We start from the raw sequence: 56,060 nt of genomic DNA on the forward strand, positions 1-56,060 counted from the left end.
CTCAGCACCCCCGCAGAGCCCAGCACCCCCGCAGAGCCCAGCACCCCCGCAGAGCCCAGCACCCCCGCAGAGCCCAGCACCCCCGCAGAGCCCAGCACCCCCGCAGAGCCCAGCGAAAATGTCGAGACGGACGGGCCGCGCTCCGGCCTGGCTGTAACGGGCGTTAGTGGACCCACACTATGGATCCTCGGTTCTGCGGGCGCCCTCAGTATCCTCGCCGGCTCGATACTCGTCATTCGTGCGATTCGCCGTCGGGCTGAGTGACCGCACGACGGAGAGCAGCACGATTGACCGCGGACGGCCCCACGAACCGCCTTCGTTTGCTTACGTGGAGCTGCTCGAGCGTTGCACGCACGCCGAGCGCTAGACAGTAGGCGCATGGCGACGGAGCTCAAGCTACGAGGAGGCACTGTCTCCCTCGCAGCGGCCCGTAAGGAGGGCGGCGAGCATGCGGGGGCCTCGCCGCCCTCTGCCGTGCCCGGTAGCGCATGGTTCGGGGGACGATTCGCCGCAGCACGGTGAAAGCCGTGCGGCCCCGGATGGAGAGTTGGTTCCGATCCACCGCACCCAAGCAACACTCGAAGCCATCAGAGCGCCGGTGCGCATGGTCAATCCGCAACCTCCATGTCGCCGTCCTCGCACACCGAGACTCCCGGCATCCCGCTCGGACGGCAGAGTCTCATACTCCGCCCCTGCCTCATTGGAGTGGGGCGTGACCTCACTGGTTTCCGCACCGGCCCTACCGGAGATAGGCATACCGCTGTCCTCGCCCGAGGCGCATCACGACGTCCGGAGGGCGGGGCGGGTGCCTCTGTGCACGGCTGCAACTGTCACAGACCTGTGGAGGACAAGTGCGGAGGACTGGATCCACACCGCAGCGCTGGGCGGCTACCCGGGGGCGGTGAGCCAGCGGTGCAGCGCCGAGTAGCAGTCGCGGACGGCCTGCGCCGGGACGTGCTCGTCGTCGGTGTGCGCCAGCAGAGCGTCACCCGGTCCGAAGTTCACGGCCGGGACTCCCGCCTCGGAGAACCTCGAGACGTCCGTCCACCCGTACTTCGGCTTGGGCTCCTGCCCGACCGTCGCGACGAAGGCCGCCGCCGCCGGGTGGGTCAGGCCCGGCCGCGCCCCGGCGGCCGCGTCCGTGCGCTCGAGCTCGTAGCCGGGCAGGAGCGCGCGGACGTACGCTTCGGCGTCGTCCGGGCCCTTGTCCGGGGCGAAACGGTAGTTGATCTCCACCTCGCAGTGGTCCGGGATCACGTTGCCGGCGACACCGCCGGAGATGCGCACGGCGTTGAGCGACTCGCGGTAGGCCAGCCCGTCGACGTCGACCGTGACCGGTCGGTGCACGGCGAGGCGGGTCAGGACGTCCGCCATGCCGTGGACCGCGTTCTCCCCCATCCAGGCGCGCGCGGAGTGGGCCGCCTTGCCGTGCGTGGTCACGCGGAAGCGGATGGTGCCGTTGCAGCCGCCCTCCACCGTGCCGTTCGTCGGCTCGAGCAGGATGGCGAAGTCTCCGCCGAGCAGTTCCGGTGCTTTGCGGTAGAGGCGGCCGAGGCCTGACTTGTAGCCCTCGACCTCCTCGTGGTCGTAGAAGACATACGTGACGTCCCGGTTCGGGTCGACGAGGGCCGCCGCCAGCGCGAGCTGGACGGCGACGCCGCCCTTCATGTCCGTCGCGCCCCGACCGTAGAGGACCTCGCCGCGCTCATCGGAGTCCCAGGTCGCCGGGACGGTGCCCCGGGAGCCCGCGGTGGTGGGCAGGGGGACGGTGTCGAGGTGTCCGGCCAGGATGATCCGCTCGGGCCGGCCCAGCTCGGTCCGGGCGACCAAGGAGTCCCCGTCGCGGTGGACCCGGAGGTGCGGCAGCGCCGAGAGCGCGGCCTCGACCGCATCGGCCAGCGGCCGCTCGTCGTCGGAGACCGAGGCGATGTTGATCAGCTGCTCCGTGAGGTGCGCGACGTCGCCGGCCAGGTCGAGTTCTACGGGTGCCGATGCGGCGGATTCAGAGTGTGTCACGCATCCAGCCTATCGCTGGGCGCGCCCCTAGGATGGGTGCATGACTTCTGCAGCCACCCCCGCTTCCCCGCGCCACGCCGCCGGTCACGGCCTCGCGACGGTCGCCGCCGACGGCACCGTCCTCGACGTGTGGTTCCCCGCGCCGGCCCTCGGCGCCCTGGACCACGCCCAGGACCTGACCGCCGAGCTCTCGGCCGCCGTCGCCGACGACGCCGACCGCGGGACCACCCAGGAGGTCGTCTCGGTCGAGGTCGACCTGGACGCCGCCCCGACCAGCCCGGCCGATGTGTGGCTGCGCCTGCACCTCCTCTCGCATCGCCTCGCCGCGCCGAACACCATCAACCTCGACGGCATCTTCGCCCATCTGGCCAACGTGGTCTGGACGAACTTCGGCCCCTGCCACGTCCAGGGCTTCGAGACCACACGCCTGAAGCTGCGCCGCCGCGGCGCGGTCACCGTCTACGGGGTCGACAAGTTCCCGCGCATGGTCGACTACGTGGTCCCCACCGGTGTGCGCATCGCCGACGCCGACCGCGTCCGCCTGGGCGCCCACCTGGCCGAGGGCACCACGGTCATGCACGAGGGCTTCGTGAACTTCAACGCCGGCACCCTCGGCACGTCGATGGTCGAGGGACGGATCTCCGCGTCCGTCGTCGTGGGCGACGGGTCCGACGTCGGCGGCGGCGCCTCCATCATGGGCACCCTCTCCGGCGGCGGCAAGGAGAAGATCGTCATCGGTGAGCGCGTCCTGCTCGGCGCGAACGCCGGCGTGGGCATCTCGATCGGCGACGACTGCGTCGTCGAGGCGGGCCTCTATGTCACCGCCGGCACCCGCGTGGCCGTCGACGGCAAGGTGGTCAAGGCGCTGGAACTCTCCGGCGTCCCGAACCTGCTCTTCCGCCGCAACTCCACCACCGGAGCCGTCGAGGCCCTCGCCCGCGCCGGGCAGACCGTGGAGCTGAACTCTGCCCTCCACGCCAACTGACCGCACCCGCGGCCCGCGCAGCACCGTGACCCGACGACGGCGACGGCTGGGATCCTGCCTCACGGCGGTCCTGGGCGTCGCCGTCCTCGTTGCCGGTGCGGTGGCGGCCGTCAACTGGGCCACCGACTCCCGGCAGTTCGTCCGTGAGCGCTGCACCGCCGTCGTGCCGGATCCCGAGCGGCCCGGCGAGATCCTCAACCACTCCCTCGCCTCGGATCAGGCGGCCAACGCGGCCCTCATCGCGGGCACGTCCGTCCGGCGCGGCCTGCAGGCGCGTGCCGCCACGATCGGCCTGGCCACGGCCATGCAGGAGTCGAAGCTGCGCAACATCGACTACGGGGACGACGCCGGCCCGGACTCGCGGGGGCTCTTCCAGCAGCGGCCGTCGCAGGGGTGGGGCACGCAGGCCCAGGTCATGGATCCCGTCTACGCGGCGAACCGCTTCTACCAGGAGCTCGCGACATTCGACTACGCGTCGCTGCGCGTGACAGAGGCGGCGCAGAGGGTCCAGCGCAGCGCCTTCCCCGAGGCATACGCCCAGCACGAGCCCATGGCGCGCGCCTTCGCCTCTGCGCTCACCGGCCACTCCCCCGCCGCCCTGACGTGCGACCTGCGTCCCGCCGAGGGCGCGGGCGATCCGGGGCGCGTCGCGGCCGCCGTCGGCGCCCACCTGGGCCTGGACGCCCGGTCCGAGCCGGGTCGCGTGGCGGTCCCCGCAACCGGGCGCACCGTCTGGGTCGTGGCGCACTGGGCGGTCGCGCACGCCGGCGCGGAAAGCATCGTGGCGGTGCAGGCCGACGGCCGGGTCTGGGAGCGGGCGACCGGCGAGTGGGTGCCCGCGGCCGAGGCCAGCACGACGGCGGTGGCCGGACGGACGCCCGAGCCGCCGGCCGACGCCGTCGTCATCACGCTCGCCACCGGCGACTGACGCCCCCGCCCGCGGCCACGCACCCGGCCCAGGCAAGGCGCCCCGACGCAGAACGCCGCGGCCCCCGTGGGGTCGCGGCGTTCGTGCTGGGCGGTCGCGGTCAGCGGGACGGGAACTGGCGCTCCGGCTCGCCCGTGTAGATCTGGCGGGGACGGCCGATCTTCAGGGCCGGGTCCTTGATCATCTCGCGCCACTGGGCGACCCAGCCCGGCAGGCGGCCGATGGCGAAGAGGACCGTGAACATCTTCTCCGGGAAGCCCATCGCCTTGTAGATGAGGCCGGTGTAGAAATCGACGTTCGGGTAGAGCTTGCGCTCGATGAAGTAGTCGTCGGCGAGGGCCTTCTCCTCGAGCCGCATCGCGATGTCGAGCAGCTCGTCGTTGCCGCCGAGACGGCCGAGGATGTCGTGCGCGGTCTGCTTGATGATCTTCGCGCGCGGGTCGTAGTTCTTGTAGACCCGGTGGCCGAAGCCCATGAGGCGGACGCCGTCCTCCTTGTTCTTGACCTTCTCCATGTAGTCCTCGGGCGAGATGCCCTCGGCCTGGATGCGGCGCAGCATCTTCAGCACGGCCTCGTTGGCGCCGCCGTGGGCCGGACCGAAGAGGGCGTTGATGCCGGCGGAGACGGAGGCGAAGAGATTGGCGTTGGAGGAGCCGACCAGGCGGACCGTCGAGGTCGAGCAGTTCTGCTCGTGGTCCGCGTGCAGGATGAGCAGCAGGTCCAGGGCACGGACGAACTCGGGGTCCATCTCGTACGGCTCGGCGGCGATGCCGAAGGTGAGCCGCATGAAGTTCTCGACGAGACTGTGCGAATTGTCCGGGTACAGCAGCGCCTGGCCGACGGACTTCTTGTAGGCGTAGGCGGCGATGACCGGGACCTTCGCGAGCAGGCGGATCGTGGAGACCTCGACCTGCTCGTCGTCGAACGGGTCGAGCGCGTCCTGGTACCAGGTCGACAGGGCCGAGACGGCCGAGGAGAGCACCGGCATCGGATGCGCATCGCGCGGGAAGCTCCCGAAGAAGCCCTTGAGCTCCTCGTGCAGCAGCGTGTGGCGGCGGATCTTGTGGTCGAACTCCTCCAGCTCCGTCGGCGTCGGGAGCTCGCCGTAGATCAGGAGGTACGAGGTCTCGAGGAAGCTCGAGTTCTGGGCGATCTGGTCGATCGGGTATCCGCGGTAGCGGAGGATGCCGGCGTCGCCGTCGATGTAGGTGATGGCCGACTTCGTGGCGGCCGTGTTCATGAAGCCCGGATCGTAGGTGACGTTCCCGGTGGTCTTCAGCAGCGGAGCGATGTCGAAGCCGGCATTGCCCTCGACTGCCGGGACGACCGGCAGCTCGAGCTCTGCGCCATCGAACGCCAGGCGTGCGGAATTCTGTTCCGTCATGACCTCTCCTTGGTTCGGAGTGAAGGTGGTTCGGCGTGGGCATGGTGCCGCGCCGGCCGTAATCAGGCAACACCGTACCTGTCGGACTCACCACATTTCTAATCGGGTTATCTGTCGACCCGCCACAAATCGGTCAAGCGGTGGCGCTCAGTCGGCGGACGGCGGCGTCGATCCGCTCGTCCGGAGCGGTCAGCGCCAGCCGCACGTAGCCCTCCCCTGCGGCACCGTAGAAACTGCCCGGTCCGACGACGATTCCGAGGTCCGCGAGGCGTCCCACCGTGTCCCAGGTGTCCTCCCCCGCGGTCGCCCAGAGGTACAGCCCGGCCTCCGAGTGCTCGACGCGCAGGCCGAAGGCCGCCAGCGCCGGCTGGAGCCGCTCGCGGCGGCCCCGGTAGAGATCCTTCTGGGCGGCGACATGGGCGTCGTCCCCGACAGCCACGCGCATGGCCTCCTGCACGGGGAACGGGACGATCATGCCGGCGTGCTTGCGCGTGTTGACGAGCGTCGGCATCAGGTTCGGCGCGCCGGCGACGAACGAGGCGCGGTACCCCGCCAGGTTGGACTGCTTGGACAGCGAGTAGACGCTGATCAGATCGGTCAGGTCGCCGCCGCTGACGGCGTCCTCCAGGATCCCCGGGACCCCGTCCTCCCACTGGCCCCAGCCGAGCTCGGCGTAGCACTCGTCGGACGCGACGACGGCGCCGAGGCCCCGGGCGTCGTCAACGATCGCCTTGAGCTCGGCCGCGGTGCGGACGATGCCCGTGGGGTTCCCCGGCGAGTTGACCCACACCAGCCTCACCCGGCTCCGGGTGGTCTCGTCCAGGTCGGCGAGCGAGTCGGCCGCGACCGACTCGGCACCGGCCAGCCGGGCGCCGATGTCGTAGGTCGGGTACGCCACGACCGGGCGGACGACGACGTCGCCGGCGCCCAGTCCGAGCAGCAGCGGCAGCCACGCGACGAGCTCCTTCGAGCCCACCGTCGGCATGATGTGCTCCGGGTCCAGCGCGGGGACGCGCCGACGGCGCGCATACCAGCCCGCGATGGCCTCGCGCAGGGCGGCCGTCCCATGGGTCGTCGGGTAGCCCGGGGCGTCGGCGGCGGTGGCGAGGGCCTCCTGGATCAGGCGGGGCGTCGGGTCGACGGGCGTGCCGATGGACAGGTCGACCGTGCCGTCGGGATGCCGGGCCGCGCGCTCGCGGAAGGGCCGGAGCGATTCCCAGGGGTAGTCCGGCAGCGTCAGCACGCCGCGTCAGTCCTGGTTCTGCGGGGGCAGGGCCGCGATGAGCGTGTGGTCCTTGCCGGTGTTGCCGAGCTTCGCTGCTCCGCCGGGGGAACCGATCTCCTCGAAGAACTCGACGTTCGCCTTGTAGTAGTCGGCCCACTCGTCCGGGACGTCGTCCTCGTAGTAGATGGCCTCGACGGGGCACACCGGCTCGCAGGCCCCGCAGTCGACGCACTCGTCCGGGTGGATGTACAGGGAGCGCTCGCCCTCGTAGATGCAGTCGACGGGGCATTCGTCGATGCAGGCCTTGTCCTTAACGTCCACGCACGGCTGGGCGATGATGTAGGTCACGGAACCCGGTGCCTTCCTAACTGAGATCGAGAGCTTCTGGCCACGCCCGTCCGGCGCCCCCGCGTGGAGGCGCCGGACGGGCGCGATGACACTGCCTCCCAGCTTAGACCTTTTCCCCTCTCGCCGAGCAGTGGGCGTCCCGAGGCACACATGACGTTAAACTCGTGACATGCAGATCCGTTCATTACGCGACGTTGCCGTGGGTGAACGGCTCGTGGTGCGCTACCGGCTGGCGCAGCCGGGGCCCGGTGGCTCGACGCTCTCCGACGCGCTGGGCCTCTGCCGAGGCGTCGTCGAGGACGCCCCGGAGGGGGCCGTGATCAGGATCGAGACGCGCCATGGCGTCGTCGCCGTCCCGCTCGACGCCGTCACGCACGCCAAGCTGGTCCCGCCGCCTCCCCCGCGCCGGCGATGACCGCACGCCGGGCCCGGCCCGCCGTCCGGTTTGAGAAAACCAATCACTGACCGCTTCCTCCCGTATGCTTGACGGCATGTCTTCCGCCAAGGGAACCGATGAGGAGATGCAGGCCCGCGCCCGCGCCCTGAGCTCACCCCTGCGATTGCGCATCCTGCGGCTGTGCCTGCACAAGGCCCGCACCAACAAGGAGATCGCGGACCTCCTCGACATCAACCCGGCGACCTCCCTGCACCACGTGCGGACGCTGCTGGCCAACGGATTCCTCGAGGCCGAGGAGCCACGCCGCGGCAAGCGGGGCGCCAAGGAGGTCCCGTACCGGGCGACCCGGATGTCCTGGGGCACGAAGATCCCCGATGCGGCTCCGGTCCTGGTGGACACCTTCCTCCAGGAGATCGACGGCCTCACGCCGGACGAGATCCAGATCATGCGCATCGGGTTGAAGCTCAGCCCGGAGAACCAGCGCGAGCTCATCGAGAAGATCACCGCCCTCGTCGCCGACTACGCGATGCGACAGCCCGACGAGGACGGTGTGGCGACGTCGTTGTTCATCGCCCACCACCTGGACCAGACGGCGGGCTGACCGCCTCCTACGCGCGGTCCCCGCGCAGTGAGCGGGCCGCGATCAGGAGCGCCGCGACCGTGGAGGCCACCAGGCCGTAGACCCAGACGGCACCGGCCAGCGCCGGGCCGGGCATGACCTCGCGCTGCGCCCAGGCGACGATGAACCAGTTGCTGGTGTCGAGCGTGATGAGCGCGACCGCGCCGTAGGTCAGCGCCCCGGTGAGCGCGGCGGCCCACAGCCGGCCCGAGTAGGTCGCGGCCGCGACCGCGGCGGCGCCGGCGAGGACCAGCGCGGCCACGGCACCCCACGGGACGGGTGCGTCCTGGACGTAGAGGACCTGGGCGTGCAGGAGGGTGCCCAGGACCGCGGCGAGGGCGGCGGCCACCACCGAGCAGACGATCGCGGAGACGGTGCCGGTCAGGCGCCGCCCGGCGGACCGGGCAGACCTCGGATCCGATTCGTCGGCGTGCAGTGCGGACATGGGTTCCTTCTGTCGTAGAGGCTCGGCGCGATTCTACGCCGTCCCGCCCGCCGGCGCCCGCAGGCCTCCGCCGACGACCGACGCCCTGCCGCCGCGGGTGCGGCGACAGGGCGTCGGTGCGGTGCGTCCGTGCGGTGTGTCGGTGCGGTGCGTCGGTGAAGGGCCTCGGCACGGCACCGGCCGCCGTCGTACGACGGCGGCCGGTGCGGCGCTGGTGCTCCCGGCGGGGCCGGGCGCGGGGGTCAGACGCGGGCGCGGGAGCGAGCGGCCTTGGCGCGCTCGCTGGCGTTGAGGATGACCTTGCGGATGCGGATGGCCTCCGGGGTCACCTCGACGCACTCGTCCTCGCGGGCGAACTCGAGGGACTCCTCGAGGGTGAGGATGCGCGGCGGGGTCAGGTTCTCGAAGGTGTCAGCGGCCGCCGAACGCATGTTCGTCAGCTTCTTCTCCTTCGTGATGTTGACCTCCATGTCGTCGGCGCGCGAGTTCTCGCCGACGATCATGCCCTCGTAGACCTCGGAGGTCGGCTTCACGAAGAACTTGCCGCGCTCCTGCAGGTTGATCATCGCGAACGGCGTCACGACGCCCGCCCGGTCGGCCACCATCGAGCCGTTGGTGCGGTACTCGATCGGGCCGGCCCAGGGCTCGTAGCCCTCGGAGTAGGAGCTGGCGATGCCGGCGCCTCGGGTCTCCGTGAGGAACTTGGTGCGGAAGCCGATCAGGCCACGGGCCGGGACCACGAACTCCATCCGGACCCAGCCGGTGCCGTGGTTCGTCATGCCCTCCATGCGGCCCTTGCGGCCGGCCATGAGCTGGGTGACGGCGCCGAGGAACTCCTCGGGGACGTCGATGATCATGTGCTCCATCGGCTCGTGGATCTTGCCGTCGACCTCGCGGGTGACGACCTGCGGCTTGCCGACGGTCAGCTCGAAGCCCTCGCGGCGCATCTGCTCCACGAGGATGGCCAGGGCCAGCTCGCCGCGGCCCTGGACCTCCCAGGCATCGGGACGCTCGGTCGGGAGCACGCGCAGCGACACGTTGCCGACGAGCTCCTTGTCGAGGCGGTCCTTCACCTGGCGAGCGGTGACCTTGGCGCCCTTGACCTTGCCGGCCAGCGGCGAGGTGTTGATGCCGATGGTCATGGAGATCGCGGGCGGGTCCACGGTGATGCGCGGCAGCGGCTTCGGGTTGTCGTAGTCGGTGAGCGTCTCGCCGATCATGATGTCCTCGATGCCGGCCACGGCGACGATCTCGCCGGGCCCGGCCTCCTCGGCCGGAACGCGGGTCAGGCCCTTGGTGGCCAGGAGCTCGGTGATCTTCACGTGGGACATGGAGCCGTCCGACTTGGCCCAGGCGACCTGCTGGCCCTTGCGCAGCGTGCCGTTGAAGATGCGCAGCAGCGCCAGGCGGCCGAGGAACGGCGAGGCGTCGAGGTTGGTCACGTGCGCCTGCAGGACCTCGCCCGGCGTGTAGGTCGGAGCCGGGACATGCTTGAGGATCGTCTCGAAGAGCGGCTCGAGATCCTCGCTGTCCGGCAGGTCGCCGTCTCCCGGCTGGACGGTCGACGCGCGGCCGGCCTTGCCGGACGCGTAGACGACGGGCAGGTCGAGGACGGAGTCCAGATCGAGGTCGGGGACCTCGTCAGCCAGGTCCGAGGCGAGGCCGAGGAGCAGGTCCATGGTGTCGGAGACGACGCCGTCGATGCGGGCATCCGGGCGGTCGGTCTTGTTGACCACGAGGATCACGGGCAGCTTGGCGGCCAGGGCCTTGCCGAGGACGAAGCGCGTCTGCGGCAGCGGGCCCTCGGACGCGTCGACGAGCAGGACGACGCCGTCGACCATGGACAGGCCGCGCTCGACCTCTCCGCCGAAGTCGGCGTGGCCGGGCGTGTCGATGACGTTGATGAGGATCTCCTCGCCCTTGGCCGCGGGGCCGGAGTAGAACACCGTGGTGTTCTTGGCGAGGATCGTGATGCCCTTCTCGCGTTCGAGCTCGCCCGAATCCATCACGCGGTCCTCGGTCTCGCCATGGGACGAGAAGGCACCGGTCTGGCCGAGCATCGCGTCGACGAGCGTGGTCTTTCCGTGGTCGACGTGCGCCACGATGGCGACGTTGCGAAGATTATCGCGCCGGGTGATGGTTTCAGTCATGCGTAGAGGACTCGCTTAAAATAGAGGGAGCGGGCGCGCGGAGGGCCCAGACATCTCCATTCTAGTCGAAGATGCACGACGGCGGCGCGCCGGGTGCCGTTCGGCGTTCCCCGGCGCCCCGCCGTCGTGTCCTCCCCCGCTTCCCGACCCGCTCTCGCGGGACCGGTCAGGGCTGCCCCAGCAACTCCCGTCGGGCCTCGCGGCGCTCCCGCTGCTCGCCGGGCTCGGGCACCGGTGCCGCGGCGAGGAGGCGCCGGGTGTAGTCGTTCTGCGGGTGGTGCAGGACGTAGTTGGTGCTCCCCCGCTCCACCGCGTGGCCGTCCTTCATGACGACGACGTGGTCGGCGAGCATGTCCACCACGGCGAGGTCGTGGCTCACGAAGAGGCACGCGAACTCGTACTGGGCCTGGAGCTCCTTGATCATCTCCAGCACGGCGGCCTGCACCGAGACGTCGAGGGCCGACGTCGGCTCGTCGGCGATCAGCAGTTCGGGCTGCAGCGTCAGCGCGCGTGCGATGGAGACGCGCTGGCGCTGGCCGCCGGAGAGCTCGTGCGGGTACCGGTTGACGACGTCGCGTGGCAGGCGCACGGCGTCGAGGAGCTCCTGGGCGCGCTCCATCCGGCTCTTCCGGTCGCCCTCCTTGTGGATCACCATCGGCTCGATGATGCAGTCGCCGATCGGGAAGCGCGGGTTCAACGACGCCGCCGGGTCCTGGAAGACCACTCCGATCTTCCGCCGGACCTCCTTGGCCTCCCGCGGGCGCAGCTTGGCCAGGTCGCGACCGCGCACGGCCAGCGTGCCGCTGGCGATCGGCAGCAGGCCCAGGACGGCCTTGGCGATGGTGGACTTGCCGGAACCGGACTCGCCCACGACGCCGAGGATCTCCTGCCGGCCCACGGAGAAGGACACGTCCTCCACGGCGCGGAACCGCTTGCCCCGCATCTCGTACTCGAGGACCAGGTTGTTGGCCTCCAGCACGAGGTCCCGGAAGGGATCCTCGGGCGCATCCGAGTAGGCCTCGTGGAGATCCACGTGGCTCAGCTTCGGGACCGATTCGAGGAGCTTGCGCGTGTACGGGTGCTCCGGCCGGTTCAGGACGTCGTCCACGGTGCCGGTCTCGACCAATCGGCCGCGGAACATCACGGCCACGCGGTCGGCGAGGTCGGCGACCACGCCCATGTTGTGCGTGATGAGGAGGATGCCGACGTCGAGGTCGTCCTTGAGCCGGCGGAGCAGGTCCAGGATGTCGGCCTGGACCGTCACGTCGAGGGCCGTGGTCGGCTCGTCGGCGATGATCACCTCTGGCTCGCAGGAGATGGCCATCGCGATGACGATGCGCTGGCGCTGCCCACCGGAGAACTGGTGCGGGTACTGCTTGATCCGCCGCTCGGGGTCCGGGATGCCGACCAGGCGCAGGAGCTCGACCGCCCGGGCCGTGGCGTCCTGGCCGTAGGCGAGGTCGTGCAGCTCGAGCGCCTCGGTCATCTGGCGCTCGATGCTCAGCACCGGGTTCAGTGCGGTCATCGGCTCCTGGAAGATCATGGCGATCTTCGTGGCGCGCATCCTGCGCACCTTCTCCGGGTCCAGTCCGACGACGTCGATGCCGCCCACGCGCGCCTCGCCGGCGACCGTGGCGTTCTCCGGCAGCAGGCCCATGGCCGCCGTCGAGGTGACGGACTTGCCGGATCCGGACTCGCCGACGAGGGCGACGACCTCGCCGCGGGCTACCTCCAGCGAGAGCCCCTTGACGGCATGGACTCCGCCGAACTCGGTGGCGAAGCGGACGTCCAGGTCGGTGAAGCCGAGGGCGGGCTCGCCGCGCCGCTCGTGGCCCGTGTCGGGTGACGATTTGCTGTTCATGGTCAGCCCTTCGCTTTCGTGAGGCCGAAGAGGCCGCGCTTGTGCTTGCGGCTCTGGCGGGGGTCGAACGCGTCGCGGAGGCCGTCGCCGATGAAGTTCACGGAGAGGGCGATGGCCAGGATGATCATCCCCGGCCACCAGAAGAGCCACGGCCGGTTGGTGAACGCGTTCTGGTACTGGCTGATGAGCAAGCCCAACGACGACTCGGGGGGCTGGACGCCGAAACCGAGGAAGCTCAGCGAGCTCTCGAGCAGGATGGCGCTGGCGATCGCGAAGGTCGCGTTGACGACGATCACGCCGATCGTGTTGGGCAGCAGGTGCTTGAAGATGATGCGTCCGGAGCCGGCGCCCATCGCCTGGGCGGCGGAGACGAACTCGCGTTCGCGGAGCGAGAGGACCTCGCCCCGCACCAGGCGGGCCAGGCCCGTCCAGGTCACCAGGCCCAGGACCACGGCGAGCGTGATGATCGATCCGCCCAGGTTGCCGGCCATCTGGCCGAGGACAGCGGCCAGGACCAGGAGCGGGATGACGATGAAGAGGTCGGTGAGGCGCATCAGGATCGAGTCGACCCAGCCGCGGAAGTAGCCCGCGACAGCGCCGATGATCGCTCCGATGGCCGTGGCCACGATGCCCACGACGACGCCGATGATGATCGATTTCTGCGTTCCGCGCATCACGAGCGCGAAGTAGTCCTTGCCCGTGTTCTCCTGCCCGAACGGGTGATCGCCCCAGGCGATGCCCGAGCCGCCGAGCCACTGCGGGATCAGGCTCAGGGTGGGCCGGCCGCCGTCCACGGTGGTCGCCGCGTCGAGGTAGCTCTTGCCCCACCAGCCGGGGACCCCGGCAAATCCGACGGAGGTATAGGCGAAGAGGGTGATGAAGACGAGGACCCCGAGCGAGATCATCGCTCCCTTGTGGGCGACGAACCGCCGCCGGACGAGCTGGCCCTGCGAGAGGGACTGGGTGTCCTTCGCCAGGAGCGCGGCGTCCTCGGCCTCGGCCAGCGAGTAGACGTCCCCGCTCCCGGGCGTGTTCATGTTCTTGTCGATGCTCATACCCTGATCCTCGGGTCCAGAATTGCGTAGAAGATGTCGGCCAGCAGGTTGAAGAGGATGGCCGCGGTGCCGGTGACGAGGAAGAACGCCATCACGGGTGCCGGGTCCACCTGGTCGAGGCCGGTGATGAAGAGCTCACCCATTCCCTTCCAGCCGAACACGGTCTCCGTGATCACCGCGCCGCCGATGAGGGCCGCGAAATCGAAGGCCGCGATCGTGGCGATGGGGATCAGCGCGTTGCGGAAGGCGTGCCGGAAGATGACCGTGCGCTCGGGCAGCCCCTTGGAGCGGGCCGTGCGGATGTAGTCCTGACGGCTGACCTCGAGCATGGAGGCCCGGGTGTAGCGGCTGTAGCTCGCCAGCGAGATGACGGTCAGCAGGATCGTCGGCAGGATCAGCTGGGTGCCGTAGTCGAGCGCGGTCTCCCAGAATCCGCCGGCGAAGTTCGGCGTCTGCGAGCCGATGGTCGAGATCGGCCGCGGCTTCAGGTCCAGGAACCCGGGCCAGCTGCGGAAGAAGTGGTCCAGCACGGTCAGGCCGGCGCCCACGACGCCGGTGGTCATGCTGACCCCCGCAGCCGTGCCCTTGTAGCGACCGCCCATGGAATGGCCGATGAACCACGGGATCACGAAGGCCAGAGCCAGGCCGGCGGCCATGATCCACCAGTTCATGTAGTAGACGAACACGTTGACGAGCACGATCTGGAGGACGCTGACCAGCGCTGCCGTGATGAGCGCGGGGTAGAGCACCTTCCGGGTCTTGAGCCCGACGCTCATCGCCGTGGCGCTGAGCGCGACGGCGAAGGTCAGGAGGGCGACGCCGACGTAGCCGAGGCGGGGCTCGCGGAAGTAGCCGAGCGCCAGGAGCGTGGGCAGCGCGGCTCCGATGAAGACCGCGGTCACCGCGAACGTGAGGATGCGGCGCCGCAGGCTGCCGGCAAGGAAGACCTGCATGAGGAATCCGGCGATCGCCGCGATCACGAGGATCTGCCCGAGCGTGAAGTCGGGATCGCGCAGCCAGTCGTTGTAGCCGATGGCCATGTACTCCTTGAGGAGCACGGCAGCCCAGAAGACCGGCAGCGAGAAGAACAGGAAGGTGGCGAACGTGACGCCGTAATCGAGCCCGGAGTACTGCCGGATGGCGGTCAGGATGCCGATCGCGATGCCGATGATGAGCGCGAGGACCGTCGCCAGCAGGACCAGGCGCAGCGTGGAGCTGGCGGCCAGGGCCAGCAGGCTGTCCACCGAGACGCCGGAGCGGTTCGTTCCGAGGTCGCACTGGAGGGCGAAGCACTTGCCGACCCCGGCGAGCCAGTCCCAGTAGCGCTGATACCAGGGCACGTCGAGGTTCATGAACTCGATGCGCTGCTGGATCAGATACTCGCGGTTCTCGGCGTTGCTCTCCCGCAGGTCTTCCAGGGGATCGCCCGAGTTGATGACCAGTACGTAGAGCAGGAGGGAGGCGCCGAACAGGATGCCTATCGCGGCGCCGACCCTCCGGATGATGAATTTGAGCACTTGAAGTCGTCCCTTTCATACCCGCGGGGCCGTTCGTGAACGGCCCCGGACGGGCGTGTGGGGCCCGGCGCGCTGTGCGCCGCGCCCCACACGTCTATTTCGTGAGCACTAACCGCGGACTACTCGGCCCGGTGCCACTCGTGGGCGTTCCAGACGATCTGGTCCTGGGTCGCCGTGCCCTCGACGTTCTCGATGTCGGAGGCCGAGGCATCGAGGCCCGGGTGGGCGAACAGCGGGATGCCGAACAGGTCGTCCCACAGCAGCTTCTCGATGTTCTTCGTCTCCTCGAGGTGGACCGACTCGTCGAGCGACGTAGTCAGACGGCCCCAGGCCTCGTCGACCTCCGGGTTCGAGTACTCGCCGTAGTTCTGCGGCTTGCCCGTGGCGTAGATGTTCTCGCCGGAGGTGATCTGGCCGGAGCCGGCCCAGGCGAACAGGGCGACCTCGTAGTCGCCGCGCTCCTGCGTGCCGCCCGGCTGGAAGAAGTCGGCGTTGCCGGCGTCGACGATCTTGAATCCGGCCTGGTCACAGGACGACTTGATCATGGCGACCTGGTCGGTGCGGCGGGGGTTCGGTGCGGAGTAGCCGATCCGGACCTCGGTGCCCGCGGCGCCCTGCTCGTCGACGATCGCCTTGGCGCCCTCGATGTCGACCTCGTCGTACTGGCCCTCGTAGGAGGCGGAGACGACCTCCTCGTAGTTCTCCTGGAACGGGAACACCTCGCGTGCGTTGAGCACCTGAGCCTCGGGGTTGATCGGCTGGATCAGGTTCTCGACGATCTGCTGGCGCGGCACGCACATGGCGAAGGCCTTGCGCAGCTCCAGGTTGTCGGCGAAGAGCGCCCCGTCGACGAAGTTGAAGTCGAGGTGCTCCCAGGTCAGCGTGTCGCGCTGGTGGATGTTCACGGCATCGCCGAGGCCCTCGAGCTGGCTCAGCGTGTCAACGGTCGGCTGCGGCGCGATGACGTCGAGGTCGCCGTTGTCCAGGGCCTGGACCATAGCGCCCTGGTCGACGAAGCGGAAGACCAGCTCGTCGTTGGCCGCCTGCTCGCCGTAGTAGTTCTCGTTCGGCACGAGTGTCAGGGACTGGCCGGCCTCCCAGGATCCGAACTTGTACGGGCCGCTGACCGGCACCTGGGCCTCGTCCGGGAGCGTGCCCGGGTTGGTGTGCCACCCGGTGTTCCAGAACTCGGCCGCGGGAGCGAGCGCCTCGGCGTCGCCGTCGCGGGCGGCCTGGACGAACTCCTCGATGCTCATCCCGGCCTGCTCGGCCACGACGTGCGCCGGGTGGAGCATCCAGACCTGGATCTCCCAGTCCGGGTTCGGCTCGGCGAACTCGACGGTGAACTTCTTGCCGGCCGGGTCGCCCTGCGGGCCCTCGGGGACGTCGTCGCCCAGGTCCTGCGAGACCGAGTTGAAGAGCGGCGAGTCGCCGCTCGTGAGCTTCGCGTTCTGCACCGTCCACGCCAGGACGGCGTCGGCCACGGTGATCGGCGTCCCATCGGACCAGACGGCGTCGTCGGAGATGGTGTACTCGACGACCATCGGGTCCTCGCTCACCATCTCGTAGGAGCCGAGGTCCTCGTTCGGGATGATCTCGCCCTCGGTGCCGAAGTTGTAGAAGCCCGCCTGCATCCGGTCGACGATGCCCGAGTTGTAGGTGCTGTAGGACTCCGGCGTGAAGCCGTTGTAGCTGACGAAGTCGTTCGGCCCGATCGAGACCGCGATGGACTGGTCCGCGCTGCCGCCGTTGGCCTCGCCGTTCCCGCCGTCGCCGGCGTCGGTGGGTGCACAGGCGCTCAGCGCGAGACCCAGCGCGGCACCTGCTGCAACTGCCATGGAAATACGCTTCAGACGCATTCCGCCTCCTTGTGTTTCATGGTGGATGGCCCCGGCACGGGGCCGGACCCGGCAAACCACCCAACGTGGTCTACCTCACACGAGACACCTTAGCCCCTGAAGCGGTTCTTGAATATGGGATTCATCAGGACCCTTTGAAAGTTATCCAGTCGCAACAATCGCCCCCTCGGAGTCCCTCCGAAGATGCCGCGCGATCCGAGCCCCCGGGAGCCGCGGAAACTCAAGGGAGTCTTTCAGATTGGCTGTTTTCAATCACTCCCCCGCGGTCTGCCGCGGTTGGCGCGGGGTGTCACAAGAAATTCTCAATCGGTCGCTTCGTGACGCGGCGTGGCGCGCGGCCGGAGCCGCCACGCCTCATCCAGCCAGGTCGAGGCCGGCGCGCTCGGCGATCTCGCGGTAGTCCCGCGCGAGGGTGGCGGTGGTCGCGTGGGCGTTCAGCCCGCTGGGGTTCGGCGCCACCCAGAGCTCGACGCCGGGCCACCGCTCCTCCTGCTTCCCGGTCGTGGCCCGCGGAGTGCGGAAGGCGACCCGGTAGGCCGTCACGCCGAGCATCGCGACCACGGAGGGCCGGCGTTCGGCGACGAGCGCGTCGAGCCGGTCGGCGCCGTCGCGCAGTTCCTCCGGGCTGAGCTCGTCGGCGCGCGCCGTGGCCCGGCGGGAGAGATTGGTGATCCCGATGCCGCGGCCGAGGAGCTCCGTGACGTCGGCGGTCGAGTACCCCGCGGAAGCATCGATGCGGTAGGCGGTGATCCCGGCGGCGTGCAGGGCCGGATAGAAGCGGTTGCCCGGGTGGGCGAACGGCGCGCCGGTCGCTGCCGTCCAGAGGCTCGGGTTGATCCCGACCAGCAGCAGCCGCAGGTCCTCCGGGAGCAGGTCCGGCACCTCCGTGTCCCTCAGGGCCTCCAGTTCGCTCCGGCTGAATCCCATGCGCGCCTCCTCTGCTCGTGCTCCGTCCCCGCCTCGCCGTCGGACGTTCCCCTGCCCATCGTGGCAGAGCACGGCGCCCGAGCACGACGGCCGAGCACGATGGCCGAGCACGACGACGGCGGCGCGTGCCGCCCGGGTCTCCGGGTCGATGCGCGCCGCCGTCGCTGCGGTGGTTCGGTGCGGGTGACGGATCACCCGCACCGCGGGGTCGTGCGGTCGGTTCGACCGCTGTGGTCAGATCACCGGGCCGGCCTGGCCCGGGGTGGAGTCCGGCCCGCCGGGGCGGCGCGTCGGATTCGTGCCGGCACTCGGGCCGGCACTCGGGGCGGCCGGGGGCGTCGGCGGAGCCGTGGGCGAGCCATCGGCGTGCCGCGCGGTTGCCTCGGCCTTCTCACCGGCCTTCTGCGCGGACTCCTCCGCCTTGGTGCCGAGCTCCTCGACGTCGACCTTCTTCAGCACCCGGGCTGCGGCCTCGCGGCCGCCCAGGCCGAAGGCCAGCGCCGCGGCCAGCGCCGCGCCGACCACGATGGCGCCGAAGGCGAGGTTGATGATCGAGTCGGCGATGCCCATGTAGCGCAGGCCCATGGCGATGAACAGGGCGATCGTCGCGTAGCGGAGGATCCCGCTGGCGGCCTTGTTGGTGACGAACCGGCCGATGATGCTGGCGATGAGGAAACCGGCTGCGATGATGACGCCGCCGAAGAGGACCGCGCCGCCGAGCTCGAGGATCTCCTCGAGCATGCGGGTGACCTCGGGGAAGTTCAGCAGGCGGGCCGCCATGACCGCGAAGAACACCATGATGGCGAACTGCACGATGCGGGTGATGACGGTGGAGGCGCTGGTGCCCTCGGGGACGACCCCGAGCTCACGCAGCGAACGGTCGGTGCCGAGGCCGCGCAGCAGGTCCTCGAGCAGGTTGCCCAGGAACTTGGAGATCACGTAGCCGATCGCCAGCAGGATGGCCGCACCGATGATGGCCGGGATCGCGTTGAGGAACATGTTCAGCATGTCCTGCGCGGGGTTGGAGATGGCCTCGATCCCGAGCACCTGCAGGGCCGCGATGGAGACCACGATCATGATGATGCCGAAGACCAGGTTGCCCACGAGGGAGGCGACCTTGTTGTTCTGCTCGACGGACTCGACGGGGTCGACGGGCTCGTCGCGCTTCTTGAACTTGCTGGTTAGCTTGCTCAGGTCGACGGCGCCCAGCGCGGCCTCGATGAGCTGGCGGACGATCTTGGCCAGCACGTAGCCGATGATGAAGAGGACGGCCGCGCCGATGAGGTTCGGAAGGAAGCCCAGCACGCCGTTGAGCAGGCCCTGGATCGGTGCGAGCACCTGCTGGAGGGCGAACAGCTGGAGGATGGCCATCAGGCCGAACAGCCAGACCAGCAGCGACGCGATCTGACCGAGTGATTCACCGACCTGCCGGCCGTCGCCGCCCTGCTTCTGAAGCGCTGGGATCTTGGTTACGAGTTTGGCGACGGCCCATTTGACCGCCTTGGCGATGATCCAGGTGACCAACAAGATCACGATGGCCAAAGCCACCTTCATGGCCATACTGGGCCAATCGATGTTTCCCCACGTTCCTGTGTCCTGCATCGTCGGGCTCCTTCGTTGTGTCTTCGATTCCCGCCGACTGTGAGCCGGCTCATCCCCCATTCGTCACACTAGAACGCTTACATTCGTATGACTAGGGCTCTTGCGAACAAATACTGTCGATCTTGAGCCGTTCCGCGCGGGAGTTGAGGCGGGCTTGATGGCGGCGGGAGCCGGAGACGCACAGGAGCCCCGCCCGGTCGGGCGGGGCTCCTGTGCGTCTCCGGTCGGGCGGGGCTCCTGCGGTCCGGGTGCTCTCCCGGCTCAGCGCGTGGCGTCGATGATGATCTTCCCGGAGGAGCCGGACTGGTTCGCCTCCATCGCCGCGGCGGCCTCCTCGAGCGGGAACTCGCGGTCGACGACCACGCGCAGGGCGCCGGCCTCGACCTTCTGCAGCAGCGCCTGCAGGCGCGCCCCGTCGGGGCGGACCCACACCCAGTGCCCGCCGGACTCCTCCACCGTGGGATCGGCGATGGAGATGTGCCGCCCGCCCTCGGCGAGGACGGCGAGCGTGGTGTCGAGGACTCCGCCGACGAAGTCCGCGACGGCGTTCACGCCGCCGGGGGCGGCGTCGAGGACCCGCTCCGCCAGCCCGTCGCCGTAGGTCACGGGGATCACGCCGATCTCGCGGAGCCGCTCGTGGTTCCGCTCCGACGCCGTGCCGATCACGGTCGCACCGATCTCGACGGCGAGCTGCGCCGCGGCGAAGCCCACGCCGCCGGACGCCGCATGGATGAGGAGCGTGTCCTCCTCGGTCAGCTCGAGCGTCTCGAGGGACCGCAGCGCGGTGAGGCCGACGAGCGGCAGGCCGGCCGCGACGTCGTACCCGACGCCCTCGGGGATGCGGGCGATGCTCGTGGCCGGCACGGACACGTACTCGGCGTACGTGCCGCCGGAGACCACGTCCTTGCGGGCGTAGGACGCCACGCGGTCGCCCACCGAGAACTCCGGGGTGTCGGGTCCGACCGCCTCGACGACGCCGGAGACGTCCCAGCCGGGGACCACGGGGAAGGCCACGTCGAGCAGGCCGCCCAGACCGCGGGCCATGAGTTTCCAGTCGACGGGGTTGACGGAGGCGCGCTCGACCTTGATGAGCACGTTGCCGGGGCCCACCTTGGGGGCGGGCAGATCGGTCAGGGTCAGGGTGTGGGGCTCGCCGTATTCGGCGTACGTCATGGCTCGCATACCGGCGTCAACTCCCCCGGACCGGGACGCATTCCCCGGGTGGGGCGACCTCCGCCGAGTTCACCGACTGTTCAACTCGACCTGTTCAGCTCGACAGGGTCCGCTCGGCGCTGCCCAGCACCGCTCGGCCCGGCTACTCGCTCGACTCCCGCTCCAGGTCCTCGAGCGAGATGCGCCCGGTGCGCAGCGCCTTCAGGACGCGGCGGGTGCGGGCCACCCGCGGCAGGGCGATGATGACCAGGCCCCCGAGCATGTTGAACGGGATGACGACGGCGAACCAGGCGAGGAAGTCGGTGACGGAGATGTCCGCGCCCGCGAGCATCGCGGCGAAGATGACGATCGCGTTGAGCGCCCCGTGGAGCATCCCGAGCCCGATGACCAGCAGCCCCGAGATCATGCACGTCAGCGCCGCGACGACGTCGTCGGACGTGCCCTGCTGCATCCGGGTCGAGAGCGTGATGGTGGCGCCGGCCAGCAGCGAGAGCGCGATCATGACCGGCAGCGACGGCTGGTCGAGGTAGCCGACCGCGGAGTCGATGATCGTGCCGTGGTAGTCGGGCAGCCCGACGACGATCAGCCAGCCGAACCCCAGGCCGCCCAGGAGATTGGTCACGAGGCTCACGGACCACAGGCGCAGGACCTGCAGCCACGTGCCCTGGCCGGCGATGACCGCGTTGAGCGGGAGCAGGAACTCCTCGGTGAAGAGCTCGGAATGGGCGAGCTTGAGCGCGAGCAGGCCGACGCCGAAGGCCATGCCGGCCAGGATGTCCGATCCGGTCGCCTGCTTGACCAGGACCATGGCCAGGATGCCCAGTCCGACGTCGACGCCGCCGAAGAAGCCGGTCACGATGAGCTCGGGCCACCGGCGGTTCAGCCGCTCGGCGCCGGTGACGACGGTGTTCACGGCCTCGTCGAGCAGCGCATCCTCGATGTCCAGATCGCTGTGGCCGAGTCGTTCGCGCTGTGCTTCCTCGTTCATGCCGTCGTTCATGCGCACAGCATACGGCCGCCCGGTCGGCTCCGGCGGCGGATTCTGGGTCCACGCCGCGCGCCGCAGAGCGCTCGGGCCCCGGAGTCCGTATGGTTCCGGGGTGACCCGGATCATCCGGGTCACGTCCGCCGGGAGCCCGCGCGGCGCCGTGATCCGGAGTCAGCCCGCGGCCCGGCAGAGATCGAGAACTGCAAGGAGAACTCACACATGTCCCCTGCCCAGATCGGGTTCGCCATCCTGGTGCTCGGTGCCTTCCTCATCATCGGGAAGCTCGTCCGCGTCAAGGTCAGATGGGTGCAGCGGCTCTTCCTGCCCAGCTCGATCGTCGCCGGAGCGCTGCTCCTGGTGCTCGGGCCGCAGGTGCTGGGCAAGCTGGCGGGCGGTCCGCTGGCCGAGGCCGGGATCTTCACGCCGCAGATCCTCGAGGTCTGGGGTGCGCTGCCGGGGCTGCTGATCAGCGTCGTCTTCGCGACGATGTTCCTGGGGCAGGATCTGCCGAGGCTCTCCCGCGCGGTCACGCTGGTCGGCCCGCAGCTCAGCCTCGGAGTCGCTCTCGGGTCGGGGCAGTACGTCGTGGGCCTGCTGCTGGCGATCCTCGTCCTGGTCCCCTTCTTCTCGGCGACGCCCATGGTGGGAGCGCTCATCGAGGTGGGCTTCGAAGGAGGCCACGGCACCGCGGCGGGCATGCGCGAGACCTTCCAGTCGCTCGGCTTCGACTCCGGCGCGGACCTCGCCGTCGGCCTGGCGACGGTGGGCATCGTCGGCGGCATCGTCATCGGGATCGGTCTGATCAACTGGGGCGCCCGCACGGGCCGGACCGAGTTCCTCAGCGGGCAGGTCTCCGCGTCCGTCGAGGAGCAGCGCGGGCTCTTCCGCCGCGACGAGTACTACCCGGCCGCCACCATGACGTCCCGGCCCGCCTCCGTCGAGCCGCTCGCCCTGCACGTGGCCATCTGCGCCATCGCCATCCTGGTCGGCTGGGCGATCCTCGAGGCGCTGCGCTGGATCGAGTCGGCCACCTACGGCACCACGGAGATCCGGGACGGCGTCACGCTGGAGATCTTCGGCAGCGTGCCCCTCTTCCCCCTCGCGCTGCTCGGCGGCGTGATCGTCCAGGCCGCGGCCAAGGCGCTCAAGGTCGACCACCTGATCGACCACCAGATGATGCTGCGGATCCAGGGCCTGGCACTGGACTTCCTGATCGTCTCGGCGATCGCCACGCTGTCCATCACCGCGATCGGCGAGAACCTGGCGACCTTCCTGCTCCTGGCGGCCGCCGGCATCGCCTTCACGGTATCGGTCTTCTACTTCTTCGCCCCGAAGGTGATCGGCCGGTTCTGGTTCGAGCGCGCGATCGGCGACTTCGGCCAGTCCATGGGCGTCACGGCGACCGGCCTGATCCTCATGCGCATCGTCGACCCGGAGGCGAAGTCCCCGGCCTTCGAGGCGTTCGGGTACAAGCAGCTGGTCTTCGAGCCGTTCTTCGGCGGCGGGCTGGTGACGGCCATGGCCGTGCCGATCATCTTCTTCGTGGGTCCCTGGCCGCTGCTGATCGGCATGGGGATCCTGTTCCTGGTCTCCACCGTCGGCGGGATCCTGGCCTTCGGCCCGACGGCCAGGCGGGAGCACCGGGAGCGGGCGGCGGAGCTCCAGCGCACGCCGGCGTGATGCCGGCGGGGCCGCGGCGCTCCTAGCCGACCCGGCCGACGTCGTCCGTCAGGTGCGCGCGCAGGGTGCTGCCCGCGTATCCGTCGCGGAACCGGCCGCGCTCCCGCAGCACCGGGACCACGTGCTCGACGAAGTCGTCGATCCCCTCCGGAAGGGCCGGCGGCATCAGGTTGAACCCGTCGGCGGCGCCGGCGTCCACCCAGCGCTCGATCTCGTCGGCGATCGACTCCGGCGTGCCGACGAACGTGGCGTGCCCGCCCCCGGCGGCCAGGTAGCCGAGGAGCTCGCGGACCGTCGGCCGCTTGGACTCGATGATCCGCAGCACGGTGGCGTAGCGCCCCTGCGGCCCGGTGAACTCCTCGAGCGGCGGCAGCGGCGGCACCGGTCCGTCGAGGTCCCAGCTCGAGGTGTCGGCTCCGACGAAGAACGCGAGCTGGCGCAGCGAGTCCTCCACGGGCAGCAGCTCGTTGAGGGCGCGCTGGCGCTCGCGGGCCTCGCGCTCGGTGGAGCCGATGAAGGTGACGAGCCCGGGCATGACGACGACGGCGTCGGGGTCCCGTCCGCAGCGCGACGCGCGCGCCCGGATGTCCTCTCGGTAGGCGCGCGCCGACTCGAGGTCCCAGGCGACGGCGTAGATGCCCTCCGCGTACCGGGCGGCGAGGTCGCGGCCCGGCTCGGAGGCGCCCGCCTGGAACAGCACCGGACGGCCCTGCGGCGGCTGGGGCACGTTGAGCGGGCCGGCGACGTCGAACCACTCGCCGTGGTGGTCCACGGGCCGCAGCTGTGCCGTGTCGACGTAGGCGCCGTCCGCATCGGCGAGGATCGACTCGCGTGGCCACGAGTCCCAGAGTGCGGTCATCGCGGTGACGAATTCCTCGGCCCGGCCGTACCGCTCCGCGTGGCCGGGGAGGCCGGGCAGGGAGTGGTTGCGGGCCTCCTCGTCGGTCATCGAGGTCACCACGTTGACGCCGGCGCGGCCCCCGGAGATGTGGTCGAGGCCGGCCAGCTGCCGGGCGGCATGGAAGGGAGTCCAGAAGGTGCTGGAGACGGTGGTGACCAGGCCGATCCGCTCGGTCGCCCGGGCCAGCGCGGTGAGCGTGGTGATCGGCTCGAGGAACCAGCGCGGGCCGCGGTCGATGCCGTCGAGGCCCACGGACTGGCCGTCGGCCAGGAAGATCGCGTCGAGTCCGCCGCGCTCGGCCGTGCGGGCCAGCTCCTCCCAGTAGGCGATGTCGCCCAGCCGGTCGACGCTCGAGTCGGGGGCGCGCCAGGCGGCCGCGTGGTGCCCGCACCCGAACGCGAAGAGGTTCAGGTGCAGGGCCCGGCGTGCGACGGCGTCGTCCCCCATCAGTTCTTCACCAGCCCACCGTCGACCACCAGGTTCTGCCCGGTGGCCGCGCGGGACCACGGGGACGCGAAGAAGAGGACCGTGTCCGCGAACTCCTCGGGGGTCGTCACCGAGCCCAGCGGGGTGCCGGCCGCGATCGCATCGAACACGGCCTCGGGGGTGGCGGCGCTGGCGTCCGTGGTGCGCAGCAGCCCGCCGCTGACCATGTTGACCCGGACGCCGCGCGGGCCGAGATCCGCCGCGAACGTGCGCGTCAGCGAGAGCAGGGCGGCCTTGGCGGCCGTGTAGTCGTGGTACGGGACCACCGGGTTCTGGAAGAGGTTGGTGCCGATGTTGACCACCCGGCCGGAGCCGAGCGCGTCGAAGTCCGGCAGTGCGGCCTGGATGACGTTCACCGCCCCCTCGATGGCGCCGGAGAACTGTCCGGCGAAGGCGTCGTAGCCGATCTCGTGCGCCTGGGCCCGGGCGTCGCCGTTGAAGGAGAAGTCGACCAGGGCGTTGTTGACGACGGTGGCGACCGGGGACCCGAAGGCCGCGCCGCCGCGTGCGATGAGCGCGTCGACCTGCTCGCGGTCCCGCACGTCGGCCCGGACCGCCACCGCTTGCCCGGGGTGGGCGGCGACGATCTCCTCGGCCGCGTCGCGGCTGGAGCGGTAGCCGATGACGACGCGGGCGCCGTGGCGCAGGAAGGCCTCGGTGATGCTCCGGCCGAGTCCGCGCGCGCCGCCGGTGACGACGACGACCTGCTCGGCGATCGGCGGTGCGCTGGTGGGGGCGGCGGAGGCGTCCTCGTGGACTGCGGTACCGGCTTGGGTGGTCGTCATGTGCGGGCCCTTCTGCTGGCGGCGAGGGCGCATGCGGACGCTCGGCGGCGCCGCCCGTGGCGTCACGCGACGGGCGACCCGCGGAGGATCGCTGCAGACATCCCTACGCCAGTGCTAACTGGATCAGGTTCGACGGGTTCTCTCTCAGCCACCGCTGGTGGCGCCCCGAGTCATTGCCTGAGGACCGTACCACGAGCGCCCGGTCCACCGAGACGCGGCTCACGACGACGGCGCCCGCGTGACGGGCAGTCCACCGTGACGCTCAGCCGACGGTGCAGCTCGGGCCACCGTGACGCTCAGGCCTCGGTCACCGTGCCGGCGTCGACGCGCCAGTGCCGGTCCGTCCGGACGGTGGCGAGCATGCGCCGGTCGTGCGTGACCAGCAGCAGCGTGCCCTCGTAGCCCTCGAGCGCTTGCTCCAGCTGCTCGATCGCCGGCAGGTCCAGGTGGTTGGTCGGCTCGTCGAGAACCAGCAGGTTGACGCCCTGCGCCTGCAGCACGGCCAACCCGGCCCTGGTCCGCTCCCCCGGCGACAGCTCTCCGGCGGGACGGTTCACGTGCTCGGCCCTGAGGCCGAACTTCGCCAGCAGCGTGCGCACCTCGCCGGACGCCAGCTCCGGGACCACGCGCTCGAACGCGGCGGCCAGTGGCTCCGGGCCGGCCAGCAGCGAGCGCGCCTGGTCGATCTCCCCGATCTGCACGCTCGGGCCCAGGCTCGCGGTCCCCTCGTCCGGACGACGGCGGCCGAGCAGCGTGCGCAGCAGCGTGGACTTCCCGGCGCCGTTGGGGCCGGTGATCCCGATCCGCTCCCCGGCGTTGACCTGCAGCGACACCGGGCCGAGCGTGAACTCGCCCTGCCGGACCACGGCACCGCTGAGCGTGGAGACCACGGAGCTGGAGCGCGGCGCCGCACCGATGGTGAAGACCAGCTGCCACTCCTTGCGCGGCTCCTCGACCTCCTCCAGCCGCGCGATCCGGCTCTCCATCTGCCGGACCTTCTGCGCCTGCTTCTCGCTGGACTCGGTGGACGCCTTGCGCTTGATCTTGTCGTTGTCCGGCGACTTCTTCATCGCGTTGCGCACGCCCTGGCTGGACCACTCGCGCTGCGTCCGCGCCCGGGAGACCAGGTCGGCCTTCTTCTCGGCGAACTCGTCGTACTTCTCCCGCAGGTGACGCCGGACGGTCGCCCGCTCCTCCAGGTAGGCGTCGTACCCGCCGCCGTACACGCGGTTGGCGCCCTGCGCCAGGTCCAGCTCGAGCACCCGGGTGACGCTCCGGGCCAGGAACTCGCGGTCGTGGCTGACCAGCACCACTCCCCCGCGCAGTCCGCGCACGAACTCCTCCAGCCGCTCGAGCCCGTCGAGATCCAGATCGTTCGTCGGCTCGTCCAGCAGGACGACGTCGAACCGCGAGAGCAGGAGCGCGGCCAGCCCCACGCGCGCGGCCTGCCCGCCGGAGAGCGACGTCATGAGCGTCTGCTCGGCGCGGTCGGCGGTGAGCGGCCCGTCCAGGTCCAGGCCGAGCTCGGCGAGCACCACCGGGAGCCGCTCGTCGAGGTCGGCGGCGCCGCTGGCGAGCCACCGGTCGAGCGCCGTGGCGTACACGTCGCCGGGGTCCGCACCGCCGGCCGCCGCCTCAGGGTCGGCGAGTGCCAGCGCGGCGGCCTCCATCCTGCGCGTGGCCTCGGCGCAGCCGGTCCGCCGGCCGATGTACTCGGCGACAGTCTCGCCCGGGACGCGCTCGTGCTCCTGCGGCAGCCAGCCGACGAACGCGTCGGCCGGCGACAGGGTGACGTTCCCGGCCTGGGGCTCCTCGACGCCGGCGAGGAGCTTGAGCAGGGTGGACTTGCCGGCGCCGTTGGCGCCCACCACGCCGACGACGTCGCCGGGGCGACCGTGAGGTCCAGGGAGTCGAACAGCGTGCGGTGGCCGTAGCCGCCGGCGAGGCCGTGGGCGACGAGAGTTGCGGTCATCCGGCCATTCTCCCACCGGCGGGGCGCAGTTCGGCCGTCAGCCGGTGCCGGGCCGTTCCCTGTCGCCGTCGTGCGGGAGCTCGAGCCCCTGCAGCGCGGAGGCGTCGCCCCAGTCCTGCGCGCCGATCACGCTGAGCGTCCCGTTGGTCTCGAGGACGACGGCGGCGACGTCGCCGAGGGCGCCGCGGCCGGTTTGGCGGACCGCCTGGCGGACTTCGCTCTCGGTCATCCGGTGCCGGCGCAGCGCGGCCGGGTCCATCCGCCCGTGCAGGAGCAGGACCTCGGGCTCGGCCGTGACCGCCCTCCTGAAGCGTGGCCAGTGTGACGCGATGACGGCGACGAGGAGCTGCAGCGCGGCGAGCACCCCGAAGGCGACCGCTCCCTCGGCCCAGGAGACGTCGGCGCTGAGCAGGATCGTCGCCAGTGTGGAGCCGAACGCCACGGTGACCACGAAGTCGAAGGCGTTGAGCTGGGCGAGGGTCCGCTTCCCGGTGAGCCGCAGGACGAGGACGAGCGTGAAGTAGGCGGCGCCGCCGACCAGCACGGTACGCAAGAGGTCTGGCCAGGAATCGAACCACATGGGCACAGCGTGCCGCAGCCGGGCGCCTCCGTCCACCCGGCCCGCGTCGCCCGGGGCCGGCCGGTGTGCGGCACACTGGTGCTGTGGACGATGTACGCGTACCCCCGGGGCCCGGCGCGCCGCACGGGCTCAGGATCCCGGCGGCGGAGCTCGTCGAGCAGTTCTCGCGCTCCTCCGGGCCGGGCGGCCAGGGGGTGAACACCGCGGACTCCCGGGTCCAGCTGAGTCTGGACCTGGGCAGGACGACGGCGCTCGACGCCGTGCAGCGCCGGAGGGTGCTGGACCGGCTCGCCGAGCGGTGCACCGGGAGCGTCCTGACCATCGACGCCTCCGAGCACCGGTCCCAGTGGCGGAACCGGGCGGCCGCGCGGCAGCGGCTGGCCGAGCTCCTGCGCGACGCCGTCGTGCCCGTCCCACCGCGGCGGGCCACCCGCCCCACGCGCGGGTCGCAGCGGCGCCGGATCGAGGCCAAGCGCCAGCGGTCCGAGGTCAAGCGCTACCGCCGGAGCCCCGGGCCCGAATGACCCCGGAGAAGCCGGGGCCGATTCGCCCCTGCGCGTGCAACATCGCATGAAGGACGCCGGTCTTCAGCCCCGGTCTCGCTGAAGCTCGCGCCTCACCAGTTGGAAGAGCCTCGTAGGATCGCTCGTAGCACCTGCACATCCCCGGCTCAATGCTTCTTGCTCGTGCTCCGGCCGGTCCGACCCGGAGTACACGATGACCGGCGTTCGATGGCGTTGATCCTGCATCGCTTCGAGCAGCACGTACCCTTCGCGCGGCCCTTCCCTGCGACCCATGTCGGTGATCACGGCTCCGAACTCATTGCCGTCCAGGAGATCCAGCGCACGAGAAGTGCTGTCGACCCATACGGTGGCGATACCTGCCGCTCGCAATGCAGCCCGTTCCAGAACTATCGATGCAGGATCGTCGTCGACCCAGAGAACTGGAGCAACCTTGTCCGCCACCATTGACGACAGGCTCTCGGTGACTTCGGAGGCCCGCGAGGGGTTCATGTCATGCCCGGTGCGGTTCCGCTGCGCCTCGTTGAGGTACCTCAGGATTTCGTCGGTATTGGTATGGGCAGATCTCGCACTCTCGGCAGCGGCGGATGACGTCCCCTTGATCTCGACCAAGAGGGCGCTGTGACGCTCCCTGTCGGAAACGGCCTCTTCCGCTTGCCTGCGGTAGATCGCTGCCGCCAGCCCAATCGCGAAAGCGGTAGCCGCGAAGGAGATCAAGAACGTGGGATTCAGACCGACGCTTATCGTCCACGACTCTAAACCTGAGGCCAAAATGCCGGCTACCCACACAATTGCAAGGACGAACGCAATAACTGCGACGCCGTACGCACACCACTTAATGGCTCTCCAGGATGTCCCCTCGGGCCGGGCTGTCCCAGTAACGTCATCTCGAGCTTCACTGGATGTCATCTCAACTCACCCGATTCTCGGCACGGACACTGGAACCGAATTCAACCACCTCCGTCGTTCGAGAGGAATATCGGGCCGCACGAGCGCCCGCGTCAGCAGCTGGCCGGTGAAGGCCCAAAGTTGTTCGGGGTGAGTCCGCCGCGTTCGAAAACGCGCCATGATCTGGCCACCGGACACGGACCGGGATTCGCCAGCTGGCCAGCGTGGTAGGCGCATTCGGGCCGACGTGGCGACAGCCGTCCGACGAGGTTCATAGGGCGTTCGCCGCACCAGCACGAGTGCCGTCGGACGGGCCGCATCCTCACGGAGGGTGAGCCCTGAGCCGCTCAGCCTCGAACCTCCTGCGGGCGTGGACTCCTACACACCGCTTCCGACGCGCTTACGGGCATAGGCGCGTGCGGCGCGGACCCTGTCCCCGCAACGGTTCGAGCACCACTGCCGTCGGGCATGAGTGCGCAGGAAGAACCGTTGGCACGACCCCGCCTCGCACTCGGCGAGTTGCGGGGCCTCCGCCCCCGTGAGCAACGAAGCGGCGTCCTCGGCGATCGTGGCCATGGCGTGCTCCACGACCTGGGTCGCCGGGTGATCGGCCTCGCGCCTGAATCCCGCCACAGGATCGTGGCGGAGCAGGCGGGCGCCGGGAACGCTCGTCAGGGCGTCGTTGAGGGCCTGGATCGCTCCTGCCGGAGGAGCCTCGCAGGAGACGCGTGCCGCGAAGAGGGCCCGCAGGTCCGCGCGCAGCCCGACGAGCCTGCCGCGGCACAGTTCGTAGAGCACTGCGTCCGGAGAGATCAGCTCGCGGGCCGCCAACCAGGCCATGGCGGACTCCGCGTCTGCGAGCTCGTCGTAGCCCTTGGCGCCGGGCAGATCATTGACGCTCCCTGCCAACGCGAGGCTGGGGTGCTCGACGAAGCCCGGGGCGGGCGGCTGGTTGATCTCGGACATGAATCACATGGTATCAGTTGCATTTTGCCGTGAGAGTCCTGCTAGTCTCAATCACGCAAAAGACGATCTTTTCCCATGAGAATCGAGTTCCCGCATGCCTCCACTCCCCGCCTCGGGCTCCGCACCCTTCGCCCTGTCCGTACTGGCCGCCGGGGGAACCGGCGTGGGCGCCACGGCCAGCCAAGGCTTGACGAATACGATCTCGCTGGCCCGGGCGGCGGACGCGCGCGGCTACCACCGCTTCTGGATGTCCGAACATCACGCCATGGCGGCGACGTCGGTCTCCTCGCCGGCCCTGATGGTCGCCCGACTCATCCCCGAGACGGCGCGTATCCGCCTCGGCGCGGGCGGGGTGATGCTGCCGAACCATGCGCCACTGCTGGTCTCCGAGCAGTTCGGCATGCTGGAGGCGCTGGCCCCCGGCCGGATCGATCTGGGGCTGGGACGAGCCCCCGGCACCGACGGGGCGACGGCCGCCGCCCTCCGCCGCGGCGCGGATGCCAACGAGGGGTTCGCGCAGCAGGTCCTCGATCTGCTCGGCTTCCTGCGGGGCGAGTTTCCACCCGGTCACGCCTATCAGAACGTCCACGCCGTGCCCGGCCCGTGGCAGGCGGAACAGAACCGGGTCACGGACGCGGCGATGGGGCCCGAACCCTGGATCCTCGGCTCGTCGCTGTACTCGGCACGGCTGGCCGCGCAACTGGGTCGCCCCTACGCTTTCGCCCTGCAGTTCGGCGACGCTGACGTCGACACGGCGCTGCGTCTCTATCGGGAGGCGTTCCAGCCCTCCGAGGCCCTCGCCGAGCCGCGCACGCTGATCAGCGTGCCCGCCGCCATCAGCGACGACGCCGCCGCGGCCGGGCGCCAGGCGGCGACGTCCGCGATGGCAATGCTCCGCATGTTCAAGCGGGAGGGCTGCCTGCTCCTGCCGCCCGAGGAGGTGGAGGCATACAAGGCCACCGCGCAGGAGCGCCAGATCCTGGACGCCTACACCGCTCGTACCTTCCATGGCGCCCCCGCGACCGTCGCCGCCCGCCTCGAGGCGCTGCAGGCGCGGACCGGCGCGGACGAGCTCATGCTCGTCGTCGGCAGGCACTCGGCCGCCCTCGACGAGCGCGGCATCGGGCTCATCGCCGACCACTACGGCCTCCCCCGCAACTGCCCGACCAGACCAATCCCACCTCAACCCACCATCGAATGGAGCACCACATGTCCGCACCACGCCGCGCCCTCATCGTCATCGACGCCCAGCAGGAGTACTTCGAGGGCCTCCTCCCGATCCAGTACCCGGTCCGCGACGAATCGATCGCCCGCATTCGCGTAGCGATCGAGTCCGCCGAGCAGGCGGGCGCGCCGATCGTGCTCGTCCAGCACGAGCTCCCCGCGGAGGCCCCGGTCTTCGCCGCCGAGTCGGCGACCTGGCGGAACCACCCGAACGTCGCCGCCTACGAGGAGCAGGCGGCCAAGCGCATCCGCAAGGAGTTCTCGAGCATCTTCGCCGGCACTGGTCTCGAGGATTGGCTGCACGAGCAAGGCGTCGACACCATCACCCTCGTCGGCTACATGACTAACAACTGCGTTCTCGCATCCGCGGCCGCCGCCGAGCCGCTGGGCATCGCCGTCGAAGTCCTCTCCGACGCCACGGGCGCCATCGACCTCGCGAACGACGCCGGCAGGGTGCCCGCCCGCGAAGTCCACGAGACGCTCATGGCTCTGCTCCACTCGAACTGGGCGGCCGTAGCGGACACCCAGACCTGGTCCGGCGCACTGCGAGCAGGCGAGCCGCTGCCCAAGAGCGATCTCGTCAGTTCGGCCGCGCAGGGACGCGCCAACGACTGAACCCCTCGCCACCCTCGACCAACGTCGGGCCGGGCGCGGTGCCCGTGGCGGCCCGACGGACCTCGACTCGGGCACGTTCGACACCTATACCCCCTATGGGTATATTCTCCTCTCGGCGTGCCAGGACTGAACGGCACCCGCGAGCGCCGCATACGTCGTCGGACGGGCCCCGCATACGTCGTCGGACGGGCCCCGCCCGTGCGAAGAAGGAGAAGAGAATGACAGCACCGACAATGACCCGCCGAGGTCTCGTACCCCTGCTGGTGATTGCGACGGCCCAGCTGATGCTGGTGCTCGACGACTCGATCGTGAACATCGCCCTGCCCAGCATCCAGACCGAGCTCGAGGTCCAGCCCGTGCACCTGCCGTGGGTGGTCAACGCCTACATCCTCGCGTTCGGCTCACTGCTGCTGCTCGGCGGTCGCGTCGGCGACCTGTGGGGACGCAAGCGCATCCTGCAGATCGGTATCGCGGTCTTCGTCGTGGCCTCCCTGTTCGGAGGCCTCGGACAGAGCACTGCCATGCTGGTCGTCGCGCGCGCCCTTCAGGGCGTGGGTGCGGCGATGGCCGCCCCCAATGCCCTCGCGCTGATCACGACGACGTTCGAGAGCCGGAAGATGCGCGACGCCGCGCTGTCGCTCTACGGGGCGATGTCGGGGATCGGCATCGTCATCGGGCTCGTCCTCGGCGGAGTGCTCACCGACCTGCTCGATTGGCGCTGGGTGTTCTTCATCAACGTCCCGATCGGTCTGTTGGTGCTGGCCGGCAGCCGCACGCTGGTCGCGGCCGAACGCCACACTGGACGGCTGGGCGCTCTCGGCGCTGTCCTCGGCACCGCCGGAATGGTGTCCCTGGTGTACGCGGTCACGCGCTTCGGTGAGGGCGGCTTCACGGATCCCCTCGCTTACGCGCTGCTGGGCGCGGCGATGGTTCTCCTCGTCGGCTTCGTCGCCTCCCAGCGCTCGAGCCGCAGCCCGCTGGTACCGCTGAGCCTGTTCGCCGACCGGAACCGGGCCGGCGCCTACCTGGCCATGCTGGGCCTCGCGATCGGCCCGATGGGCACGTTCTACGTCATCACGCTCTACCTGCAGCAGGTCCGCGAGTACAGCCCGCTGCTGACCGGCCTCGCGTGGCTCCCCTTCGCGATCGGCATAGTCCTCGGCGCCGGTGTCGCGCCCAAGCTGCTGCTGAAGGTCGCCCCGCGCCGGGTGGCCGCCCTCGGCGCCCTGCTCGGCGCGGCCGGCGCCTTCTGGTTCTCCCGGATCACCGTCGACACGGCCTACTGGACGGGAATGGCGCCGGCGATGCTCGTCATCGCCTTCGGTTTCGGGCTCGGCGTCATCGCGCTCACGCAGGCTGCCGTGTACGACGTCGACGGAGACAAGGCCGGCATCGCCTCGGCCTTGCTCAACTCGGCACAGCAGCTCGGCGTCGCGCTCGGTCTGGCAGTTCTGGCCGGAGTCGCCGCAGGCGTCACGGCGAGGGCGGACAGCACGACGCCGCAGACCCTCGTGGAGGGATACGGCACGGCGCTGCTCGTCGGCGCCGGGATCCTGCTCGGGGCAGCCGTCCTGGCCACCCTCACTCTCAGCGATCGCGTGGAACCGGGAGAGCTCACGACCGAAATTCCCGGCCAGGCATCGTCCTGATACTCGGCCCAACAGCCTGACAGCGCACACTCGAAGAAAGGGAAGACAGACATGCACACTCACAACGACGAGGCCGCGTTCATGGCCGACATCAAGGACGCCGCCCCGGAGATGGTCGCGGCCATGTTCGAGTTCGACAAGGCGGTGTTCAGAAAGGACACCGGGAACCTCGATGTGGCCACACGGGAACTGATCGCGATCGGCGTCGCGGTGACAACGCAGTGCTCCTTCTGCATCGAGGACCACGCCAAGCGGGCCATCAAGGCCGGCGCGTCCAAGGCCGACGTCGCAGAAGCGGTCATGGTCGCCGCGGCGCTGCGGGCCGGCGGTGGCGTGACCCATGGCTGGAAGGCGATGAAGAGCATCTCCGAGATGGATTAGCCGACCGGTGGCTGCGCAAGAACGTTCGAGGGTCGGGCGCGAGCTCTTCCGCCGAGCGTTCGGGCCGTTCGACGACGTACGCCAGAAACTGCTCCTCACCGACGATGAGCCGCGCCAGAGGGCGTTCTACGAGGCGATGGGCTTCACCGAGATCCGCGACTTGAAGCACCCGACACGCGCGTTCGCCAAGTTCGGTTGAATCGTCGAACCAGGGAACGGAGGAGCGTGGATCCCGACCGCCTCTGCGCTAGCAATCCGTCACCTCGCCCGACTCAAGGGAGCTGCGTTCCCGGTCCCACCAGCCGAGCACGCGGAGCGCGTGGAACGTCACCCACTTCGAGGGCTCCCCGGCCGGCACGTCCACGTGCGCCCACACGGCGCCGGCCAGGCGATGTCCTTGCAGCCACGTGCCCTCCGGCTGGCGTTTGCCGCGGATGATCTCGATCGCCTCGGACATGCGCTCATCCGGGGCCGTTCCGTCGGCGATCCCGGCGGCCCGAAAGTAATCGGCGGCGGCGAGGATGTTGTAGTACGCGCGCCGGGGATGGGCCAGACTCAGCGCGTGCTCGGAGAACGGCTCGCCGGTCGAGAGGCGGCGGAAGAGCGAGCGCGCCAGCAGGTACTCCTCCCCGCGGCGTCGCGCATCCCGCACCCGATCCGCGTCGCCCGTGGCGAGCTGGTAGTCGAGCAACCCGATGAGCGCGTTGAGCGTGGAGTGGAACGACGACCGGTCCGAGCCGTCCGTCCACTCGCAGTTCCATCCGCCGTCGGGCAGCTGATGGCCCAGGAACCACGTCACGATCCCGTCGACGTCGGCTCCCAGCCACAGGCCGTTGGAGAGCGTCCACGAGTTGATGCAGCAATCCACTTCGCCCTGCCAGTAGGGCAGATCGTCGTACTCCCACACGACCTTGTCCAGCTTTTCTGCGGTGCCGTGCACGACGCGGGCGTCGAGGCCCCACTCACGCAGGTCCTTGAGCACCCAGGTGGTGGCGGTCCATGGCTGCGGCTCATCCTCGCGGAACTCCCAGCTCGACGGGAAGAAGGCCCCTCCGGCCCAGGTTCCCTCTGGGTCCTGGTGGGAGAGCAGCTCGGCGCCGATCCCCTCCGTCGCGACTCTGGCTCGGGTCGCCTCCCAGACAGCAGGCGGTGCGCCGAGCAGGTCCCGCTCGACCTGCCATCGCAGTGCGGGATCCGCGTCGACCAGCCATGCCTCGACCTTCCCGTCCACGGTGCTCCTCAAGTCTGGGTCGTGGAGGCGAGCCTAACTCGGGCAGCTCGGGTTCGACCAGATTGTCCACAGACCGCAGCCTCGTCGACTCCGTGATGGCTGACCGCTACACCCCTAGGTGCTGCCCTCCCGACTGCACGTGGCCGGCCAACGCCGGAACCACGGTCTCCCATAGCGAGGGCGGTGGGGCTTCGTGGCCCATGCCGTCGACGCGAAGCAGAACGGAGTCCGGAATCATGCGGGCAAGCGCCTCGCCGTGCGGCAGGGGGAACAACGGGTCCGTGTCACTGTGCAGGACGAGCGTGGGTGCCGAGATCGACGTCGGGTCGGGCTCGGTACCGGCGGCGACGAGGAAATGATTGGTCATCGACGCCTCCATGTCCTGACCCCGGCCGAATTCCACAGTCGCGATCGCCCGGCAACGCTCCTCGTCGAAACCGTGCGAACCGGCGTAGGGCCGCTCGGCCTCGACACGGTATTCGACGACGGCCGAGGCGTCGGTCCAGTCCTCCACGCCGGGGAGGCTGCCCTCCGCCAGTCCGAGCCTCGCGGCCGGCGGCGGCAGTTCCCCTGCATCTCCCCCGGCCGGCGACGATTCGATCAGCGTGAGCGTCCGTACACGCCCCGGCGCGTGGACCGCGAGGTACTGCGCGACCCCGCCGCCCATCGACAGTCCCACGAAGTGCGCCGAATCGACGCCGAGCCCGTCGAGGATCCGCAGCGGATCAGTCGCCAAGTCGACGCCGGTGTAGTCCGGTCGGCCAGCCGGGCCGGTCGTCGACTGCCCGGTGTCCCGTTGGTCGTATCTGAGGACGTGCAGTCCCTGCGCGGCGAGTGCCTGGCAGAAATCCGGGGTCCACCAGTCCATGGACTGAGTGGCCCCGGCGATGAGCACAACGAGAGGGGCGCTCGAATCGCCGAATTCGTCGACGGCCAGGGAGACGCCTTCGCACTGGATGGTCTTCACCTCCCGGATCCTCCTCCGCCGAGGGCGGTCCGTCAACGGCCGGGGCACGTTCGCAGGAGCCCGCCCTCCGATCCGAACGAGGCGGAGAAGATCCGCAACCGCGTGGAAGACGACGACGTCGTCATCGGCGTGCGGATGGGAACGCTGTTCGATGCCGCACGGTGGGCGGTCGACCTGCCGCAAAAGGAGCTCGAGACGCTGTTCGAGCATCCGGCCTACGAGGCGCGCCTGTCAGCATTCTGCGTCCTGGATTTTCGTGCCCGCCGAAAACTCGCGGACCGCGAGCGTGCCGCGCTGGCGACGATCTATTTGGAGCGGCACGACGCCATCACCTCTTGGGACATGGTGGACCGGGCGGCTCCACGAGTTCTCGGTTGGCCGATTCTCATCGGAGCCATCGACGGCGGCGTACTCGACGATCTCGCGGCCGCGGCCGATCCACTCCGACGCCGATCGGCCATCACTGCCCCGCTCTGGTTCATCAAGAAGGGCACCCCGGAGGACGTCGTCCGCGGACTCGCGATCGCAGACTCGCTCGCCGGCGACGAGCACCCGCGCGTCCGCTCCGCAGTACAGATCTTCCGGAAGCACGCCGACCAACGCCTGCGGAATGACGGGGAAGGCGGATGACCCATCCGAACACGTCGGCACGTCGGGTCCCCGCTCCTGGGCGGCGAGTGGACTCATGCTGGGCCTCGTCGTGACTGTGAACCCTCCAGGGTTCAGCTCCTGGGTTCAGCTCCGGGGCGGCTCCGGAAGACCGAGCTCGGCACCGAGTGCCACGAGTTCGGACGCAACCAGGCCGGGGTCGGTCAGAAACTCCAGATGCGCCCCGGGGACCTCTCGCACACGCCACCCTGAGTCGGTCGCCCAGGCGCGCTCCACCGCATACGTCTGGCCGAAGGCCAGATAGGCGCGCCGTCCCGTCGCCCACCCAACTGGTACCGGCAACCGGCTCGTGAAGTAGGACATCGAGAGACGTGGTGCCGCCGCCACGGATCGCTCGAATGAAGCGGCGTCGGGATAGAGCGGTTCGACGTCCTCCCGCGCCCACCACTCGGGCCATGGGGGAAGCCGGCCGGCGTCGTCCTTCGGGAGACCTGTCAGGAAATCCCTGAGCTCGACCGGAGCCAGCAGCGTGTCCGTGCCGTCCCCGGTCGGGAGCGCGGCGTCCATCGCGACGGCCGCGATATCCCGGACCTGCGCCAGCGCCGGCAGGTAGTACCCGGCGTTGCTGTGAGCGATGAGCAGGTCGGTGGAGTCGCAGACCGCATTCCCGAACGCCGTGAGCACTTCGTGCGGATCCGAGGGGTCGCGTGGAAGGTTTGCCACGGCGACGTGCCAACCGGCAGTAGCCGCAAGGACGGATACCAATGGCTCGTAAGGGGCCTGGCCCAGCATCGGGCTGGGAAGGAGCAGCGCGAGACCATGCGGTCCTACGCGTACCGCAGGATGGTGACGGCGAAGTCGGCGTCGTCGTGCCAGGCCTTGAGGTCCCAGGTCGAGAACCGATGCTCGACCCGCAATCCGGCCTCCGCCGCATAGCGGTCGAATTCGGCGAGCGCCAGGTGCCGGTTCACATGGAGGCCGACGGCGATGAACCCCTCCGGGCTGACGCAGGCCCGCACTCGGCGCAGGACCTCGGTCTCTGTGCCCGGCGCGACGAAGACGATCACGTTGCCGGCCATGAGCACGGCGTCGAAGGGGTCCGCCCGCTCGAGCGTCTCCAGATCCAGCTCGGTCAGGTCGACGACGGCGTAGGACGGGCCCGGGTGGTCCTGCCGTGCGGCGTCGATCAGCTCGGGGTCCGCGTCGACGCCGACGACGTCGTGGCCGCGGGTGTGAAGCTCGCCGGCATGCCGGCCCGGGCCGCATCCGGCGTCAAGGATCCGAGCCCGCCGCGGGACCATGGCGTCGATCAGCCGCGCCTCCCCCACGAGATCCTGGCCCTCGGCCGCCATTCCGCGGAAACGGTCGATGTACCACTGCGAGTGGCCGTCCTTGGTCTCGGTCGCCCAGCGCGTCGGTTCTGCCATGGCTCCATGCTAGAGCCCCAGGAGCGATGCGCCTCTCGCCGGTCCAGCCGTGGTGCCTAGGATCGGAGAGCTAGGTCGACTACCGATTGACTGATACCGGCTCGAGCCTGACCCACCTCGTCAAGGCGTTGGCCGATTGGTCGCTCGAGCACCCGGACACCATCGCCTGGGCTCGCCAGGAGTACGACGTGCAGCATCCCGACAACGAGATCCAAGGATTTCCGGCGACAACAACGGTTGAGGGGCGCGGCCTTCGACTCACCCGTTACACCGACATCATCGGTTCATCGGCGTAGGCCCCCTGCAGTTGGCGCACGAACTCGGGGTCCTGACCGAGCGGCGCGTCGCCGATCCGTGCGACCGGGATGCCAGGACTCCATGTGTTCATCACTACAGCGGAAAGACGCGCCCCGAGCTCCGAGGGGCTCACATCCCGACTCTGCTGCGGGATGCCGAGCGCGCGGAGGCGACGGACAAGGATCTGCATGGTGACGCCGGGGAGGACCTCGGCTCCCGGGCAGATCACGGACTCACCGCCCCAGAAGGCAAGGTTCCAAATCGTCGCCTCGCTGAGTCGACCCGAGCGATCCGTGAACGCGGCGTCGTCGAAGCCGCGTGCGTTCGCGCGCCGGAGCAGGAGCGTCTTGGAGACCTCGCGGACGTGCTTGACGAGGGGGAGATGCCTCTCGTGCTCGACTACGTCGAGGAAGAGAGGGCCGGTAGGCGGCTCGGCGGGGCCGGTGACCTTAACCAGCACGTCGAGGTCGAGGCTGTCGCCGGCAGGTGCGAACTCTCCAGGTCGCGAATTGATGAAGCAGGTCAGCGATACCTCGGGCGGAGCGACAGCCAGAGCGTTGCGCAGGTAGCCACGAATCACTCCTTCGGACAGGTGCTGGCCGAAGAGCGAGTCGCTGGCGGACCGGAGACGCTCCAGGTGCAGGTCCAGGCCCCGCACCCGATGATCGCGGACCTGAATCGCGGTGAAGTGAGCGAACCCGGCGAAGGCCAGCGGCGCGAGGTCCGCCGCGTCGGCCGATTTACCGTTGAACTGAGTGATCGAAGTGGTCATGGAACTGACGGTAGGAGTTGACACCAGTGGCAGAGGCAAGTCGCGAAGCCGTGGACCAACGGCTCCGGATCGGGGATCTCGCCGCACTCACCTCCACGACGCCTCGGATGCTCCGGCACTACGAGAACCAGGGGCTCATCGAGGCGGAGCGATCCTCGACGGATCAGCGCCTGTTCTCGCCCGCGATCATCGAGCAGGTCCACTCGATCCGCAGGCTCCTCGGGGCGGGGCTGCCCGTCGACGCTATCCGGGAGCTGCTCGAATGCATCCACGACACAGACCGGCTGGAACCATGCGCTGTGCCGCTGCTCGTCGACCACCTCCACGCCCATGACGGCCGCATCGCCGAGCTCACCAGCACCCGGGACGCGCTTCAAGGGCTGATCGACTCGTCAGGAGGTAGGTAGTTCTTGGCTATTCCGGCGGCTGTCCTTGGACGCCAATTGTGTGTCCCTGGAGGGCCAGACCGGTTCGGTAAAGCTCGATCAGCAGAGGACGGAGCTCTCGGCCGCGGTCGGTGATCCGATACGCGGTCCGACGTGGGAAGTCGTTCATGACAGTCCTCTCCACGAGCCCTGCGGAGACGAGCTCGCTCAGCCTGTCGGACAGGACTTTGTCGCTGAGCTGCGGCAGCGCCTGGGCCAGTTCGGAGTAGGAGAGGGGGCGTCCAGGCATGAGGTCGCGCAACACGAGCGTCGTCCAGCGTCCGGCGATCGCAGTCAGGGAGATTTCGACCGGGCAGTCCGGCGACGGGGCTCGCGTACGCCCGTCGGCGGTCAGCACGAGCTCCTCGTCCCACCGCGTGCTTACCGCTTGGTGAGCCACGAGACCTCCTGATTCGCTGGACGGCATGACCGAGAACATTGTCCCATCCGTCAGTGACTTTCCGCTGGCCACCAGCCCCGAGCAGCAGCCGCACGTATTCGCCGCAGCGTTCAACACCGGCGACCCTGACGTCGTCGAGCGCGTGTACGAGCAAGCGGGAGTCTTCATCAGCAGCCCCGGTCAGATCACGACCGGCGCGGACCGCCGCGAGGCCAATGCCCGCATGGCGTCCCTCGGACTTCCCATCGAAGTCCGGCCGCGCCACGTCTACGTGGCGGACGACATCGCGCTACTCATCGTGGACTGGACGATCGCCGGCACCGCACCGGATGGCGAACAGGTCGATATCCGGGGGACAGCGACGGACGTAGCGCGCCGCGGCGTGGACGGCACCTGGCGCTACATCATCGACAACCCTTGGGGAACTGCGACGCAGGCGCCGTAGTTGGAGAGCCCTGAGGCGCGGCCGCGAAGGCGAGACGTGCTTTGGCCAAGACTCTGCGCTCGCCGGCTCACTTGCGGGTCTCGTCGACGGTCGCCACAGCATCGAGGCCGATCGGAGCCGATCAGGTCTCGCAAGCCCGATCGAGGCCTCGAGCTGCTGCCGCCGCGAGCCCCAGGTTGCCGTGCGACAGACCGATGCATAGCGGTCTGTACCTTTGCAACCACGTTCGGTTGGCTAGGCGGGGAGCGTGACGTTGCCTTCGAGGTATCGCACGCACCGCCCTGACAAGTGGACGCGATCGCCGTGCAGACGGATCGCGACCGTCCCTCCTCGCGATGACATTTGGCGAGCCGTCATGGCGTCCGTGCCCAGATGTTCTGCCCACAATGGGGCCAGTTGGCAGTGGGCTGAACCGGTCACCGGATCCTCAGGAACTCCGGCTTGGGCACCGAACCAGCGCGAGACGAAGTCGAACTCTGTGCCGTCGCCGTTCGCGGTGACCGCAATGCCACGCACCGGCAGCGACGCCAGGTACGTCAGGTCCGGGCTGAGTTCTCGAACCGTCTGGGCATCTGCGACGGTGTAGATCAAGTCGGTCGCGCGATGCGCGTCCAACACCTCAGCTCCGAGCGCTCGCGCAATCAGTGGGTCGACGTCGACAGGGGTCGGTGGCTGGGCGGGGAAGTCCATGGTGATCAGACCATCCGGCGATCGGGTCACAGTAAGCCAGCCGCTGCGCGTGGAGAACTGGAGCGCGTCGGCATCGTCGTGCACGTCGTCGAACAGATAGGAGGATGCGGCCATCGTGGCGTGGCCGCACAGATCGACCTCAGTCGCGGGGGTGAACCAGCGCAGATCGTAGGCAGGCCGGGCCGAGTCGGGCGCGTCGTCGGCATGACGTTCGACCAGATACGCGGTCTCGGAGAGATTGTTCTCGAGGGCCAGTTGCTGGAGTACATCGTCCGGAAGCCAGTGCTCCAGCGGCATGACCGCTGCAGGGTTGCCTTCGAAGAGCGTTTCGGCGAACGCATCAACCTGCACCAATGGAATTTTCACAACGACCTCTCGACGTACTGACTATCCAAGATGAGTCTATGTGTCGCCGGAGATCAGTTCGTGAGCCGTCAAGCCCTCTGGAAGCCCTGAACGCTCTGAGTGATCTCGGCTGACAGCTGCACTCGCGACGGAGAGCCGACTGCGCCGTTGGTCGACAACGCCGTACACGCACACGAGGAGGACCAGGAGGGCGAGCAGGGTCCACGAGGCGATGCCGTGCGACCAGCCGAACCACGTCGTCTCAGTGAGGAAGCTGATTGCCGGAACGCTGGCCATGAGGATCGCCGTCAGGGTCGGATCGGTGCGCATCATGCCCGACTGGATCAGGAACAACGGCAACGCCACCGCGGCGAGCCCCAGGGGCACGATCCAGGACAGGTCATGCAGTAGGACTGCGATGTCGCCCTCGAACCCGTAGTCGCGAGCAGCCAATCCGAACGCGACGATGTAGGCGAGGTGGTAGCGGACAGCCAGAATGCTCGAGGCGTCCACCCCACGCTCCCCGAGCGAGCGTGACAGGATCGCGAGGATCGCCATGCCGGCACCGGCGACCAGGGCGAGCAGCACGCCGACGACGTACTGGTTACCGGCCGGCGATGACTGCGCCTGCGTCGCGCCGAACGCGATCGAACAAGCAAAGACGCTGAGTGCGAGCAACCAGACACTCCACGGCGCTCGCTTCTTGCGCCAGAGCGCCAACAGGAGGGTGGCCAGAGGTGCGAACGCGGCCTCCACGCCGGCGGCGAGCGATGCCGGGATCCACGCCAGCGCCAGATAGAAGGCCCCGAACGTCATCAGGGTGGCAAGATTCAGTGCGGCGACGTGTGACCAGTCCAGCTGAGGGAGCAGCCGTCCGGCGCGGGCGCAGTGGGATGCCTGGCCGGCCAGAGACGCGCACAAGAACGCGACTCCCATGAAGAGGAAGACGGTCTCCGTGCCGATCACGGCACCGACCACGGCGTTGGCCACACCCATGCTGAGGCAGCCGAGAATGATCATCAGCATCGGCACCACTCTATCGGCCAGGACTCCTGATCAGATGCCTTCCAAGCTGCCAGTACCTCCGGGTGACACCGCTAGGTGCTACGTGCCGTCTAGATCAGTCCGTAGGTCAGCAGGGCGGCGATGAACCATCGCTATCCGCTATGAACACCGCTGCCACAGAACGAAACGCCAACGCGGTCACTGGCAGCGCCACGACCGTGGCGCGGGCCCATCACAAGGCGCGTCTGCTCAACTGTGGATTCCCCGATACCTCGCTCGGGCCTAATGTCGTCAACACGTCGCAACTTTCTCGCTCTGGACTCATGTCGCATCGTTGGCGTAGATGTCGCGGTAAAGACGCAAAGCGCTGTCCTTGAGCATAGCGGCGTCAGTGCCAGCGAATCGCGCCGGGTCGAGTTCCTGGACAATTTCCAGCCCGTCGAGCATTGCTTCTGTGAGCATCCGGGATGCCCCCGCAGCGTGGGTGACCCAGAGGGCCTGAGCGATCCAGACCCCCTCCATGCTCGGGTGCCTGCCCAAGAACGGGAGGTTGTCCGGGGTCATCGCGAAGACGCCGTTGATCCGGCGCTCAGGCGTGAACCTGGCCTCGGGCCGCAGGAGGCCCTGGGCCGCCTCGACAGCAGGATCGAACTCCGCTGACCACTCCAGTCCAGCCCCGGCCGCGAGCCCATCCTGGTTGACAGGGACCGGGTGGTGGTCGTAGGTGCCGATGCCCAGCCGGTCCCCATGGATCCGGGAGTAGACGTGGTGTTCCGGCCAACGCACGAACGGCCCTGTGCTCCAGGCCGCAGCCGGGCCGTCGTACACGTAGGGGTGGGCGACGGGGAACAGCGGCAGGTCGAGGCCAGTCAGTGCCGTGAGGTCTGGGCCCCACACGCCGCCAGCGAGCACGACGTCGTCGGCCGAGAAGCAGTCCCCGGCTGCAGTGACGACGGCGATTCCTGAACCCTGTCGCTCGCAACCGACGACCTCCTGACCGCTGAGGAATTTCGCCCCACGGGCTAGAGCCTCCGCACGGAGGGCAGGACCAATAACGCCCACGTCTGCAGATGCGTCGTCGAGGAAGTGGCCTGCAACGCGAACCTGTCCGGCATCCACGTATGAAGTCACCGTGTCCGGAAGGCCGGACGCCGGGAGCAGGTCGGCACGCAACCCTGCCGAGCGGGCTGTCTCGACACGGCGCTCGACTTCGGCGGCTCCGGCATCCGAAGTCGCCAGCTCCAGCCCGCCGGTCCGGCGGAAGCCATCGCCGATGGTGTCGTAGAGCGACGCAGTGTCCCGCGCCAACTCCGTCAGCAACGCGACGTCGTTGTAGAGGCCGATGAAGCCGGGTGCGAAGGCGGTTGAGCCACGTGGCGTGCCTCGGTCGCGGTCGAGGACCGTGACGCTCAGGCCCTTGGCTGCCAGAGCATGAGCCAACGAGATCCCGACGATCCCTGAACCAACGATGACGACTTCGCGCCCCATGACCAATCTCCTTCGTTTCTCTGTTCTCCAATCTCAATTTCATGGTCGCGTAGGACCACAGAGATCAGGGAAATGCCTCCCGTTCAATTCCGGACGGCGTCAACAATTCCCGTGACCGCTCGTTGGAGCAGTTCTTCATCCTGTCCGGCCTCGTCGGCTCGTTCGTACTCAGTAATTCCGACGCCCGCGGGAGTGAACTCTTCCGCAAGCGCGTGCACTGCCTGCAGGAGCGCCTCGACCGTGAGGCCGCCGGGTTCAGGAGAGCCGACGGCTGGGAAGACCCCCGGATCGAGCACATCGAGGTCGATGTGGATGTACACCGCCTCAGCACCGGTCGCGCGCACAGCAGACAGGAGCGCGTCCGGTTCATTCAGCTGAGCGACGCTGAGGTGGCTAATCCCGTGGCGGCCCACGAAATCCTGTTCGCCGGGGTCCAGGGCACGCGCCCCTGCCAGGACCACTCGATTCGCCGGAAGGGCCCTGGTCGGCTTCAACGCGTCGGGACTGTCACCTGTCAGAGCGCGCAGCACCATGCCGTGGAACGCTCCGGAGGGAGATGTTTCCGGCGAATTGAGATCCGCATGCGCGTCGAACCACACCACCGCCAGACGGTCCCGGTGGGCAGAAAGTGCAGCCTCGACCGGGGCGAGTTCGATCGCGCAGTCACCACCGACAGACACCACGAGATCACCCGCCGGGAGTGCTGCCATTGCCGCGCGCACCGCGTGGAGCTGTTCTACCAGCACGTCGGCGTTCTGCACACCGTCCCGCGCCCCGCTGACGGCGTTGCCGAGCGTCACTACCTGGCGGTTTTCCGCGGGAACCATTTCCGCGAGGCGGGTGGCTCCGTCGCGCAGCCTACGAGCCGTCGGGGCTCCGGATCCCTGCCACTGGCCAGCTTCCAGTACTGACAGACCAGCCATCATCACTCCTTCGTCACCGTTTCGAGGGCGGACGGGAGCCCCCTATTGCACAATTCCAACACGTCCTCAGCGTTGCCGAGGGTGCCAGCCCCCGTGCAGGTGGATGGCAACCAGCCTGTGCAGTACGTGGCCGGTGCCGCTACGGAGTCGCTGATAGCACAGTCCTGCGGGAATACCTTAAGCGCGTAAAATCGCTACGAGAAGGTGCGCCTTCGCGTAGCAGAGCCCGACTCGCTCGCGCAGCACCTCGCTCGACGTCAGGGCGACGCGCGACGATTCCTGAACCGGATGGTCAGATCGCCCACCGCCGCAAGCGCCGCGGCCGCCCGATAGATTTCGGCAACGAGCAGTGGCGGCACGCCGCGGAGGGAGTGAATCCTTCGCAGTCCAGCACATACCATCACTGGAGCGGCATCCAAGGAGCGCGAACACGGGCCAAGTGGACGAGGCATACGCGGTATTGCGTCATTTCATCGGACGCATGCATCAGTGGGAAGTCACGTAGTGGCAGGCGATCGCAGAGCAGGGCCGAGGTGCAGTGAGCTCCGACATGAAGCGCGACCTCGATGTGATCTTCGAGTCCTCGTGCACAACCAAGGAACGCAAGACCGGCCGTCAGGTCTCACTCCATTGTGGGCACCCGCCCGAGTACCACGTGGATGAGAAGTTCGTCGCGGGCGCTCTCGTGAAGAAGGCGGTCGTCATCGAAACGCTGCAGCACCACATCCTCGCGAACTGTTTTCGCTACACGATGCGACTCTAGGGCGGTGAGTGGAAGGTAGACCGGAAGGAGCGGTACGACTCCTTCGACGAGCGATGGGTCAGGCATGAGCTCTAGCGACGCGGCTCAGGGTGACCCCGCACTGGTGAAGGCCGTCAGCGATGCGACCAGGGACGCGGTGACGCGGTTTCAGGCCGAGCATGCTGGAACGACAGCCAGTACCTCGACCCGCCCGACTGGATCGTCGTCACGAGCGACGGGGCCGTCCGATCTAAGGCGGAGGAGTTTGGGCTGACGGTGCGCACCAACGACGAGTTCGCAGAGTTCATCGACGGAGCCGAAACAGAGCGGTAGTCACGGCTAGATCTCCTCCACTCACGAGTCCAACCCGGCGAACCGGCGAGCATCATCACGCATCGCCTCAAGGACGGCGTAGTTGCTCAGGACAATATCCGGCTCGTAGGTACCCGTTGCCTGTAGCTCCCGCATCCGCCTGAGTATCTCCTGATCGGACAGGCTCTCGAGCCACGCCGAGATCTGCTCCGAACTAGGTGCGTCGTCCATCTGGCTGAGCGTCTCGGTCATGTCCCGGCGCACCGTCGACGCGCCCAGCCGGTCGTTGTGCACCTGCGCCGCGGAGAGCGTCGCTCCCTCCGCCAGAGCACGACGCTCGTCGTCGTGCCCGACTGTGATCTCGTATCGAGGCGGGAGCGCCGGGGCCGGTGGATCGTTACCAGTAATCAGGCGTGGGATCGCCTGTGCACGGACCCATGTGGAGAGCTCATCGAGCTCCTTCATCAGCACCGGCCAGCGCTCGGTGCCGGGCCGGTTTATCCCGATGGTCGGGAAAAGGGCTACGGGGACCTGAACACCACGCGGAGTTTCCGCGATGACATCGCCCACCTCCACCGGTGTCTCCGGACGGCGCTCGAAGAGAGCCATGAACGGCGGCGTCCGGTCCTCTCGGTGGATCCCGGCGAGACCAACGGCGGTGATCGCTGGCGCGCGATGCTTCGAGTGGTTGGTATGCAGAGCCAACAGCGCCAGAGGATGATTCTGCGGGTCCTTGGTCCGATGGAAGGGCTGCAGGCCGTCGATGCGCCTGAGCAGGTCACTCCCCTGCTGCAGCGACGGAGGTCCATTCTTCGCGCGACCCTTCACCCACTTCTGGAAGTCCTCGTAGGTCTTCGCGCTCGGCATCTCAACGAGCTTCGCGGCCCTCTCCCCCAGCACGCCGTCTCGGTGCTCGACCTCGGCGAAAAGCGTGTGCTCGATCGCGTTGCGCAGGGCCACCAGCGCATCGGCCACCAAGAGCGGCACTTTACGCGGGATCGGAGCCATGCCGGTGACGACCGTCTGACTGTGGGTCACCATCGGCACCTCGCGTAAGGCAATGATGCCCGCCGGCTGTGTCTGGTACTCGAAGAGGATGTCGGCCACCTGGGCGATCACTTCGTCAGTGTGAGCCAAGGTCGCAGCGACGCTGAGGTGATGGTCAGGCAGCCAGGCGTGACTCGAGCTCGTCAAACCAGCACCTCTGGGTTTGTGAGCTCTCCAGCAAGACCGTCGGGCCCCGTGATCATGGGGTCTCCTTCGCAGTACAGCCTACGTTCCGGCACTGATTTGACGACCGTCCAGCCAAGACTCGGTACGAGGTATCCGCGCTGTGCCGGGAGCACCCGATCGGGGGTACTGGGGTGATTAAAAAACCTCCAGGACACCCTCCCGCCCGACGCCACACCGCTGCGGAAGATCTCCGCCGCTGCGCAATGGGGCGACGACGCCTTGCTGAAGCAGTACGTCGCTGAGGCCCGCGCCGCGGGCATCCGCAGTAGCCTGGTGGAGTACGCCCGCGACTCCTCGCTGGGGAAGGCCGACTTCGACCTGTTCCTCTGGCAGGACGCCCCGGCGACGATGAACGCGGATGCGCGGGCCACCGCGGTCGCGGCAATGGAACCGGTATTCACCACTTCAGCGTGACCACCACCGTCTCCGGATCGATGGTCTCCTTCCCGCGCACACGCGAGACCGTCGGCGATCAGGACGCGACGCGACCAGCGCTGCTGTCTCAATCCCGCCCCCCAGATGACCCATCTGTGACGGTCCTCCTCTACACGTTAAATCTGAATTCCACCGAGTCCCGGCACATAGGTACATCTGAACACGGGGTTCACATGCGCCCTCTCCCCACGGTCAGTGCTCGCTACTGAGCAGGGGACACAGGCTCACCCTCGACGTGGGTCAGCCTGCAGGACGCCACGAAGGCGGTAGCGCGCCATCACGGCGGCAGGGAACCCGGCTGAGACGCCACATACTAGGGATCTGAAGAGGGCTCGACCATGCCAGCGGTCGGCCCCTATTCCTTCGCGAGCACGGCGTTATCCGTCAGGCAGAAGTCATCGTTGATCTTGATGACCAGCGCAACGAGTAGGCGGAGCGCTGTTAAATACGTGTGGCGGTGAACGCGGTCGTCGTCACCGTCTGCCTGTGATCCATGGAGGTAGCGGTTGCGCAGGCTAGGTCCGTTGCTGAACTCCTTATCGTTAAGGAAGTAGTTGAAGTAGCTGACCTCCGCGGCGCTGAGCAGCGTTGATCGATGCGCCAGCCATCCGGCGCTCACCATCTCGTCAATGGCTTTCTGGCCGGCAGCCGAGTGATGGAGACAGCTCGTCACCTCGCACTCCCAGAGTTCCTTGAGCACATGCAATTGTGGCGCGCTCGCGAACGCAATTCGGTCACGATCTCCGGTCAGGATGCCCTTCTCGACCAGGAAGTCGATGTTGCGCTGTTGGTACTCGTGGAACTGGTCGTAGGCGATGTCATTGGCGACGACCAAGTGGAGGAAGCTCTCTGCCTCCAGATCTCTGCTGATGTACGCCAATCCGGATTGGTCCGAGAAGAGCAGGTGCTGAATTCCTTGGATGTCTGCGTTGTTGGCAACGTAGGCGTACTTATCCACGACCTGACTCGGGATGTCGCCGTAGGAAAGCTGCTCCGATGTGATTGTCAGCAGCTCCGGGTCAACCTCGCCGTAGTCGACATGCAGCGTGAACTGCTTGAGGACGCTCTCCATCTCTGAGAACAGGTGGCGGCTCTTCTCAAGGTAGGTAGCGGTCGGGCTGGAGGCGCGGTACTTCAGCCCCTTGGCACCGAACTCCTGCTCAAGGTAGTCCGTGAAGAACCAAGCGATGACCGACTCGAGCTCTATACCTTCGGAGCTGAGGAAGCGCTCGTACATCAAGGTCTGGAGCAAGGACGCCTGGTCCTGGAGCCTGAACGCCGCCCCCGTCCGGTAGTCGCCCTTGCCCGGCGTACCCATGAACCGCTCGAAGACGCCAAGTTGCGCTTCGTAGGAAGGGAGTTCCAGGAGCATGTGGTCGTTGGCGAACTGGAACAGGTGAACGAAGTTATTCAGGATAGTCGGGTAGTCGAGGTTCTCCGTGAGCCAGGTTCGGCTGTAGGAGTACTTGCCAACCATGCCGTCCAAAGACTGGACGACCTCTTCGACCTGATCGGCCGAGATGCCCACTTCGCAGCCGGATTTGATCCCCTCCGTGGACTCGAACATCTTCTTCGTGAGCGCATCTGCCTTGCGACGAGCCTTTAGCTTCAGTCGTGCATCGACGCCGGTGTTCTTGTCAGCTCGTGCGGATGCGATCAGCTTGACGAAGTTGAGGTTGGGCTCTTCCTCATCGAGGTAGCGGTCAAACAGGCCACGCTGATCCGCGGGGGTGAAGCTCTTCGGGAGATGGATTGGATCCCGCCCCTCGGACTGGAGGAACTTCCGCGCAAGCAGCTCAGCATTGCGCGGCCCAGCGAGTAGCAGGGCCCGAATCTCCTGGTCGTAGGCACGCACGAGTGCCTGGCATGAGAGCAGATCGTGCGGGTGGAAACTCTGCTCTTGAAGTGCAGCAAGCACGATCGAGTCAGTGCAGCGCTCGAAGACCTTGTTCTTTCCGAGGAGATCGAGGACGTCTGTGCGGTACTGAAAGTCAACGTCCTGAACGAGCGTTGAGAAGGTGGCGTCAGTCACTTTGCCGAAAAACCTGCCGATGACTTTCCGGATCTCGGGGACGTGCGCCAGAGGCGCGTCTCGCTCTGCTTCGGCCAGGTCCTTCGGGAGAACTTTGTGTTCTAGGAACAACGCGAGATGATGCAACTCAACGATGTCGTTTATGCCTTGATCGCCACGAGTAGCATCGAATTCACGGACGAGCTCTAGGAAGCGGTCGGCCTGCCAGAAGGTTCCGTAGTCGCTGAGGCCGAAGAACTTCAGTCTCTTCTCTGGTCCGCTTTCCGACACTCGAATCCCCCTCCTGGTAGGCGTCACTCTATACAGTTCGGGGGCGCCTAGTGGCACGAATTTGAAGTTGTTACCTGATCGTGCAGCAGTCCCCCTGGGCGGAGCCGTCGTCCACGTCGATCGTTGCGCCGGCTCCTCGTTCTGTCGTGGAAGCGAGCCGAACTAGCGGCGCATCACCCCGAGGCGGACACGACCTACATCTCCATGGGCATAATCCCGCGCCCCATCGGGCTCCTCCCCACCGCGGAGCGGCGCACGACGGACGATGCACAACTACGCGGGTAGGTCCCTTGCAAAAGCGCCGGGCACTAGTCCTGACTCAACACTCGACAAGAATCATCAACGAATCTCACTAGTTATTGAAACGGAACTCCACCGCGTTCCGGTACATACCAACCTCTGGATCGACAGGTCGACCCGAGGCGTCATCTTGGCAAGCTAAGGCCCCTGACCTGCGGCTTGAGTGCGAAGGTGCACTGCACAGGGATCGGATTGGGGCGAGGTGGAACCTTGGAGAACACGCCAGCAACAGGGGTCCATCGGATCATCGTGGGGCCTGATCAGGGATGGGATTGGACAGGTTGGGCCTCTCGTGGAGCACGCCGGGCACATTCTTCGACGTCGGCCTAGCGCATCCCGTTCGTCCGGCAGGATGCGGGGACCCCGAGGCCCTTCGCGACCGTCGAGAGCTTCTGATCTCGTTCACGGCTCCTCGTGACACGAACGACGTCGTCACAAAACCCTTGGAGGCACAGAGCGGGCATGATCCACAATCTTACCTGCGACGTCTCCTCAGCGCCTCAGATCTTGTGACACCAACCTGCTCACCAGTCCCACGATCCATTTCACACAACTCGAACGCCTCTCAGACAGTGACCACAAGGTGCCGTGCCTAGATCGCGCCGTGGGATACTGAACCGTATGAGTTCGAGTAGCATTGCGTGCCGACGGACGGACATGCCGACCGATGACGATATTGACGCTATGGCTCGCGTGTGGTCTGCAGCTTCAGCGCGACGCGATGGCCTCGAGAGACCAATCGCGTGGCAGGCGAAGCGTGCTGGAGTTCTTCGGCGGTTAAAACTACCTAGCCCCACTGCATTGCTTCTCGAACGGGCCGGGTCTCTAGACGCATTTGCACTCGCCGCAGAGGGCGATAGCGGACCGGAGCTCTTTTACCTCGCTGTAGATCCGAATGCGTGGGGTTCCGGGCTGGCAGGCCACCTCCTTGCGGAGGTCGAGAGCTGGGCGACAGAAAATGGCTGCACGTCCCTACGCCTATGGGTGATTGATTCCAATAATCGAGCACAATACGTCTACCAGCGCGCCGGATGGAAGCGAACGGAGCAGATCCATACTGAGGGCGAGGGGGCGAAACCTGAGCGTCTATATATCCGGGATTTCGAGTGACTTCGCCGTTCGACGGAATAACGGCTCATCACCCAGGGTTGCCAGCCGACAGGTTTTAACCTCTAGTGGATCTCCTGCAGGGTGAATCTAGCCATAGTATCTGGCATATCGACACCTGTTTTGGAGAATGGTCTGCGCATACCTGACCCGAGCGACAGCCCCGCAAGGATGGCACCGGGGTGCGTGCTAGACGGGCAAGTATCCCAGACGGGCCGGGCCAAACGCTGAGCAACTCATGGCAGACCGGAAATCATCCATCGGACCTGCCTGAAGCTGGGAGGATGAAACCCCTGGTCAGAGGTGACTTTTAGACGTTGAACCTAAATTCAACCACGTCGCCGCGGTTAGCGAAGGTCTGAAGCCTGTCACCTGGATGTGCTGGTCACGCGCTCGGGCGCGACGCCGCCGCCGATGGCCTCGAGGTCGCCGTACGGCTGTCCTTGGCTTCGTCCAGCGCCTTCCTCCATCTCGACCCGAGCCAGCTCGCGGATGCGGTCTTCGTGCCCCGGCACTCCGACACGTAGGGTCACTCGCACGCCTTGCCCTGGTCAAGGTCGTGCGGCATGACGAAGCTGCGCATGGCGTCCGCCTCGTCGATCGCCGCGGTGAACTCCTCCTCGGTGACCGAGTTCAGCAGGTCGAGGGGCGATCGGTCCGAGCCGTCCGCGTTCTGCGGCAGATCCTGGTGCGGCGTTTGCCACCAGTCCAGGAGCGCCCTGGCGACGTCGGTCGGATCTGAGCCTCCGCAGGATCGGGCGAGTGCTTGGTTGATCTCGGCAAGCGCGTCGACGATCTTCCCGTCGCGGAACTGGAAGGCCGGGTAGAACTTCGTCTCTCCGAGCTCGACCTCGATCACGACGTCGTGCTTGAGGTAGGTCCGCAGCAGGCTGCGCTGAGCTGCCTTCTTCGCTCGCGCGGCCTGAGCCGGGGTCCGAGTCCGTTCTGATTCGATCACTTCCGCTTCCGTCAGCGACGCACGGGTCTCGGCGGCGGTCATGCACTCGGCCCGGTCGAGCAGGCTCGCGGCCGCCATCGGCGACCGGTCGAGCGCGAAGGCCCGGTCCCAGATCGGGCTGCTCCGCCAGTCGTCCGGGAATCCGAGCTGCGCCATGCCGAAGCCGACGGCGCGGGACTGGCCCTCGATGAAGTCGACCAGGTTCACGACGTCGCGCTTCTCCGGCGCGATGCTCAGCAGGAGGTGGCGCATGACGAGCAGCACGCCGTAGAGCCTGTTGCTCGTCCCGCCGTCCGCGAGCGGCGCGAGCAGGTCGTCAGCGTCTTTTCGAGCCTGTCCCGGCGCGTCGATGATCACGTCGAACGCGCGGTTCCACAGGCGGCCGTAGTGCGCGCAGATGTTCCGCACGTTCCTGAGGTTGTTCAGCCAGTTCCCGAGAGCGCCGCGGTCTCCGTGGCCGTCGGCGGTTCGGACCTGGAACCGGGCTGCGAGGATCTCCTGGTCGGACTGCAGCATCAGGTCGTAGAGGCTGCTCAGCACTCCGAAGGACATCACTTCTGTTGCGACCCAGATGGGCAGGTGGGGGCCGTACTGCTGGCGGAAGTGCACGACGAAGTCGCCCCGGGCGCGCTGTTCGTGGCGGTCGTACTCCTCGAGCCACTCGCGGTAGGCGGTGGTCGGCTCGGGCGGGGCGCTGGGATCTTCCTGCCTCGTCGCGCCGAGCGCCCAGGGGTGCCTGTGTGCGAACGCGTCGACCCTGCCGAGTCGATGGCCGATGAAGAAGCGGAAGGTCGTCTCGATGGTGCTGAGGATGTCGCTGAGACGCATGCGGAGCTCGTGGTCGAACTCGTACAGGGAGACCACGTGCGCCAGGCCGGTCCCTGGCACGAACGTGTCCAGGCGGATCTCTCGTCCTTCGTCGTCGAACCGGGGCGCAGGAGGCGCAGGCCGGTCGCGGTAGAGGTGCCAGTAGCCCGACAGCCGGTAGTAGCCGTAGCGCTGCAGGACGGCGGCCGCGTAGGCGTCGTCGCCGCAGTCCATGCCCCGCCCGCGCAGCCGGCGGATCTGTTCGGGGACCGTGAGGAACGGCTTCGCGTAGGTGCTGTTCGGGGTTGTCACGTGTGCATCGTCCTGGCGTCCCCGGCACCCGGGGGTAGAAAGAGAACAGGCCCGCGTCTCATCTAGAGAAGCGAGCCTGTCGTGTTACTTCGATACTACACAAGTGCCACCCTCGCAGCAACGCCGACGACCCTGGCCGGTGAGCCTTCGCTACCTGCAATACGCGGCTCGTCTGTCGGCAGACGATGAATCGCGCGTGCCGCCACTCGCAGACGTCGCCAGCCGTAGTGACCAGCACGGATGCGGCCCGCCGCGAACGTATTCGAGGTCAGCGGTCCGCGCCGAGCAAGCGCTCCAGACGCCGTTCGGTGAAGGCCAGCCCCAGGTCAGCCTGAGACATCTCATGCTCGCTGCTCCGCACGCGCTGGTGCAGCAGCTGTGCCGGCATGGCATCGGCTTCCCGGAGCGCCAGCTCGCCGAGGTCGGCGCGGGCACCCCCGGCCTGGTCCTCGAAGAACGTGGATCGGATCTCGAGGCGGATGACCTGCTCCTTTGCCCAGCCGACCCTGGCTGCATGGTCAAGTGTGGTCCTCCCCTCCAGCCATGCGCGCAGCTCGGGCTGCTCGAGGTTCTCCGTGACGCCGGTCGCGAGCGAACCCGCGCCTGGATGGTCGAGCGGGATGTGCGAGAGCAGCACTGCCGGCGTCACTTCCAGCGCAGCGGCGATGGCGGCGAGGTCGTCGACCGTCGCGGCGCTTATGCCGCGCTCGATCGCACCCAGGTCGGCGTCGAGGTCGTGCCCGAGGCCGGAGAGGGCGTAGGAGGGGCTCGTCGACCGTGAGCTGAGCGATCTGCCTGTAGTACGTGACTGCGTCGGCGACGGCGCGGGAGGTCGGAGGAAGGTGCGGGGCCACGCCTTCGAGGCGTGGGCCGCGGCAGCGAGGCGGCGGGTGGTGACAGGCGTTGGGTGCGTGCGAAGGCCCGGCCTCCGGCCGGCGCGCGACGAACTTGGTCAGCCAGAGGGGCGATGGGGAGGATCTCGGGCGCGGTATCGGTGAGGCAGCGACGAGCCGTACCGGCGCTGCCTCACGCGCTGCCTCATTCGCTGCCTCAGGCAAAACCCCAGGTCATATGTACACATCTACCTACTTGAGGCAGTGAGGCAGTGATATCAACGATTTTTCACAAGCGCACTCGCGCACGCACACACGCACAGAGAAAATTCGCGAACTGCTGCCTCCTGCCTCACCTCGCCTTGATTGGCAGCCTGACCAGGCATTTCGCGTGAGGCAGCGTGCGATCCAGCCCCGACTCAAAGCAGCCACTGCCTCACTTCCACGACCGAGCGGAGGGCCGGTGAACGACGTGAGGCACTCAGCCGCCGTCGGCCTCGATCTGGTCGATCTCCTGCTCGATGGCAACCATCGCCGCCTGCGCTTGGCGGAACTCGGCCTCGGCCTCGGCCGCTCGGTTCTGCTGCAGCTCGAGCCCTCGGCGCAGCTCGTCGACCCGAGCCTCCGTGGGCGACTTGCCGCTCACCAGCACGGCGAGCGGCACTCCCAGCGCCTGCGCCGCCGCGACGGCCTCCTCGAGCTTGAACGACCGCCCCTGATTCTCGATCCGCGTGATCGCCGAACCGTCGACAACGATGCCCAGGCGTTCGGAGATGCGCCGCGCCAGTTCGGCCTGGGACACCCTGGCCGCGACCCTCTCCTGGCGTAGCCGACGGGCGAACACCGCCTTGAGCGACTCGGGCATGACGGATCTCCTGGTATCTGAGCGAAGTGATGCGATTCCAACACTATCTGGTCGCCATGCTGTCAGATTCACATGCTTTCTGCTAGACTGGCAGCAGGCGCATCCCAGGATGCGACCGCGACGACTGGCGACAGAGACCCAGGGCTGGCGGAGACCGACCGTGCACCACGCACGCAGTAGTCGGGACACCGAGGCTCGACGAAAGGTCTCCCGCCATGGCCACCGCGACGACGCTTGAGCGTCTCTATCCCCTGCGCGAGCTGCAGGACGCCAACTACGGCGACCGCACCACCCTGATGAAGCGCATCCACGACGGCACTCTGCCGGCAGTGAAGGTGGGCAATGCCTACAGGATCCGTGAGAGCGACCTGCACCTGATCGCCAAGCCGATCGGCGATGCGACGCGCACCGCACCCGAATCCGCCGCCGACCTCGACGACCTGGCCGCGCTTGCTGCACGGATCGTCTCGACCTGGCCGTGCCTGTCGACTGAGCGAAAGGCCGAGCTCGGCCGCCTCCTCGCCGCCGCCTGACGACATGAAGAGAGCCCCGCCGAAGCGGGGCTCTGCAACAAGACATTCGTCCGGCCGAGCGCCAAACTCGATGGCCGGACCTAGAAGACGGGAACTCTTCCTATGTCCATTTTGCCAGATGATCACAGCCAGAGCAATGAGCCGCACGACGATGTGTCGGAGTTCGAGGA

55 protein-coding genes, 1 pseudogene and 1 riboswitch (1 of these 57 running past the window's edge) are annotated in these 56,060 nt (G+C 68.2%); of the genes and pseudogenes, 20 read left to right on the top strand and 36 right to left on the bottom strand.

Annotation, left to right across the window (positions count from 1 at the left end; genetic code table 11):
* Window positions 1-888: 888 nt before the first annotated feature.
* Window positions 889-2,016, bottom strand: a complete 1,128-nt coding sequence (gene dapE / locus RIN46_RS08550; protein ID WP_309082366.1) for a succinyl-diaminopimelate desuccinylase — start codon at window positions 2,014-2,016, stop codon at window positions 889-891.
* Between the two features lie 40 nt (window positions 2,017-2,056).
* Between dapE and dapD the strand changes: the two genes are divergently transcribed.
* Both dapD and RIN46_RS08560 read left to right on the top strand, forming a co-directional pair.
* Entirely contained in the window at window positions 2,057-3,001 is a 945-nt protein-coding gene (gene dapD / locus RIN46_RS08555; protein WP_309082365.1) for a 2,3,4,5-tetrahydropyridine-2,6-dicarboxylate N-succinyltransferase, read from the top strand.
* Window positions 3,002-3,026: 25 nt separating this feature from the next.
* Window positions 3,027-3,929: a hypothetical protein gene (locus tag RIN46_RS08560; RefSeq protein ID WP_309082364.1), complete on the top strand. Its 903-nt coding sequence runs from the start codon at window positions 3,027-3,029 to the stop codon at window positions 3,927-3,929.
* Between the two features lie 100 nt (window positions 3,930-4,029).
* Here RIN46_RS08560 and RIN46_RS08565 read toward each other — a convergent pair whose 3' ends face one another.
* The 3 genes from RIN46_RS08565 to fdxA form a co-directional block, all read right to left on the bottom strand.
* A complete protein-coding gene (locus tag RIN46_RS08565) occupies window positions 4,030-5,313 on the bottom strand; it encodes a citrate synthase (RefSeq protein WP_309082363.1) in 1,284 nt (427 codons plus the stop codon).
* A gap of 133 nt (window positions 5,314-5,446) precedes the next feature.
* On the bottom strand, window positions 5,447-6,556 hold the full coding sequence (dapC, locus tag RIN46_RS08570) for a succinyldiaminopimelate transaminase (RefSeq protein WP_309082362.1): 1,110 nt from the start codon (window positions 6,554-6,556) through the stop codon (window positions 5,447-5,449).
* A 6-nt stretch (window positions 6,557-6,562) separates the two neighbouring features.
* Window positions 6,563-6,886, bottom strand: coding sequence for a ferredoxin (gene fdxA / locus RIN46_RS08575; RefSeq protein WP_309082361.1), 324 nt, complete (start codon window positions 6,884-6,886; stop codon window positions 6,563-6,565).
* A gap of 169 nt (window positions 6,887-7,055) precedes the next feature.
* Between fdxA and RIN46_RS08580 the strand changes: the two genes are divergently transcribed.
* On the top strand, window positions 7,056-7,301 hold the full coding sequence (locus RIN46_RS08580; RefSeq protein ID WP_309082360.1) for a hypothetical protein: 246 nt from the start codon (window positions 7,056-7,058) through the stop codon (window positions 7,299-7,301).
* A 76-nt stretch (window positions 7,302-7,377) separates the two neighbouring features.
* Complete coding sequence (locus RIN46_RS08585; protein ID WP_309082359.1) at window positions 7,378-7,884, top strand: helix-turn-helix domain-containing protein; 507 nt, start codon at window positions 7,378-7,380, stop codon at window positions 7,882-7,884.
* 7 nt (window positions 7,885-7,891) lie between these two features.
* On the opposite strand, the gene RIN46_RS08590 is transcribed toward RIN46_RS08585, so the two are convergent.
* The 10 genes from RIN46_RS08590 to RIN46_RS08635 all read right to left on the bottom strand — a co-directional run bounded on the left by RIN46_RS08590 (window position 7,892) and on the right by RIN46_RS08635 (window position 21,491).
* Window positions 7,892-8,347, bottom strand: coding sequence for a hypothetical protein (locus RIN46_RS08590; RefSeq protein ID WP_309082358.1), 456 nt, complete (start codon window positions 8,345-8,347; stop codon window positions 7,892-7,894).
* A 242-nt stretch (window positions 8,348-8,589) separates the two neighbouring features.
* Window positions 8,590-10,497, bottom strand: a complete 1,908-nt coding sequence (gene typA, locus RIN46_RS08595) for a translational GTPase TypA (protein WP_309082357.1) — start codon at window positions 10,495-10,497, stop codon at window positions 8,590-8,592.
* A gap of 166 nt (window positions 10,498-10,663) precedes the next feature.
* Window positions 10,664-12,358 carry an ABC transporter ATP-binding protein gene (locus RIN46_RS08600; RefSeq protein WP_309082356.1) on the bottom strand — a complete coding sequence of 565 codons (1,695 nt, stop codon included), beginning with the start codon at window positions 12,356-12,358 and terminating at the stop codon, window positions 10,664-10,666.
* Window positions 12,359-12,360: 2 nt separating this feature from the next.
* Window positions 12,361-13,413, bottom strand: a complete 1,053-nt coding sequence (locus RIN46_RS08605; protein WP_309082355.1) for an ABC transporter permease — start codon at window positions 13,411-13,413, stop codon at window positions 12,361-12,363.
* Window positions 13,410-14,930 carry an ABC transporter permease gene (locus RIN46_RS08610; protein WP_309082354.1) on the bottom strand — a complete coding sequence of 507 codons (1,521 nt, stop codon included), beginning with the start codon at window positions 14,928-14,930 and terminating at the stop codon, window positions 13,410-13,412. The genes RIN46_RS08605 and RIN46_RS08610 overlap by 4 nt, the downstream gene beginning before the upstream one ends.
* A gap of 119 nt (window positions 14,931-15,049) precedes the next feature.
* Window positions 15,050-16,789 (bottom strand): ABC transporter family substrate-binding protein, encoded by a 1,740-nt coding sequence (locus tag RIN46_RS08615; protein WP_309082353.1) that lies wholly within the window; start codon window positions 16,787-16,789, stop codon window positions 15,050-15,052.
* A gap of 354 nt (window positions 16,790-17,143) precedes the next feature.
* Complete coding sequence (locus tag RIN46_RS08620; protein WP_309082352.1) at window positions 17,144-17,716, bottom strand: mismatch-specific DNA-glycosylase; 573 nt, start codon at window positions 17,714-17,716, stop codon at window positions 17,144-17,146.
* 234 nt (window positions 17,717-17,950) lie between these two features.
* Window positions 17,951-19,270, bottom strand: a complete 1,320-nt coding sequence (locus RIN46_RS08625) for a mechanosensitive ion channel (protein ID WP_309082351.1) — start codon at window positions 19,268-19,270, stop codon at window positions 17,951-17,953.
* Between the two features lie 309 nt (window positions 19,271-19,579).
* Window positions 19,580-20,491: an NADP-dependent oxidoreductase gene (locus RIN46_RS08630; protein ID WP_309082350.1), complete on the bottom strand. Its 912-nt coding sequence runs from the start codon at window positions 20,489-20,491 to the stop codon at window positions 19,580-19,582.
* Between the two features lie 142 nt (window positions 20,492-20,633).
* On the bottom strand, window positions 20,634-21,491 hold the full coding sequence (locus RIN46_RS08635; RefSeq protein WP_375141899.1) for a formate/nitrite transporter family protein: 858 nt from the start codon (window positions 21,489-21,491) through the stop codon (window positions 20,634-20,636).
* 207 nt (window positions 21,492-21,698) lie between these two features.
* On the opposite strand from RIN46_RS08635, the gene RIN46_RS08640 reads away from it, so the two are divergent.
* Window positions 21,699-23,159, top strand: a complete 1,461-nt coding sequence (locus RIN46_RS08640; protein WP_309082349.1) for a sodium:glutamate symporter — start codon at window positions 21,699-21,701, stop codon at window positions 23,157-23,159.
* A gap of 22 nt (window positions 23,160-23,181) precedes the next feature.
* Here the strand turns inward: RIN46_RS08640 and RIN46_RS08645 are convergent, their stop codons facing one another.
* The 4 genes and pseudogenes from RIN46_RS08645 to RIN46_RS08660 form a co-directional block, all read right to left on the bottom strand.
* Window positions 23,182-24,507 (bottom strand): LLM class flavin-dependent oxidoreductase, encoded by a 1,326-nt coding sequence (locus tag RIN46_RS08645; protein WP_309082348.1) that lies wholly within the window; start codon window positions 24,505-24,507, stop codon window positions 23,182-23,184.
* Window positions 24,507-25,331 (bottom strand): 3-oxoacyl-ACP reductase, encoded by an 825-nt coding sequence (locus RIN46_RS08650; protein WP_309082347.1) that lies wholly within the window; start codon window positions 25,329-25,331, stop codon window positions 24,507-24,509. The genes RIN46_RS08645 and RIN46_RS08650 overlap by 1 nt, the downstream gene beginning before the upstream one ends.
* Window positions 25,332-25,414: 83 nt before the next feature.
* Window positions 25,415-25,509, bottom strand: a riboswitch (TPP riboswitch).
* A gap of 118 nt (window positions 25,510-25,627) precedes the next feature.
* A pseudogene (locus RIN46_RS08655) lies at window positions 25,628-27,303 on the bottom strand (ABC-F family ATP-binding cassette domain-containing protein).
* Window positions 27,304-27,340: 37 nt separating this feature from the next.
* Window positions 27,341-27,883 carry a YetF domain-containing protein gene (locus RIN46_RS08660; RefSeq protein ID WP_309082346.1) on the bottom strand — a complete coding sequence of 181 codons (543 nt, stop codon included), beginning with the start codon at window positions 27,881-27,883 and terminating at the stop codon, window positions 27,341-27,343.
* Between the two features lie 83 nt (window positions 27,884-27,966).
* Between RIN46_RS08660 and arfB the strand changes: the two genes are divergently transcribed.
* Window positions 27,967-28,407, top strand: coding sequence for an alternative ribosome rescue aminoacyl-tRNA hydrolase ArfB (gene arfB, locus RIN46_RS08665; RefSeq protein ID WP_309082345.1), 441 nt, complete (start codon window positions 27,967-27,969; stop codon window positions 28,405-28,407).
* Between the two features lie 63 nt (window positions 28,408-28,470).
* Here the strand turns inward: arfB and RIN46_RS08670 are convergent, their stop codons facing one another.
* Window positions 28,471-29,121 (bottom strand): response regulator, encoded by a 651-nt coding sequence (locus RIN46_RS08670; protein ID WP_309082344.1) that lies wholly within the window; start codon window positions 29,119-29,121, stop codon window positions 28,471-28,473.
* Between the two features lie 549 nt (window positions 29,122-29,670).
* A complete protein-coding gene (locus tag RIN46_RS08675; protein ID WP_309082343.1) occupies window positions 29,671-30,258 on the bottom strand; it encodes an ABATE domain-containing protein in 588 nt (195 codons plus the stop codon).
* A gap of 94 nt (window positions 30,259-30,352) precedes the next feature.
* Here RIN46_RS08675 and RIN46_RS08680 point away from each other — a divergent pair, with 94 nt between their 5' ends.
* From RIN46_RS08680 to RIN46_RS08700, 5 genes are all read left to right on the top strand, one after another.
* Window positions 30,353-31,582, top strand: coding sequence for an LLM class flavin-dependent oxidoreductase (locus RIN46_RS08680; protein ID WP_309082342.1), 1,230 nt, complete (start codon window positions 30,353-30,355; stop codon window positions 31,580-31,582).
* The gene (locus tag RIN46_RS08685; protein ID WP_309082341.1) at window positions 31,468-32,097 is read left to right on the top strand and encodes an isochorismatase family protein; all 630 of its coding nucleotides are present in this window, start codon (window positions 31,468-31,470) and stop codon (window positions 32,095-32,097) included. Before RIN46_RS08680 ends, RIN46_RS08685 begins: the two co-directional genes overlap by 115 nt.
* Before the next feature lie 218 nt (window positions 32,098-32,315).
* A complete protein-coding gene (locus RIN46_RS08690; protein ID WP_309082340.1) occupies window positions 32,316-33,746 on the top strand; it encodes an MFS transporter in 1,431 nt (476 codons plus the stop codon).
* Between the two features lie 51 nt (window positions 33,747-33,797).
* Window positions 33,798-34,127, top strand: coding sequence for a carboxymuconolactone decarboxylase family protein (locus RIN46_RS08695; protein ID WP_309082339.1), 330 nt, complete (start codon window positions 33,798-33,800; stop codon window positions 34,125-34,127).
* 7 nt (window positions 34,128-34,134) lie between these two features.
* Window positions 34,135-34,326 carry a hypothetical protein gene (locus tag RIN46_RS08700; RefSeq protein ID WP_309082338.1) on the top strand — a complete coding sequence of 64 codons (192 nt, stop codon included), beginning with the start codon at window positions 34,135-34,137 and terminating at the stop codon, window positions 34,324-34,326.
* Between the two features lie 48 nt (window positions 34,327-34,374).
* On the opposite strand, the gene RIN46_RS08705 is transcribed toward RIN46_RS08700, so the two are convergent.
* On the bottom strand, window positions 34,375-35,358 hold the full coding sequence (locus RIN46_RS08705; protein ID WP_309082337.1) for a prenyltransferase/squalene oxidase repeat-containing protein: 984 nt from the start codon (window positions 35,356-35,358) through the stop codon (window positions 34,375-34,377).
* A 106-nt stretch (window positions 35,359-35,464) separates the two neighbouring features.
* Window positions 35,465-36,325, bottom strand: coding sequence for an alpha/beta hydrolase (locus RIN46_RS08710; RefSeq protein WP_309082336.1), 861 nt, complete (start codon window positions 36,323-36,325; stop codon window positions 35,465-35,467).
* Between RIN46_RS08710 and RIN46_RS08715 the strand changes: the two genes are divergently transcribed.
* On the top strand, window positions 36,311-36,955 hold the full coding sequence (locus tag RIN46_RS08715; RefSeq protein ID WP_309109456.1) for a DNA alkylation repair protein: 645 nt from the start codon (window positions 36,311-36,313) through the stop codon (window positions 36,953-36,955). The two genes, RIN46_RS08710 and RIN46_RS08715, sit on opposite strands and share 15 nt — an antisense overlap.
* Window positions 36,956-37,060: 105 nt before the next feature.
* On the opposite strand, the gene RIN46_RS08720 is transcribed toward RIN46_RS08715, so the two are convergent.
* Both RIN46_RS08720 and RIN46_RS08725 read right to left on the bottom strand, forming a co-directional pair.
* Window positions 37,061-37,657: a hypothetical protein gene (locus RIN46_RS08720; protein ID WP_309082335.1), complete on the bottom strand. Its 597-nt coding sequence runs from the start codon at window positions 37,655-37,657 to the stop codon at window positions 37,061-37,063.
* A gap of 104 nt (window positions 37,658-37,761) precedes the next feature.
* Complete coding sequence (locus RIN46_RS08725) at window positions 37,762-38,361, bottom strand: class I SAM-dependent methyltransferase (RefSeq protein ID WP_309082334.1); 600 nt, start codon at window positions 38,359-38,361, stop codon at window positions 37,762-37,764.
* Window positions 38,362-38,447: 86 nt separating this feature from the next.
* Here RIN46_RS08725 and RIN46_RS08730 point away from each other — a divergent pair, with 86 nt between their 5' ends.
* Window positions 38,448-38,657 carry a hypothetical protein gene (locus tag RIN46_RS08730; protein WP_309082333.1) on the top strand — a complete coding sequence of 70 codons (210 nt, stop codon included), beginning with the start codon at window positions 38,448-38,450 and terminating at the stop codon, window positions 38,655-38,657.
* Here the strand turns inward: RIN46_RS08730 and RIN46_RS08735 are convergent.
* Window positions 38,627-39,430: an aminotransferase class IV gene (locus RIN46_RS08735; RefSeq protein ID WP_309082332.1), complete on the bottom strand. Its 804-nt coding sequence runs from the start codon at window positions 39,428-39,430 to the stop codon at window positions 38,627-38,629. The two genes, RIN46_RS08730 and RIN46_RS08735, sit on opposite strands and share 31 nt — an antisense overlap.
* Window positions 39,431-39,456: 26 nt before the next feature.
* Between RIN46_RS08735 and RIN46_RS08740 the strand changes: the two genes are divergently transcribed.
* Window positions 39,457-39,837 (top strand): MerR family transcriptional regulator, encoded by a 381-nt coding sequence (locus RIN46_RS08740; RefSeq protein WP_309082331.1) that lies wholly within the window; start codon window positions 39,457-39,459, stop codon window positions 39,835-39,837.
* Window positions 39,838-39,844: 7 nt separating this feature from the next.
* Here RIN46_RS08740 and RIN46_RS08745 read toward each other — a convergent pair whose 3' ends face one another.
* Entirely contained in the window at window positions 39,845-40,255 is a 411-nt protein-coding gene (locus RIN46_RS08745; RefSeq protein WP_309082330.1) for a helix-turn-helix domain-containing protein, read from the bottom strand.
* Window positions 40,256-40,280: 25 nt separating this feature from the next.
* Here RIN46_RS08745 and RIN46_RS08750 point away from each other — a divergent pair, with 25 nt between their 5' ends.
* Entirely contained in the window at window positions 40,281-40,700 is a 420-nt protein-coding gene (locus tag RIN46_RS08750) for a DUF4440 domain-containing protein (RefSeq protein WP_309082329.1), read from the top strand.
* Between the two features lie 234 nt (window positions 40,701-40,934).
* Here the strand turns inward: RIN46_RS08750 and RIN46_RS08755 are convergent, their stop codons facing one another.
* The 4 genes from RIN46_RS08755 to RIN46_RS08770 form a co-directional block, all read right to left on the bottom strand.
* Complete coding sequence (locus RIN46_RS08755; protein ID WP_309082328.1) at window positions 40,935-41,756, bottom strand: PhzF family phenazine biosynthesis protein; 822 nt, start codon at window positions 41,754-41,756, stop codon at window positions 40,935-40,937.
* Window positions 41,757-41,792: 36 nt separating this feature from the next.
* Window positions 41,793-42,761 carry a DMT family transporter gene (locus tag RIN46_RS08760; RefSeq protein WP_309082327.1) on the bottom strand — a complete coding sequence of 323 codons (969 nt, stop codon included), beginning with the start codon at window positions 42,759-42,761 and terminating at the stop codon, window positions 41,793-41,795.
* A gap of 300 nt (window positions 42,762-43,061) precedes the next feature.
* Window positions 43,062-44,228: an FAD-binding oxidoreductase gene (locus RIN46_RS08765; RefSeq protein ID WP_309082326.1), complete on the bottom strand. Its 1,167-nt coding sequence runs from the start codon at window positions 44,226-44,228 to the stop codon at window positions 43,062-43,064.
* A gap of 83 nt (window positions 44,229-44,311) precedes the next feature.
* A complete protein-coding gene (locus RIN46_RS08770; RefSeq protein WP_309082325.1) occupies window positions 44,312-45,154 on the bottom strand; it encodes an arginase family protein in 843 nt (280 codons plus the stop codon).
* A gap of 511 nt (window positions 45,155-45,665) precedes the next feature.
* Between RIN46_RS08770 and RIN46_RS08775 the strand changes: the two genes are divergently transcribed.
* A complete protein-coding gene (locus tag RIN46_RS08775; RefSeq protein WP_309082368.1) occupies window positions 45,666-45,914 on the top strand; it encodes an NTF2 fold immunity protein in 249 nt (82 codons plus the stop codon).
* A 333-nt stretch (window positions 45,915-46,247) separates the two neighbouring features.
* On the opposite strand, the gene RIN46_RS08780 is transcribed toward RIN46_RS08775, so the two are convergent.
* On the bottom strand, window positions 46,248-47,324 hold the full coding sequence (locus RIN46_RS08780) for a hypothetical protein (protein ID WP_309082324.1): 1,077 nt from the start codon (window positions 47,322-47,324) through the stop codon (window positions 46,248-46,250).
* 333 nt (window positions 47,325-47,657) lie between these two features.
* On the opposite strand from RIN46_RS08780, the gene RIN46_RS08785 reads away from it, so the two are divergent.
* Window positions 47,658-47,852, top strand: coding sequence for a hypothetical protein (locus RIN46_RS08785; RefSeq protein ID WP_309082323.1), 195 nt, complete (start codon window positions 47,658-47,660; stop codon window positions 47,850-47,852).
* A 376-nt stretch (window positions 47,853-48,228) separates the two neighbouring features.
* On the opposite strand, the gene RIN46_RS08790 is transcribed toward RIN46_RS08785, so the two are convergent.
* Window positions 48,229-50,175, bottom strand: coding sequence for a hypothetical protein (locus RIN46_RS08790; RefSeq protein ID WP_309082322.1), 1,947 nt, complete (start codon window positions 50,173-50,175; stop codon window positions 48,229-48,231).
* A 984-nt stretch (window positions 50,176-51,159) separates the two neighbouring features.
* Between RIN46_RS08790 and RIN46_RS14330 the strand changes: the two genes are divergently transcribed.
* The gene (locus tag RIN46_RS14330; RefSeq protein WP_375164261.1) at window positions 51,160-51,585 is read left to right on the top strand and encodes a GNAT family N-acetyltransferase; all 426 of its coding nucleotides are present in this window, start codon (window positions 51,160-51,162) and stop codon (window positions 51,583-51,585) included.
* A gap of 365 nt (window positions 51,586-51,950) precedes the next feature.
* On the opposite strand, the gene RIN46_RS08795 is transcribed toward RIN46_RS14330, so the two are convergent.
* The 4 genes from RIN46_RS08795 to RIN46_RS08810 all read right to left on the bottom strand — a co-directional run bounded on the left by RIN46_RS08795 (window position 51,951) and on the right by RIN46_RS08810 (window position 55,357).
* Window positions 51,951-52,115, bottom strand: a complete 165-nt coding sequence (locus RIN46_RS08795; RefSeq protein ID WP_309082321.1) for a hypothetical protein — start codon at window positions 52,113-52,115, stop codon at window positions 51,951-51,953.
* Window positions 52,112-53,659, bottom strand: coding sequence for an Abi family protein (locus RIN46_RS08800; RefSeq protein ID WP_309082320.1), 1,548 nt, complete (start codon window positions 53,657-53,659; stop codon window positions 52,112-52,114). Before RIN46_RS08800 ends, RIN46_RS08795 begins: the two co-directional genes overlap by 4 nt.
* Window positions 53,660-53,927: 268 nt before the next feature.
* A complete protein-coding gene (locus RIN46_RS08805) occupies window positions 53,928-54,308 on the bottom strand; it encodes a hypothetical protein (protein WP_309082319.1) in 381 nt (126 codons plus the stop codon).
* A gap of 665 nt (window positions 54,309-54,973) precedes the next feature.
* Window positions 54,974-55,357: a helix-turn-helix transcriptional regulator gene (locus RIN46_RS08810; RefSeq protein ID WP_309082318.1), complete on the bottom strand. Its 384-nt coding sequence runs from the start codon at window positions 55,355-55,357 to the stop codon at window positions 54,974-54,976.
* A gap of 215 nt (window positions 55,358-55,572) precedes the next feature.
* Here RIN46_RS08810 and RIN46_RS08815 point away from each other — a divergent pair, with 215 nt between their 5' ends.
* Together RIN46_RS08815 and RIN46_RS08820 are read left to right on the top strand one after the other, a co-directional pair.
* Complete coding sequence (locus RIN46_RS08815; protein ID WP_309082317.1) at window positions 55,573-55,890, top strand: helix-turn-helix domain-containing protein; 318 nt, start codon at window positions 55,573-55,575, stop codon at window positions 55,888-55,890.
* Between the two features lie 102 nt (window positions 55,891-55,992).
* Window positions 55,993-56,060, top strand: partial view of a hypothetical protein gene (locus tag RIN46_RS08820; RefSeq protein ID WP_309082316.1) — the start only. 646 nt of this gene lie beyond the right edge of the window; 68 of the gene's 714 nt are visible here — the first part of the coding sequence; it begins with the start codon at window positions 55,993-55,995; the stop codon falls past the right edge of the window.

Origin of the sequence: Zhihengliuella sp. (genome assembly GCF_031178195.1) — a bacterium.
In the GTDB taxonomy this organism is placed as follows: domain Bacteria; phylum Actinomycetota; class Actinomycetes; order Actinomycetales; family Micrococcaceae; genus Zhihengliuella.

What these genes read in the sequence shown, in the direction of transcription:
- dapD (WP_309082365.1), top strand. Translation starts at nt 2,057, where the DNA reads ATGACTTCTGCAGCCACCCCCGCTTCCCCGCGCCACGCCGCCGGTCAC.
- RIN46_RS08565 (WP_309082363.1), bottom strand. Translation starts at nt 5,313, where the DNA reads ATGACGGAACAGAATTCCGCACGCCTGGCGTTCGATGGCGCAGAGCTC.
- RIN46_RS08580 (WP_309082360.1), top strand. Translation starts at nt 7,056, where the DNA reads ATGCAGATCCGTTCATTACGCGACGTTGCCGTGGGTGAACGGCTCGTG.
- RIN46_RS08585 (WP_309082359.1), top strand. Translation starts at nt 7,378, where the DNA reads ATGTCTTCCGCCAAGGGAACCGATGAGGAGATGCAGGCCCGCGCCCGC.
- RIN46_RS08590 (WP_309082358.1), bottom strand. Translation starts at nt 8,347, where the DNA reads ATGTCCGCACTGCACGCCGACGAATCGGATCCGAGGTCTGCCCGGTCC.
- typA (WP_309082357.1), bottom strand. Translation starts at nt 10,497, where the DNA reads ATGACTGAAACCATCACCCGGCGCGATAATCTTCGCAACGTCGCCATC.
- RIN46_RS08600 (WP_309082356.1), bottom strand. Translation starts at nt 12,358, where the DNA reads ATGAACAGCAAATCGTCACCCGACACGGGCCACGAGCGGCGCGGCGAG.
- RIN46_RS08605 (WP_309082355.1), bottom strand. Translation starts at nt 13,413, where the DNA reads ATGAGCATCGACAAGAACATGAACACGCCCGGGAGCGGGGACGTCTAC.
- RIN46_RS08615 (WP_309082353.1), bottom strand. Translation starts at nt 16,789, where the DNA reads ATGCGTCTGAAGCGTATTTCCATGGCAGTTGCAGCAGGTGCCGCGCTG.
- RIN46_RS08620 (WP_309082352.1), bottom strand. Translation starts at nt 17,716, where the DNA reads ATGGGATTCAGCCGGAGCGAACTGGAGGCCCTGAGGGACACGGAGGTG.
- RIN46_RS08625 (WP_309082351.1), bottom strand. Translation starts at nt 19,270, where the DNA reads ATGAAGGTGGCTTTGGCCATCGTGATCTTGTTGGTCACCTGGATCATC.
- RIN46_RS08630 (WP_309082350.1), bottom strand. Translation starts at nt 20,491, where the DNA reads ATGACGTACGCCGAATACGGCGAGCCCCACACCCTGACCCTGACCGAT.
- RIN46_RS08635 (WP_375141899.1), bottom strand. Translation starts at nt 21,491, where the DNA reads ATGAACGACGGCATGAACGAGGAAGCACAGCGCGAACGACTCGGCCAC.
- RIN46_RS08640 (WP_309082349.1), top strand. Translation starts at nt 21,699, where the DNA reads ATGTCCCCTGCCCAGATCGGGTTCGCCATCCTGGTGCTCGGTGCCTTC.
- RIN46_RS08645 (WP_309082348.1), bottom strand. Translation starts at nt 24,507, where the DNA reads ATGGGGGACGACGCCGTCGCACGCCGGGCCCTGCACCTGAACCTCTTC.
- RIN46_RS08650 (WP_309082347.1), bottom strand. Translation starts at nt 25,331, where the DNA reads ATGACGACCACCCAAGCCGGTACCGCAGTCCACGAGGACGCCTCCGCC.
- RIN46_RS08660 (WP_309082346.1), bottom strand. Translation starts at nt 27,883, where the DNA reads ATGTGGTTCGATTCCTGGCCAGACCTCTTGCGTACCGTGCTGGTCGGC.
- RIN46_RS08675 (WP_309082343.1), bottom strand. Translation starts at nt 30,258, where the DNA reads ATGTCCGAGATCAACCAGCCGCCCGCCCCGGGCTTCGTCGAGCACCCC.
- RIN46_RS08680 (WP_309082342.1), top strand. Translation starts at nt 30,353, where the DNA reads ATGCCTCCACTCCCCGCCTCGGGCTCCGCACCCTTCGCCCTGTCCGTA.
- RIN46_RS08685 (WP_309082341.1), top strand. Translation starts at nt 31,468, where the DNA reads ATGTCCGCACCACGCCGCGCCCTCATCGTCATCGACGCCCAGCAGGAG.
- RIN46_RS08690 (WP_309082340.1), top strand. Translation starts at nt 32,316, where the DNA reads ATGACAGCACCGACAATGACCCGCCGAGGTCTCGTACCCCTGCTGGTG.
- RIN46_RS08695 (WP_309082339.1), top strand. Translation starts at nt 33,798, where the DNA reads ATGCACACTCACAACGACGAGGCCGCGTTCATGGCCGACATCAAGGAC.
- RIN46_RS08725 (WP_309082334.1), bottom strand. Translation starts at nt 38,361, where the DNA reads ATGGCAGAACCGACGCGCTGGGCGACCGAGACCAAGGACGGCCACTCG.
- RIN46_RS08735 (WP_309082332.1), bottom strand. Translation starts at nt 39,430, where the DNA reads ATGACCACTTCGATCACTCAGTTCAACGGTAAATCGGCCGACGCGGCG.
- RIN46_RS08750 (WP_309082329.1), top strand. Translation starts at nt 40,281, where the DNA reads ATGACCGAGAACATTGTCCCATCCGTCAGTGACTTTCCGCTGGCCACC.
- RIN46_RS08760 (WP_309082327.1), bottom strand. Translation starts at nt 42,761, where the DNA reads ATGCTGATGATCATTCTCGGCTGCCTCAGCATGGGTGTGGCCAACGCC.
- RIN46_RS08765 (WP_309082326.1), bottom strand. Translation starts at nt 44,228, where the DNA reads ATGGGGCGCGAAGTCGTCATCGTTGGTTCAGGGATCGTCGGGATCTCG.
- RIN46_RS08770 (WP_309082325.1), bottom strand. Translation starts at nt 45,154, where the DNA reads ATGATGGCTGGTCTGTCAGTACTGGAAGCTGGCCAGTGGCAGGGATCC.
- RIN46_RS14330 (WP_375164261.1), top strand. Translation starts at nt 51,160, where the DNA reads ATGGCTCGCGTGTGGTCTGCAGCTTCAGCGCGACGCGATGGCCTCGAG.
- RIN46_RS08810 (WP_309082318.1), bottom strand. Translation starts at nt 55,357, where the DNA reads ATGCCCGAGTCGCTCAAGGCGGTGTTCGCCCGTCGGCTACGCCAGGAG.
- RIN46_RS08815 (WP_309082317.1), top strand. Translation starts at nt 55,573, where the DNA reads ATGGCCACCGCGACGACGCTTGAGCGTCTCTATCCCCTGCGCGAGCTG.